The sequence below is a fragment of the Alcanivorax jadensis T9 genome, assembly GCF_000756655.1.
GTDB lineage: Bacteria > Pseudomonadota > Gammaproteobacteria > Pseudomonadales > Alcanivoracaceae > Alcanivorax > Alcanivorax jadensis.
Genome location: NZ_ARXU01000012.1, coordinates 1 through 57,671, shown reverse-complemented (window position 1 = coordinate 57,671; position 57,671 = coordinate 1). Strand labels below are relative to the sequence as shown.

The 57,671-nt window shown below is 58.9% G+C and carries 48 protein-coding genes, 1 tRNA gene and 2 pseudogenes (1 of these 51 running past the window's edge); 24 read left to right on the top strand and 27 right to left on the bottom strand.

The annotated features are described in order from the left end of the window. The 3 genes in view from T9A_RS13530 to T9A_RS13520 are tightly spaced (at most 18 nt apart) and all read left to right on the top strand, a layout consistent with a single transcriptional unit that may run on beyond the window. On the top strand, nt 1-382 hold the 3' portion of the coding sequence (locus T9A_RS13530; RefSeq protein ID WP_035249406.1) for an SDR family NAD(P)-dependent oxidoreductase. 392 nt of this gene lie to the left of the window's left edge; 382 of the gene's 774 nt are visible here — the last part of the coding sequence; its start codon lies off the left edge, out of view; it ends in the stop codon at nt 380-382. A 13-nt stretch (nt 383-395) separates the two neighbouring features. After that, nucleotides 396-1,880, top strand: a complete 1,485-nt coding sequence (locus T9A_RS13525) for a flavin-containing monooxygenase (RefSeq protein WP_035249405.1) — start codon at nt 396-398, stop codon at nt 1,878-1,880. Nucleotides 1,881-1,898: 18 nt separating this feature from the next. Then, nucleotides 1,899-2,840 carry a patatin-like phospholipase family protein gene (locus T9A_RS13520; RefSeq protein ID WP_035249403.1) on the top strand — a complete coding sequence of 314 codons (942 nt, stop codon included), beginning with the start codon at nt 1,899-1,901 and terminating at the stop codon, nt 2,838-2,840. A gap of 44 nt (nt 2,841-2,884) precedes the next feature. Here the strand turns inward: T9A_RS13520 and T9A_RS13515 are convergent, their stop codons facing one another. The 7 genes from T9A_RS13515 to T9A_RS13485 form a co-directional block, all read right to left on the bottom strand. Next, nucleotides 2,885-3,097 (bottom strand): hypothetical protein, encoded by a 213-nt coding sequence (locus T9A_RS13515; RefSeq protein WP_035249401.1) that lies wholly within the window; start codon nt 3,095-3,097, stop codon nt 2,885-2,887. Nucleotides 3,098-3,152: 55 nt separating this feature from the next. Continuing rightward, on the bottom strand, nt 3,153-3,350 hold the full coding sequence (locus T9A_RS13510; RefSeq protein ID WP_035249399.1) for a hypothetical protein: 198 nt from the start codon (nt 3,348-3,350) through the stop codon (nt 3,153-3,155). A gap of 339 nt (nt 3,351-3,689) precedes the next feature. Continuing rightward, nucleotides 3,690-3,774, bottom strand: a tRNA-Leu gene (locus T9A_RS13505). 45 nt (nt 3,775-3,819) lie between these two features. Beyond that, entirely contained in the window at nt 3,820-4,500 is a 681-nt protein-coding gene (locus tag T9A_RS13500; protein WP_035249397.1) for a hypothetical protein, read from the bottom strand. A gap of 55 nt (nt 4,501-4,555) precedes the next feature. Next, nucleotides 4,556-5,422, bottom strand: a complete 867-nt coding sequence (locus tag T9A_RS13495) for a hypothetical protein (RefSeq protein ID WP_035249395.1) — start codon at nt 5,420-5,422, stop codon at nt 4,556-4,558. Between the two features lie 117 nt (nt 5,423-5,539). Next, nucleotides 5,540-6,073 (bottom strand): hypothetical protein, encoded by a 534-nt coding sequence (locus tag T9A_RS13490; RefSeq protein ID WP_035249392.1) that lies wholly within the window; start codon nt 6,071-6,073, stop codon nt 5,540-5,542. Between the two features lie 170 nt (nt 6,074-6,243). Then, the gene (locus T9A_RS13485) at nt 6,244-6,831 is read right to left on the bottom strand and encodes a superoxide dismutase (RefSeq protein WP_035249390.1); all 588 of its coding nucleotides are present in this window, start codon (nt 6,829-6,831) and stop codon (nt 6,244-6,246) included. Between the two features lie 459 nt (nt 6,832-7,290). Here T9A_RS13485 and T9A_RS13480 point away from each other — a divergent pair, with 459 nt between their 5' ends. Together T9A_RS13480 and T9A_RS13475 are read left to right on the top strand one after the other, a co-directional pair. Then, entirely contained in the window at nt 7,291-8,472 is a 1,182-nt protein-coding gene (locus T9A_RS13480) for an acetyl-CoA C-acyltransferase (protein WP_035249389.1), read from the top strand. Between the two features lie 415 nt (nt 8,473-8,887). Further along, nucleotides 8,888-10,696, top strand: coding sequence for a beta-ketoacyl synthase (locus T9A_RS13475; RefSeq protein ID WP_035249387.1), 1,809 nt, complete (start codon nt 8,888-8,890; stop codon nt 10,694-10,696). A 118-nt stretch (nt 10,697-10,814) separates the two neighbouring features. Here T9A_RS13475 and T9A_RS13470 read toward each other — a convergent pair whose 3' ends face one another. Then, nucleotides 10,815-13,439, bottom strand: a complete 2,625-nt coding sequence (locus T9A_RS13470; protein ID WP_035249385.1) for a DUF6351 family protein — start codon at nt 13,437-13,439, stop codon at nt 10,815-10,817. Nucleotides 13,440-13,666: 227 nt separating this feature from the next. On the opposite strand from T9A_RS13470, the gene T9A_RS13465 reads away from it, so the two are divergent. Beyond that, complete coding sequence (locus T9A_RS13465; RefSeq protein ID WP_035249383.1) at nt 13,667-15,094, top strand: phospholipase D family protein; 1,428 nt, start codon at nt 13,667-13,669, stop codon at nt 15,092-15,094. Between the two features lie 172 nt (nt 15,095-15,266). Here T9A_RS13465 and T9A_RS13460 read toward each other — a convergent pair whose 3' ends face one another. The 4 genes from T9A_RS13460 to T9A_RS13445 form a co-directional block, all read right to left on the bottom strand. Then, nucleotides 15,267-15,569: a hypothetical protein gene (locus T9A_RS13460; protein ID WP_035249380.1), complete on the bottom strand. Its 303-nt coding sequence runs from the start codon at nt 15,567-15,569 to the stop codon at nt 15,267-15,269. Nucleotides 15,570-15,571: 2 nt separating this feature from the next. Beyond that, nucleotides 15,572-15,970, bottom strand: a complete 399-nt coding sequence (locus T9A_RS13455) for an MmcQ/YjbR family DNA-binding protein (RefSeq protein WP_035249377.1) — start codon at nt 15,968-15,970, stop codon at nt 15,572-15,574. Nucleotides 15,971-16,385: 415 nt separating this feature from the next. After that, the gene (gene prfC / locus T9A_RS13450; protein ID WP_035249375.1) at nt 16,386-17,969 is read right to left on the bottom strand and encodes a peptide chain release factor 3; all 1,584 of its coding nucleotides are present in this window, start codon (nt 17,967-17,969) and stop codon (nt 16,386-16,388) included. Between the two features lie 84 nt (nt 17,970-18,053). Beyond that, entirely contained in the window at nt 18,054-18,389 is a 336-nt protein-coding gene (locus T9A_RS13445) for a DUF2834 domain-containing protein (protein ID WP_035249373.1), read from the bottom strand. Nucleotides 18,390-18,534: 145 nt separating this feature from the next. Between T9A_RS13445 and T9A_RS13440 the strand changes: the two genes are divergently transcribed. Further along, nucleotides 18,535-18,954 carry a hypothetical protein gene (locus tag T9A_RS13440; RefSeq protein WP_035249372.1) on the top strand — a complete coding sequence of 140 codons (420 nt, stop codon included), beginning with the start codon at nt 18,535-18,537 and terminating at the stop codon, nt 18,952-18,954. A gap of 281 nt (nt 18,955-19,235) precedes the next feature. Here the strand turns inward: T9A_RS13440 and rimI are convergent, their stop codons facing one another. The 7 genes from rimI to groES all read right to left on the bottom strand — a co-directional run bounded on the left by rimI (nt 19,236) and on the right by groES (nt 26,790). Further along, complete coding sequence (gene rimI, locus T9A_RS13435; protein ID WP_035249371.1) at nt 19,236-19,715, bottom strand: ribosomal protein S18-alanine N-acetyltransferase; 480 nt, start codon at nt 19,713-19,715, stop codon at nt 19,236-19,238. Further along, on the bottom strand, nt 19,705-20,454 hold the full coding sequence (locus T9A_RS13430; protein ID WP_035249370.1) for a hypothetical protein: 750 nt from the start codon (nt 20,452-20,454) through the stop codon (nt 19,705-19,707). Before T9A_RS13430 ends, rimI begins: the two co-directional genes overlap by 11 nt. A gap of 99 nt (nt 20,455-20,553) precedes the next feature. Continuing rightward, nucleotides 20,554-22,101 carry a 2-isopropylmalate synthase gene (locus tag T9A_RS13425; protein ID WP_035249367.1) on the bottom strand — a complete coding sequence of 516 codons (1,548 nt, stop codon included), beginning with the start codon at nt 22,099-22,101 and terminating at the stop codon, nt 20,554-20,556. Nucleotides 22,102-22,236: 135 nt separating this feature from the next. Beyond that, entirely contained in the window at nt 22,237-23,901 is a 1,665-nt protein-coding gene (locus tag T9A_RS13420; protein ID WP_035249366.1) for a DUF3592 domain-containing protein, read from the bottom strand. Nucleotides 23,902-23,914: 13 nt separating this feature from the next. Further along, entirely contained in the window at nt 23,915-24,526 is a 612-nt protein-coding gene (gene rrtA, locus T9A_RS13415) for a rhombosortase (protein WP_052043018.1), read from the bottom strand. Nucleotides 24,527-24,767: 241 nt separating this feature from the next. Then, nucleotides 24,768-26,414, bottom strand: a complete 1,647-nt coding sequence (groL, locus tag T9A_RS13410) for a chaperonin GroEL (protein WP_035249364.1) — start codon at nt 26,412-26,414, stop codon at nt 24,768-24,770. An 85-nt stretch (nt 26,415-26,499) separates the two neighbouring features. Then, a complete protein-coding gene (gene groES / locus T9A_RS13405) occupies nt 26,500-26,790 on the bottom strand; it encodes a co-chaperone GroES (protein WP_035249363.1) in 291 nt (96 codons plus the stop codon). A gap of 355 nt (nt 26,791-27,145) precedes the next feature. On the opposite strand from groES, the gene T9A_RS13400 reads away from it, so the two are divergent. The 10 genes from T9A_RS13400 (at nt 27,146) to T9A_RS13355 (ending at nt 38,317) form a co-directional block, all read left to right on the top strand. Beyond that, a complete protein-coding gene (locus T9A_RS13400; protein WP_035249361.1) occupies nt 27,146-27,907 on the top strand; it encodes an SDR family oxidoreductase in 762 nt (253 codons plus the stop codon). Nucleotides 27,908-28,351: 444 nt separating this feature from the next. Further along, a complete protein-coding gene (locus tag T9A_RS13395; RefSeq protein ID WP_052043016.1) occupies nt 28,352-28,654 on the top strand; it encodes an MGMT family protein in 303 nt (100 codons plus the stop codon). 109 nt (nt 28,655-28,763) lie between these two features. Then, nucleotides 28,764-30,308 (top strand): AmpG family muropeptide MFS transporter, encoded by a 1,545-nt coding sequence (locus T9A_RS13390; protein WP_035249360.1) that lies wholly within the window; start codon nt 28,764-28,766, stop codon nt 30,306-30,308. 101 nt (nt 30,309-30,409) lie between these two features. Next, the gene (locus T9A_RS13385) at nt 30,410-31,360 is read left to right on the top strand and encodes a GGDEF domain-containing response regulator (protein WP_035249358.1); all 951 of its coding nucleotides are present in this window, start codon (nt 30,410-30,412) and stop codon (nt 31,358-31,360) included. Nucleotides 31,361-31,620: 260 nt separating this feature from the next. Further along, nucleotides 31,621-32,508 carry a ketopantoate reductase family protein gene (locus tag T9A_RS13380; RefSeq protein WP_035249356.1) on the top strand — a complete coding sequence of 296 codons (888 nt, stop codon included), beginning with the start codon at nt 31,621-31,623 and terminating at the stop codon, nt 32,506-32,508. 159 nt (nt 32,509-32,667) lie between these two features. Next, nucleotides 32,668-34,563 carry a TonB-dependent receptor plug domain-containing protein gene (locus T9A_RS13375; RefSeq protein WP_035249351.1) on the top strand — a complete coding sequence of 632 codons (1,896 nt, stop codon included), beginning with the start codon at nt 32,668-32,670 and terminating at the stop codon, nt 34,561-34,563. A 172-nt stretch (nt 34,564-34,735) separates the two neighbouring features. After that, entirely contained in the window at nt 34,736-35,308 is a 573-nt protein-coding gene (locus T9A_RS13370) for a cob(I)yrinic acid a,c-diamide adenosyltransferase (RefSeq protein WP_035249337.1), read from the top strand. A gap of 354 nt (nt 35,309-35,662) precedes the next feature. Further along, nucleotides 35,663-37,015, top strand: coding sequence for an ATP-binding protein (locus T9A_RS13365; protein ID WP_035249323.1), 1,353 nt, complete (start codon nt 35,663-35,665; stop codon nt 37,013-37,015). Then, a complete protein-coding gene (locus T9A_RS13360) occupies nt 37,012-37,683 on the top strand; it encodes a response regulator (protein WP_035249321.1) in 672 nt (223 codons plus the stop codon). Before T9A_RS13365 ends, T9A_RS13360 begins: the two co-directional genes overlap by 4 nt. Before the next feature lie 307 nt (nt 37,684-37,990). Beyond that, nucleotides 37,991-38,317: a Spy/CpxP family protein refolding chaperone gene (locus T9A_RS13355; RefSeq protein ID WP_035249320.1), complete on the top strand. Its 327-nt coding sequence runs from the start codon at nt 37,991-37,993 to the stop codon at nt 38,315-38,317. 59 nt (nt 38,318-38,376) lie between these two features. Here the strand turns inward: T9A_RS13355 and aceF are convergent, their stop codons facing one another. The 5 genes from aceF to T9A_RS13330 all read right to left on the bottom strand — a co-directional run bounded on the left by aceF (nt 38,377) and on the right by T9A_RS13330 (nt 47,368). After that, a complete protein-coding gene (gene aceF, locus T9A_RS13350; protein WP_084573506.1) occupies nt 38,377-40,038 on the bottom strand; it encodes a dihydrolipoyllysine-residue acetyltransferase in 1,662 nt (553 codons plus the stop codon). 36 nt (nt 40,039-40,074) lie between these two features. Continuing rightward, nucleotides 40,075-42,747 carry a pyruvate dehydrogenase (acetyl-transferring), homodimeric type gene (aceE, locus tag T9A_RS13345; RefSeq protein ID WP_035249317.1) on the bottom strand — a complete coding sequence of 891 codons (2,673 nt, stop codon included), beginning with the start codon at nt 42,745-42,747 and terminating at the stop codon, nt 40,075-40,077. Between the two features lie 377 nt (nt 42,748-43,124). Then, a complete protein-coding gene (locus tag T9A_RS13340; RefSeq protein WP_035249316.1) occupies nt 43,125-43,961 on the bottom strand; it encodes a membrane protein in 837 nt (278 codons plus the stop codon). Between the two features lie 283 nt (nt 43,962-44,244). Continuing rightward, nucleotides 44,245-44,808, bottom strand: a complete 564-nt coding sequence (gene ampD / locus T9A_RS13335; protein ID WP_035249315.1) for a 1,6-anhydro-N-acetylmuramyl-L-alanine amidase AmpD — start codon at nt 44,806-44,808, stop codon at nt 44,245-44,247. A 325-nt stretch (nt 44,809-45,133) separates the two neighbouring features. Beyond that, the gene (locus tag T9A_RS13330) at nt 45,134-47,368 is read right to left on the bottom strand and encodes a DUF1631 domain-containing protein (RefSeq protein WP_035249314.1); all 2,235 of its coding nucleotides are present in this window, start codon (nt 47,366-47,368) and stop codon (nt 45,134-45,136) included. Nucleotides 47,369-47,573: 205 nt separating this feature from the next. On the opposite strand from T9A_RS13330, the gene T9A_RS13325 reads away from it, so the two are divergent. Together T9A_RS13325 and nadC are read left to right on the top strand one after the other, a co-directional pair. Continuing rightward, nucleotides 47,574-48,914 (top strand): alanine/glycine:cation symporter family protein, encoded by a 1,341-nt coding sequence (locus tag T9A_RS13325; protein WP_035249313.1) that lies wholly within the window; start codon nt 47,574-47,576, stop codon nt 48,912-48,914. Nucleotides 48,915-48,982: 68 nt separating this feature from the next. Then, the gene (gene nadC, locus T9A_RS13320) at nt 48,983-49,822 is read left to right on the top strand and encodes a carboxylating nicotinate-nucleotide diphosphorylase (protein ID WP_035249311.1); all 840 of its coding nucleotides are present in this window, start codon (nt 48,983-48,985) and stop codon (nt 49,820-49,822) included. A 381-nt stretch (nt 49,823-50,203) separates the two neighbouring features. On the opposite strand, the pseudogene T9A_RS17450 reads toward nadC, so the two are convergent. Both T9A_RS17450 and T9A_RS17445 read right to left on the bottom strand, forming a co-directional pair. Beyond that, nucleotides 50,204-50,267 (bottom strand): annotated as a pseudogene (locus T9A_RS17450) (pilin); the annotation flags it as partial. Between the two features lie 707 nt (nt 50,268-50,974). Next, nucleotides 50,975-51,083: pseudogene (locus T9A_RS17445) on the bottom strand (pilin); the annotation flags it as partial. Nucleotides 51,084-51,679: 596 nt separating this feature from the next. Between T9A_RS17445 and pilB the strand changes: the two are divergent. From pilB to T9A_RS13285, 5 genes are all read left to right on the top strand, one after another. Continuing rightward, a complete protein-coding gene (pilB, locus tag T9A_RS13305; RefSeq protein ID WP_035249308.1) occupies nt 51,680-53,386 on the top strand; it encodes a type IV-A pilus assembly ATPase PilB in 1,707 nt (568 codons plus the stop codon). A 2-nt stretch (nt 53,387-53,388) separates the two neighbouring features. Beyond that, the gene (locus T9A_RS13300; protein WP_035249307.1) at nt 53,389-54,615 is read left to right on the top strand and encodes a type II secretion system F family protein; all 1,227 of its coding nucleotides are present in this window, start codon (nt 53,389-53,391) and stop codon (nt 54,613-54,615) included. Nucleotides 54,616-54,618: 3 nt separating this feature from the next. After that, a complete protein-coding gene (locus T9A_RS13295) occupies nt 54,619-55,497 on the top strand; it encodes a prepilin peptidase (RefSeq protein WP_035249306.1) in 879 nt (292 codons plus the stop codon). A 129-nt stretch (nt 55,498-55,626) separates the two neighbouring features. Then, on the top strand, nt 55,627-56,226 hold the full coding sequence (gene coaE / locus T9A_RS13290; protein ID WP_035249305.1) for a dephospho-CoA kinase: 600 nt from the start codon (nt 55,627-55,629) through the stop codon (nt 56,224-56,226). Nucleotides 56,227-56,228: 2 nt separating this feature from the next. Then, nucleotides 56,229-56,420 (top strand): DNA gyrase inhibitor YacG, encoded by a 192-nt coding sequence (locus tag T9A_RS13285; RefSeq protein ID WP_035249304.1) that lies wholly within the window; start codon nt 56,229-56,231, stop codon nt 56,418-56,420. A gap of 195 nt (nt 56,421-56,615) precedes the next feature. Here the strand turns inward: T9A_RS13285 and T9A_RS13280 are convergent, their stop codons facing one another. Continuing rightward, nucleotides 56,616-57,575: a Nudix family hydrolase gene (locus T9A_RS13280; RefSeq protein ID WP_035249303.1), complete on the bottom strand. Its 960-nt coding sequence runs from the start codon at nt 57,573-57,575 to the stop codon at nt 56,616-56,618. Nucleotides 57,576-57,671 lie beyond the last annotated feature (96 nt).

Below are 57,671 nucleotides of genomic sequence, written 5' to 3'. Positions count from 1 at the left end.
GATCAATGTGGCCAGCATGGCCGGGCGCGTGCCGATCCGTGGCTGCAGTTACTACGGCGGCGCCAAGGCCGGCATCGGCCTGGCCTCGGAAATTGCCCGGCTGGACCTGAAAAAACAGGGCGTCAATGTGATCACCGTCTATCCGGGACCGATCCATTCCGGCCTGGAAAGTCATGCGCGCAGCCAGGTGAAAAAAGGTCCGGTGTCACGTTATATCCCCACCGGCAAACCGGAGGTACTGGCCGAACGCATTTACCGCACCTTCGGCAAGGGCGGAGCCCGGGTGATCTATCCGGATATCTACGCCCTCGCCAAGCAGGTAGCCAACCTGAATCTGACTAACCGGGCCATGGATTTCTTCAGCCCGCAACCCAACCAGTGACCCCGGACAAGCCATGACACAGCAAGCCAATACTCCGATTTATGACGTCCTGATCGTGGGCGCCGGCATCAGCGGCATTGGCCTGGGCATTCGCCTCAGGGAAGCCGGCTTCGGTAACTTTGTGATCCTGGAAAAGGCCGCAGATCTGGGCGGCACCTGGCGGGACAATACCTACCCGGGCTGCGCCTGCGATGTGCCCTCGGCGTTGTATTCCTATTCCTTCGCCCAAAAACCGGACTGGAGCCGGGCCTTCGCCGGGCAGGCGGAAATCCTCGACTATGTGCGCGACACCGCCCAGCGCCACACCATTCCCGATTACATCCGCTTCAATCAGGCGGTGGAACGAGCCCAATGGCGGGAAAGCAAAAACCTCTGGGAAGTGCAGACCGGCGATCGGCTCTACCTGGCCCGCACTATCGTGGCCTGCTCCGGCTACCTGCACGAACCAATCATTCCCAACATTCCCGGCCTGAAGGATTTTCAGGGCAAGCTGTTTCATTCCTCCCGCTGGGACCATGACCACGACCTGGGCGGCGAACGGGTAGCGGTAATCGGCACCGGCGCCTCGGCGATCCAGTTTGTGCCGGAAATCCAGCCGAAGGTAAAGCACCTGACCCTGTTCCAGCGCACCCCGCAATGGGTGCTGCCCAAGCCAGACCACCCCATCCCCAAACTCGAGGAAAACTTCTTCCGCCTGCCGTTCACCCTGAACGCCTGGCGCAAGACCCTCTACGGTGGCTTTGAAACCTTCGGCATCGGCTTTCGCAAACCCGCCCTGCTTCGGCAGATCCAGAAACTGGGCGAGGCGCATATCCGGCTGGCCATCAAGGACCCGGCCCTGCGTGACAAGCTCACCCCGGATTACACCTTGGGCTGCAAACGGGTACTGATGAGCAACCAGTATTACCCGGCGCTCAATCAGGGCAATGTGGATGTGTTCGCTACCGGCCTGCAGGAAGTTCGCGGCAACACCCTGGTGGGTCAGGACGGCAGCGAGTGCGAGGTGGACACGATCATTCTGGGTACCGGTTTCTTCGTCACCGAACCGCCCATTGCTGATCACATCTTCAACGATACCGGTGAGTCACTCAGTGACATGTGGCAAGACGGCATGCAGGCCTATCGCGGCACCACCATCGCCGGCTTGCCGAACGCCTTCATGGTGCTGGGGCCCAACCTGGGCATCGGCCACAACTCCGCCTTTATCGTCATCGAGGCGCAGATCAACTATATCCTCAGCACCCTGCACACCATGCGCGAGCAGCAACTGAGCCGAGTAGAAGTGAAAGCCGACAGCCAGAGAGCCTATAACCGCAAGGTGCAGAAAGACCTGCAGGGTACGGTCTGGAACACCGGCGGCTGCTCCAGCTACTACCTGGACAAGAACGGTTTCAACAGCGTGGGTTTCCCCTGGAGCACGCTGGAAATGCAGCGTCTGCTCAAGGACTTTGATGCCGGCAGCTACTCACTGACTCCTGCCAGCCAACCCGTCTTTTAATATGAACAGGTCCTGATTATGACAAACACGACCCAAACGCCCCCACGTCGCGCCCTGGTTCTGGGCTGCGGCGGCGTCGCCGGCGGCGCCTGGAGCATCGCCGCCCTGCATCATCTGGAACAGCAACTGAACTGGGATGCCCGCGACGCCGATATTCTCATCGGCACCTCAGCAGGCGCGGTACTGGCCACCCTGCTGGGCAGCGGCGTCAGCGTGGCCCAGTTGCTGGCCTGCCAGCAGGGCACCAGCCAACAGTGCCGCTGGGATCATGACCATGACACTGGCGGCGCCCTGCCCCCCCTGCCCGGCGCCAGCCTTACCGGTGCCCGGCTGGTACTGAAAGGCTTGCGTGGTGAAGTCTCGCCGCTGACTGCCTTCTGCGGCCTGCTGCCGCGGGGCCAGTTCAACATGGCGCCCTTCCGGCGACTGATCAACGACGCTACCGCAGGGGCAGACTGGGTAGCCCACCCCGCCACTTGGATCATGGCCGTGGATACCACCACCGGCAAACGGGTGCCCTTCGGCAAAGGTGGCACCCCGCAGGCCTCCATTGCCGATGCGGTCTGCGCGTCCTATGGGGTCCCCTTCTGGTGCCCACCGGTCAGCCTGGGCAACCGCAGCTACATTGACGGCGGTGTCGCCTCTCCCACCTCGGCGGACCTACTGGTGGACAGCGCCGTAGACGAGGTAATCATTCTCGCGCCCATGGCCTCACGGCAGCCGGACAAGCCTCGCTCACCCCTGGCCGCCATCGAGCGTCGGGTACGCCGCTACATGACCGGTATCGTGGATCAGGAGGTGAGTAAACTGGAAAAAGCGGGCAAGCGGGTAATTCGTTTGGAGCCCAACGCAGACGACCTGCAGGCTTTTGGTTTCAACATGATGGACCCGACACGGCGGCGCCAGGTGCTGGACACGGCACTAATGACTACGGCCGTTACCGTACAGAACGCGTTTTAGGCTGGTAACACGGGGAGGTTCGCCGGGCGGCTTCCCCAAATGGTCTAGAGTGAGTCCACCGCCTCCATCAGCGATGCCTTGATACCATGCAATGAACTGTGTGCGGCCTGGCCTTCTGCATAGATTAACCCGCCTAACACCATCGCCCCCACCGCCAACGCGACCAACGCCAGAAGGCGCACACGATCCCCCTCAAGCTTTTTACCCGGCGGAAAGTGTTCGGTCTTTTGCTCTCTGCCTTGCGTATGTACTCGCATAATGACACCTCCCCTTTTGTTTTACGCGGGGCGAGACAAACTCGCAAGTAGCTACCTAGGCGATCAGAGAGCATTCCGGGCAAAACCGCAAGGTGCGGAAGTAGAGCTTGGCCACTGGCAAGGCGTGGATACAGTGGGTGAAATCACCCAGATAAATGCGCTGGTCGTTGCCATTTGGCAGATGCCGGCAATTCACCGTGTGAATTTCCCAGGTATCTTCGTCGGCCTTTATCTTGCTGAGGTAATACCGCATACCCTTCCCCGATTCGCGGATTCGACAGGGCGCATGTTAGGGCTATGAGAGTTGAACGGTATGAAAAGAAGGTAAAAACTAGCGGCAAATGAAATTAACTTGATAGTGACCCTGGCCAGAGTGTGGCGGTATAAGAAACCCGGGCAACCTATTGCCAAACCTGGATAAACCAACCGGTAATGTTTATGGAGAACCCGGGGCCGTTTCCTCGAGGCCTTTACAGACCGACGATCTCAGGGGCGAGCAACTATCTTTACAGTAGGCGCAACTGAACCGGCGTAAGCTTGCCCAAAAAACAAAAGGCCGTAACAGCAATGCTGTTACGGCCTTTCTTTGAGATGGTGCGCCAGGAGGGAGTTGAACCCCCACACCTCTCGGCACCAGAACCTAAATCTGGCGTGTCTACCAATTCCACCACTGGCGCAATGGGCGGGTATTCTAGCAGGCTAATCGTTAATTACCAGCAGGATCAGCCCCCCTGAAGAATCCGGTAAAGCGCCTGCAGGTCTTTATCGATCTTGGTCACCTTGCCCGCCAGGGCGGATAGCTGGGCGCTGTTGTCCGGAGCCTGTTGTGCCACCGGGATCGCCGCCGCTTTCGGACGCTCGGACAGACGACTGATCCGTGAGGACAGGCCATTCAACTTGCTGTCCATCTCGTTCAGGCGCGTGGCCAGCTCGGCGCTTTCGTTGTTGCTGTTGCGCTGTTTTGCCATGGTAACGGTGATCCCGCGTACCTTCGCATTCAGTTCGCGAAAATCGTCACGCAGGCTGTTGACCACCACATCACCAGGAGACACGTCAGAAGTGGCAGGCGCTTTTGCCGGACTGCGCGCGCCTTCTCTTGCCTCACCCTGACGCTGCGATGCCAGCTGATAGTACTGCTCTCGCAATTCACTGAGTTCACGACTGGTTTCAGCGTGGGCCAGCCACTGGCTGGCGGCCAACAGCACGGCGATCACCGCCAGCACCAGGGACAACCACAACAAGCCGGAGTGGCCACCCTCGCTGACCGAGATGGGTTTGGTTTTTTTGGGCGTGCGCAGATTGATCGGTTCCAGATCCGGCCCAGGTACCGGGGTAGCTACCGCCAGTACATCCTGATTCAACCCCTGTAAACGCCGCTCTTTACTTTCCGGCAACTTGGCCATGGCAAGACGCTCTTTTACTTGTTGTTTTTAGCTGATCACCACCCCCCGTGGCCGATCAGCGCCCTTCCAGTTTGTCCAAACGACTATTGACCTGCAGCCGGTAAGAATCAAAAGCCGCGATCGCCGCCTCTGTCTCATCCAGCCGATCTTTCAACGCTGCCAGCCCGGCCTGGTTTTTTTCCACCTTGGCCAGACCGCTTTTCAGATTTTGCTGCTGGCTTTCCAGTTGATTGATATTTTCCGCCAGCACATCCACCTGGGTCTGCATCTGACTGATGCGGGTCTGCCACTGTTCACTGCTCTTGTTGACAGCAGCCACCGCGCTGTCCACCTGCTTTTTCAGGGCAGCGGTGTCCTTGCTGATCCCCTGCAGTTTGCCATCCACTCCGGCCTGGGCCTTTTTTACCTCATTGAGGGTGGCAGACAAGGCGGTCAATTTCTTGCTCTGCTCGGCGATATCGGCTCGGTTACGCTTGTTGCTCAGATCCCAGAGCTTGCGGATTTCGGTGTTGTTTTCTTCCAGCCTCTTGCCGTGAGCGCGGACCGTATCCTGCAATTGCCCGGACGACTGGTTCAGGCTCTCGTCGGTGGCAGATAACCGGGACTGGAGGTTGCCCAGCTTCTGGCTGGATTCCGAAATGCGCTCGTCCATCTGTGACTGCAGCACGGTCATCTGTTTCTGGAACCAGACCCCCATCACGGCGATCAGCACCACCAGCACCAGACAGGCAATCATCCAGCCACCGCCGCCACCACCACTGGAGGGCGGCACCGGCTTTTTCGGGGCCTTGGGAGGCTTGCCCGCCCCCTTCTCCGTGGGCTTGTTGCTGCCGGCAGAAGAAGGTCGGCGACCGGCATCACCATGATCATCCACGGTGACATCATTCAGATTACCCAGATTTACTTCACGATCTCGCGTCATTCCTGTGTCCTGCATACCGGATAGTCCGGTTCATGGGCCGATTGACAGATAGTGCCACAGGGGGCACTGCGGCGCTGCCGAACAGCGCCCATTTAGTCCTGCCTGTCTCTGAAAAATTTATTCGCCGCTTTTCTCGAACAACGGCTGTTCGGTGGCGTAGTAGACCATATCGCCCAGCTCGTGCTTGCCTTCTTCGTTCTTGAGCAACGGCAGGAAAATCACCCAGGGGCGAACATCGCGGTGATCTACCTGGGCCCATACCCCCGTGACTTTTTCACCATTTTCGGCGGTGACTTCGTGTAGGCGAAACAGAGCCATCAGCTCGATATCCGGTTGCTCCATGCCGATCTTACGCAGCTGCCGAAACAGGCCTTGGGCCCACTCTTCTGCACTTGGAGCGTCGGCCCTGTCGCCGGAATAGCCAACCGCCCTCACCGTATCTCCGGACTGAATCATGCCGAAAGGATAGAGTCCACCGGAGCTCTGGATGGCCTTCAGTGCCTGGCGCAGGCCGGCTTCTGCCAACTGATCCATGGCCTGCTGCTCGGGGCTTTTCTGTTTTTGCTCGGCGGAGGCTGGCGTCGGCCCTTCTGCCATGGCAGCGGTGGCTGACAACCCCATCACAAGAAAAAAGATTCCCAAAAAACGCATATCACACCTGTTATTTTCATGAACCTGCGGGTTGGACCACACAAACCCCGACAATATCCCGGGACGGACGCTAGCAAACTTCCCCCACCACCGCCAGACAGACACGAAAAAGGCCGCAAAAGCGGCCTTTTTCACTACCTGAACGGTACCCCTATATGGGATATGCCGTCTTAACCGGCAAAGTTGCTGGCGGCAAAGTCCCAGTTGATCAGGTTCCAGATGGATTCCAGATACTTGGGACGGGCATTGCGGTAATCCACGTAGTAGGCGTGTTCCCACACGTCCACGGTGAACAGCGGCGTCTGGCCCTTGTCGTGGGCGATCGGGGTATCCGCATCATCGGTATTGACGATTTCCAGGCTGCCATCGGTGTTCTTCACCAGCCAGGTCCAGCCAGAACCGAAGTTGCCGGTCGCTTTGGCATTGAACTGGGACTTGAACTCGTCGAAGGAGCCGAAAGCGGTGTCGATGGCCGCAGCCAGATCACCGGTGGGAGCGCCACCGCCGTTGGGGCTCAGGCTGTTCCAGTAGAAGGTGTGGTTCCAGACCTGGGCGGCCTGGTTGAACAGACCGCCTTGGGCGCTCTTGATGATCTCTTCCAGGGATTTGCCTTCGTTGTCGGTGCCGGCAACCATGTCGTTCAGCTTGGTCACGTAGGCATTGTGGTGCTTGCCGTGATGATACTCGAGAGTTTCTGCAGAAATATGCGGTTCCAGTGCATTTTTCTCGAACGGAAGCGGCGGTAATTCAAAAGCCATAGTCATTTCCCCTGACATCATGTTGTTCTGTTGCGGCTCGGCAACAGAAAGAAATTCCCCGCTGAGGGCATGCCTGCCCTCAGCGGCTGAATGATAATAACAAGCTACCGGCGGCAATCTCCACCACGGACCGGGGGTTTACCATGATTGCCTTTGGCTGCAATAGACGAATCCTATCGCCAATGCCTGCTCCGTGACCGGCAGGTCCCTGTGAGATGGGGTGTATCCCCCTTGTTTCAAGTACAATGCGCCCCAAATTTTGATAACTGCTACCTGAATCCGTGACTTCAGCGTGGATGCATGGCGTAAGAATTTGTTGTCACGGGGGATTTTCTGAAGAAGCGTCGTATCAGGGAATACGATCGACTGAAGACAAATTTTCTGTGGCTGCAAAGGCTTGCGTCAGGCGCCGCGATGAAGTCACGGATTCAGGTACTATTTTGCTGGCAGGAGAAAACGATGTCTGATGATGCTGTAGTAATTGTAAATGGTGCCCGTACCGCCATGGGTGGCTTCCAGGGTTCCCTGTCTGCGGTTTCCGCTCCCGAACTGGGCGCCGCCTCTATCCGTGAAGCCGTGTCTCGTGCCGGCCTGAAGCCGGAAGACGTGCAGGAAGTCATCATGGGCTGTGTACTGCCCGCCGGCCTCAAGCAGGGCCCGGCCCGCCAGGCCATGCGTCTGGCCGGCCTGCCGGACAACACCGGTGCCACCACCATCAACAAGCTGTGCGGCTCCGGCATGAAGGCCACTATGTTCGCCTATGATTCCATCAAGGCCGGCACCAACGACATCGTCGTTTCCGGTGGTATGGAATCCATGACCAATGCTCCCTATGTGCTGGACAAGGCACGCAGCGGCATGCGCATGGGCCACGGCCAGGTGTTTGACCACATGTTCCTGGATGGCCTGGAAGATGCGGAAACCGGCCGCCTGATGGGCTCCTTCGCCCAGGAAGTGGCTGACAAACGCTCCATTACCCGCGAAGACATGGACAACTACGCCATCGAATCCCTGAACCGCGCCAATGCCGCCATCGACAACGGCTGGTTCAAGGACGAAATCGTGCCGGTGACCGTGAAGACCCGTAAGGGTGAAGTGGTTGTCGACACCGACGAGCAACCCGGCAACGCCAACATCGACAAGATACCCACCCTGCGTCCGGCCTTCGCCAAAGACGGCACCGTCACCGCCGCCAACGCCAGCTCCATCTCCGATGGCGGCTCTGCGCTGGTACTGGCCCGCGAATCCTTGGCCAATGAGCGTGGCCTCAAGCCGCTGGCCCGTATCCTGGCTCACGCGACCAACAGCAAACACCCCAGCGAGTTCACCATTGCCCCCATCGGTGCCACCGAAGCGGTGATGAAGAAAGCCGGCTGGACCGTGGACGACGTGGATCTGTTCGAGATCAACGAAGCCTTCGCCATGGTGGCGATGATGCCGATGATCGACCTGGGCATTCCTCACGAGAAGGTGAACATCCACGGCGGCGCCTGTGCCCTGGGTCACCCGGTGGGCTCCACTGGCTCACGCATCATTCTCACCCTGATCCACGCGCTCAAGCGCACCGGCGGCAAGCGCGGTGTGGCCAGCCTGTGCATCGGCGGTGGTGAAGCGACGGCGGTAGCCATCGAGCTGCTGTAATACGCTCAACGCTTAATGCCAGACCAGACGGGGCCTTCGGGCCCCGTTTTTTGTTGGCGGCGTCCTCATTCCCTGCCCTCTGTAGGAGCACCTCTTGAGGTGCGAATCAGGCGGAGCGAGGCGATAGGGAGTGATCATTTAGAAAGACCTGTCAGGCCCTGGAATGCCTGATCCCCCTGCGGGCGATTCCCGCGCAAGCGCGGTTCGCGGCTCGAGCGCCGCTCCTACAGCGGCTTCGTAGAGATGACAAAGCCACCCCTCCAACAATTCATTTCCGAAACATCCGCTTTCACTTTCAAACTCTGTTGCACTTTCCTGACCGGATTCGCCCTCCGTCGTATACGCAAAACCGGATTTCACCTGTACCCTGACCGGCTAGTCACCGTTTTCGGTTGGGCATGAGCCCGGGAGCACCATGACAGCATTACCTGTGATCACCGCCATGGGCGGCATCAATGCAGCCGGCCGTAGCGCCTTGCATTTCGGCTTTCAGCGATTGATTTTTGATGCCCTGCCGGATATCACCCGCCAGGACACTCTGCGTTCGCTGGGCCAATTGACCGGCCGCGCCCCGGACGATCAGCTGGCGGCCACGCTGATCCGTGCCCTGCCCGACGCCCACCGTCTCCACGCCGCCATCAGCGGCACCAGCGACATTCCCGTTACCCTGGAAATGCGCAACATGGACCTGCCTGACCCGCTACCCGCTGGCTGGCAGGTCTCTCCTATCGACAAGCGCCGCAGCCGGGTCACCCTGCCTTCGGGGCTGGACCTGCGTGTGCCCCATGACGCCCCACGCCGCGTCAGCGCCGCCGGGCAACTGCCGGACGGCTTCGACCCCGGCGCTCTGTATGCCTCGCGCAATCACCCCCGCGCCCTGCAGATGGCGATCTTCGGCATCAGCGATGCGCTGGGGGATCTGGGTATCGACTGGGCCACCGTGGCCGGCAAGGTACGCCCGGACCAGGTGGCGGTTTACGCCAGCAACGCCATGTCACAGATGGACGACAACGGCCTGGGCGGCGTCATGCGCTTCCCCCCCAACGGCCAGCGCATCACCTCAAAACAGGTACCGTTGGGGCTGGGCGAAATGACCTCGGATTTCCTCAACGCCTATGTGCTGCACTCGGTGGGGACTACCGGCGGCATGCTCGGCGCCTGCGCCACCTTCCTTTACAACCTGGAAAAAGGGGTGCAGGCCATTCGCAGTGGCAAGGTCCGGGTGGCCATCGTCGGCACCAGCGAGGCACCGCTGATGCCAGAAATCATGGAAGGTTACCGGGCCATGGGCGCGCTGGCGGAAGACCAGGATCTGGCGGCACTGGATGGGGCGACTCAGGCCGATGTGCGTCGTGCCTGCCGACCGTTTTCCGACAACTGCGGCTTCACTATGGCCGAGTCTGCCCAGTTTACCGTGCTGATGGATGATGCCCTGGCACTGGAGCTGGGTGCCGACATTCTTGGTGCGGTACCGGACGTGTTTATCCACGCCGACGGCGCCAAGAAATCCATTTCTGCTCCCGGGGTCGGCAACTACCTGACCGTGGGCAAGGCCGCCGCCCTGACCCGCCAGCTGATCGGCGAAAAGGGCCTGCGCGATCACAGCTTTGTCCATGCCCACGGCACCGGCACGCCCCAGAACCGGGTCACCGAATCGGTAATTCTGGACCGGGTGGCAGACGCCTTCGGCATCCGCCATTGGCCGGTCACTGCTATCAAGGCCTATGTGGGACACTCGCTGGGCAGCGCCGGGGGCGATCAGCTGGCGGCGGCCCTGGGCAGCTTTGCCCAGGGCGTCTTGCCGGGCATCCGCACCATCGACCATATCGCCGGCGATGTGCACCGCCAGCATCTGGATTTCGCCATGGAGCATGTGCAGCGTGATGATTTGCAGGCCAGCCTGATCAATTCGAAAGGCTTTGGCGGCAACAATGCCACCGCCGTGGCCCTGTCAGCCACAGTCACCGAAGCCATGTTGCAGCAGCGCCATGGAGAGAAGGCCATCACTCATTGGCAAACCGCCCGGGACAGTGTGCTGCAGGCCAAGGCCCGTTTCCGCGACCACTGCCTGAACGAGGCGCCCAAACCGGTATATCGGTTTAACGACGGGGTGCTGGGGGATGAAGCGGTTACCTTGAGCGGGAAAGCCGTGCAGCTCAATGGCGGCACCGTCATGGGCTTTGATGACGACAGCGAGCTGACGGCTTACCAACTGGACCGCTAGAGATCCCTTGCAAGCCACTACTGGCACTCAAGAATGCCGTTGGAGCTTTGCTCGCAAAGCGAAGGTCGTCCCCACCCTTCGCCTTGCAAGCAGGACTCTAACATCCGGGTTTCCGGGTTCAGCGAATCTCCACCTGGAAGGCCGGCGACGCCCAGCCCCGGGGAGCGCTCTGCCCATCGCTGGCTAACGGCTCACCACCGTAAATCACCTGCTGTGAATCACCGTACTGCAGCCAGGTCTGCGTGGGCATTACCCCCTCGCCAGGCTTGCTGTAATCGCAGACGCCCTGCGGGAAAATTTCCGCTACCTGAGCCGCAAAAGCGTCCGGGTCCAGGGCCAGAGGATAATCGGCCGGGTCCACCGGTTTCAGCTGGCACTTGTTGGTCAGGGTTTCGATGCTGTCACCGGCCACGGTGCGTGGGGTGCCGAAACGGGTCTGCACCACGGTCTGTTGCAGGTTCAGAATCGGATCGGTAAGCGGCGCCAGCAAATCACCCAGCGTACCCAGCAAGTCCCCCAGCACCGGCAGCTCGGCCACTACCGGTAGCTCGCTGATATCCAGGCCACATACCTGGCCGGTCAGCGCATCCACCACCACCCCGGCTTCCGCCGGCGCCGGCGGCAACAAGGACAGATCCAGCCCCGGCAGGATCGGCTCCGGGTACAGCAGGTTGCCGGTCAACGGTACGATGGGCCCCTCCGGGCCGAACAGGGACGACACCGACAGACAACGGTCACGGGCATAGACCGGCTTGTTGGCCACCACTTTCTCGGCCACCGGCGTGGCAGTGTCGTCCTGCTCGATGCCCGATAACCAAAGGTCCATGACCAACAGGGCTTCCGTGGTGAAAACCGTATCGCCAAACAGCGGCGCCGGTCCATACCAGATCACATGGTTGTCAGCATGGCCCTGGCTCTGCTCCAGTCGCGCACGCATCTGCCAGGAATGGTAGGCATCGTGGGCAATGCCCGGGTCCGGCCCACGCAGATCAATGATCGGCACCTTGGCCAGATGCTCGGCGGTGTTGATGGCGCCGGTGCGATAGGCATTACGCAGGGCTTGCGGGTCGGCCACGGTGCGCTCGGCCTGGTAGTCGATATCCACGCTCAACCCACCGATTTCGCGATTTACCTTGAGAAACTGCTCGCCGCTGATTACCCCGTTTTGCAATGCTTTCAAACCATACTGGACACCCACATTATCCAGCGGAATACCGCCAAAACCGCGACCGAGCAACTGCTCGTTGCTGGACCATACCGACGGGTCACGGGGGCCGAACTGATTGATCATGTAATCCAGCAATCCACAACGCAGTCCGTCCGGCTGCGACTCGGCGTCATAGACTTCCACCCCTTCCTGCAGACCGGGGCAATCTTCCTGGTTCGGGTAGGCAGCCGGGAAGAAGGCCAGGTCGGAGAACACCGGGTTCAATGGCAAGTGGCCATAGAAGGCGGACCACTGCGCGGCCGGAATCACCCCGGAAGTCAGTAGCGAGGTGACCACCTCCTGAAAACCCTGAGGGTCCGTGGGCAGCTGGTTGCCGAAGTAGTTGCTGAGCAGGTTGTAGTCCGCGAACTGGGTGGCGGTGGTCCAGACATCCGGGTAGGAACATTGCACGATCAACCCCTGATAAATGCCCGGATAGGCATTGGCCACGTGGTGCTGAGTGATGGAGCCACCGGAGCAACCGGTGCCGATGGTGTAACGGATTTCCCCGTACTGTTCGATGATGCGCTCCTTGCCCATCATCAGCGATTCCGCCGCCGTTACCAGGTTGGCGTTATGGCCCAGGTTGGCCTGGGCGGTAGACAGGGTCATGAAACCTCGCGCCAGAGCGGTGGTAATGCTGTCACCCAGTAACAGCTCGGCGCCCGCCGGCGCGGTGCCGGCGATATCGCCGCGGGGCACTTCACCCATGCCATAACTGACTCCCACGTTACCGCCATGATGAATCAGCAGCTTGCCGTTCCATTGCGGTTGCGGTGCCAGGGCGGTCCAGGGCTGATCCGGCTGATAGAGGGCCATGATCAGGTAACGGTCACGATTCTGAACCCCTTCCTCCATGCGCACGATAAAGGGCAGTTCTACCCCTTCATCAGTGGTTATCCGGGCAATGCTGTCATCCGCAGGCGGATTCGCCGGATCATAAGGCTGGAAGGCTTCCGGCAATCCGGGGTTTTCCGGGTCGAAACCGGTCAGCAGGCTTTCCAGTTTGTTGGCCGGCACATATTGGAAGCTGTACTCCGCTGGCTGATTGCACTGGGCATCTACAGCCTGAGCATTGGTGCACTGCCAGGGCTGCAACTGGGGGCCGGAAAACACCGGGCCGCCGTTGGGATGGTTGATGATCTGTTGCTCCAGCACCGACTCATCCGCCAACACCACGGTCAGGGTATTGGCACCCAGGCCCATACCCTGCAACAGCCCTTTGAGGCCCCCATCGCTGGTGGCAGTCAGTTGCTGGGTCACCTCCCGATCCCCCAGCATCACTGTTGCACCATTCAACAAGGCGCTATCGTCAGCGGTAATTTCCACCAGCGCATCACCACCACTGATCAGGTCCGCACGGTTGGACAGCACGCTGATGTTCCCTTCCCCGGCCCGCGGGGCATCGGGAATATCCGGATCGGGAGTGTTCGGGACCGGATTACTGGCAGCCGGCGACGATGAAGAACCGCCACCACCACAGGCGGCCAGCAGGGCTACCAGGCCGGTAGCCAGCAAAAGAGAAAGGGCTTTCATGGGACACTCCAGGCCGGCGCGCTGGCCGGCTTATTGTTGTTAACATCAGTGTTAACCCATTCTCATGGACAGCGTGCCGACTTACTGTTGATGTGCGGTAGCAGGATAGTTACCGGGAGGCGACATTCTTTGCAGAATGTTGCACGTATGTACCACCCATTATTCAACTTGGTTCAGGCTCACGACCCACCCTGTTAAGGTAGCCGCAATCACTGGATGGACTGCCCATGATCCGACTGAAACTTGCCCTGCTCATGCTACTGGCGCTGATCGCCTGCACCGCCCTCTGGCATCGATACAAACCGCTGCCGGACGGCCTGGCCCATGAGTCGCCGTTACTGCCTGCCCAGGGCCTGACCCTGCTGGTGGATGACACCTGGGAAACCGCCGATGGCAAGCGCGCGATGCGCCAGCGCATTTTCGACGAGACCCTGCGCCTGATCGGCCAGGCCCGGCAACTGGTGGTGGTGGACATGTTTCTGTTCAATGCCTTTCAGGGCACCGACGATGCCAGCTACCGCCCCTTGTCAGCGCAGTTGACCCAAGCACTGCTGGACAAGAAACAGCAGCAGCCTGACTTGCCGGTGATTCTGATCAGTGACCCGATCAACACCCTCTACGGTGGCCTGCACAGCGAGCACCTGGAGCGCCTGGAAGACGCCGGGGTGGTGGTGATCACCACCCCGCTGACACGCCTGCGCGACTCCAACCCGAGCTGGTCAGGGATCTGGCGGATCTGCTGTCAGTGGCTGGGCAACAGCAACGAGGGTGGCTGGCTGCCCAACCCTATGGGGCCGGGCAAGGTCACCCTGCGCAGCTACCTTACCCTGCTCAACTTCAAGGCCAACCACCGCAAGACCCTGGTGGTGGATGAAGGCGACCGGTGGACCGCGCTGGTCACCACGGCCAATCCCCACGATGCCAGCAGCGCCCACAGCAATCTGGGCCTCACGTTCCAGGGCCCGGCCGTGGCGGACATGCTGGAGAGCGAGTTGGCCGTGGCGCGAATGGCGGGCGTCAGCCTGCCCGATCTGCCGACACTCTCGACCGGGACCCCTGCCGACACGGCCCCGGCCCAGCTTCAGGTACTCACCGAAGGCGCCATCCGCGATGCCCTGCTGGCCGCCGTTGAGCGCAGCCGCAGCGGAGAGGCACTGGATATCTCTGTGTTCTACCTGTCCCACCGCCCCCTGGTGAAGGCGCTGTTGGCGGCCCATGAGCGGGGCGTAACCGTGCGCGTGCTGCTGGACCCCAACAAGGATGCCTTCGGCCGCCAGAAAAACGGCATCCCCAATCGCCAGGTGGGGGCGGAGCTGCGGACCGCGGGCATTGAGGTGCGCTGGTGTAATACCCAGGGTGAGCAATGCCATACCAAGATGCTGCTGCGACGGGGAGCAGAACGCTCGGAAGTGATTATCGGCTCCGCTAACTTCACCCGCCGCAATCTGGACAACCTGAACCTGGAAAGCAGCGTGCGAGTGCTGGCAAAAACGGATCACGCCCTTATGGTCGATGCCCGATCCGCCTTTGCCAGACGCTGGGACAATCGTGACGGGGAGAAACACAGTACCGATTACGGGGTCTACGCGGATGAAGCGACCTGGAAGTACTGGGTGTATCGGGTAATGGAGTTTACCGGGTGGAGCAGTTTTTAGGATAAAGGCGATTTTTTTACCACAGAGGGCACAGAGGCCACTGAGTAAAAACAACACGCGTCCTTTGTAAGCGCAAAGGCCCCTGTAGGAGCGTGCTTGCACGCGAACCCGTGACTTGCCGCAAGCAATTCGCGTGCAGGCACGCTCCTACGGGCCCATGAAGCCCCGGGGGTTATTCCGTCACCGGGGGCTCTTTCACCAACCGGTTGCGATACCAATCCAGACCACTGACCGCGCCGTTGATCAACCAGGCGGCGGCGACCAGGCCGCCGGCCATGGGCCAGCCCCAAGTTTCCGGCAGCAGCTCGGTACCGGGAACAAACACCAGGAACAACACGGTTTCCAGCACCGCCAGCAACATGGGCGCCGCCAATCGAGCCGGGTAATGCAGCTCAATGCCCAACCAGCGCAGAGCGGCACCGCCCATGCCAAGGCCAAGCCAGATAACAATCAGACCACCAATAATCACTGCCACCGTTAACGCTCCTGTTGCTGTTCTGCGTAGACTGCCTCACGGCCGTGCCGGACCGCCATGCCTTCGCGGACTTTTTTCGGCAAACCACCCACTACCAGCGCATAGGAATGGTCAATCATGCGCTGGATTTCCCCCACCGGGATGGAGCCGTCCAGCTTGACGGTATTCCAGTGTTTCTTGTTCATGTGGTAGCCGGGAATCACAGCTTCGAAGATATCCCGCAGTGCCAGCGCCTGGTCCGGGTCGCACTTGAGATTCATGCGCCCTTCGCCCTGCTCTTCCCCCAGTGTCGCGAACATCTTGTCCCGCACTTTCATCACTGCCACATCCGGGCCGAAGGGGAAATCCTCTCGCGCTTCCGGCTTGCTCAACAGGTACGCTTGCGCGGCTTTGGCATCCATGATCAAGGCATCCCTTATTGACCCGCTATGCAGACATTGGCCGGTTGGGTCGACGGCCTCAGCGACCTCATGATACCCGCCGCAGCAAAGGGACTACCAGCGAGGAGAAGCCGGCACACAGCGGATATGAGGAAGTGATTGCTGGTACACGCCGACGGGGCGGACTGGCATTTTCGCGTCCAATAAAAAACCCCGGCGGATAGCCGGGGTCTTGTGTCTCGACAGTACCCTTGTGAGGCGGGGCCGAAACAAGTCAGGAAGTTTACCCGCTTGTGAAAAGGATCGCGACCGCTGAGGACGGTTTAGCTGATAACCAGCATGCACGAAAACCGCTGACGGGAAACAATGCGGCAACGCTCGACACAACAACGCGAGGCTCGTCCTACCCACATTGTTGCGTGCGCCTGTTACGTTGCTATGAAATTTCGCGGGTTTCGCGGAAGCGGATCTCCGGGTGACGCTCCTGTGCCAGTTGCAGGTTCACACGGGTCGGAGCCAGATAGGTCAGGTGACCAGCGCCGTCGCGGGACAGGTTATCGTGGGCTTTACGCTCAAAGGCCGTCAGCTCTTTGTCACTGCCGGCTTCAATCCAGCGCGCCGTGGCCACACTGACCGGTTCATAGCGGCAATCCACCCCATATTCCCCCTTCAGCCGCGCTGCGACCACGTCGAACTGCAGGGTGCCCACGGCACCCAGAATCACGTCGTTGTTGCGCAGCGGGAAGAACACCTGGGTGGCGCCCTCTTCCGCCAGCTGGGTCAGGCCCTTGTGTAGCTGCTTGCTTTTCAGCGGGTCGTTGAGCACCACGCGCTGGAACAGTTCCGGGGCGAAGTGGGGAATGCCGGTGAAGGCCAGCTCTTCACCCTCGGTGAAAGTGTCACCGATCTGGATGGTGCCGTGGTTGTGCAGGCCGATAATGTCACCGGAAAAGGCCTCTTCCACGTTGTCACGCTCACCGGCCAGAAAGGTCAACGCATCAGGAATACGCACGTCCTTGCCGGTACGCACCTGCTTGAGCTTGATACCCTTCTGATACTTGCCAGAACAGATGCGCATGAAGGCAATGCGGTCCCGGTGGCGGGGGTCCATGTTCGCCTGGATCTTGAACACGAAGCCGGTCATCTTGGGCTCGTCGGCCACCACGGTACGCGCGGTGGCATCACGGGGCTGGGGCGGCGGCGCCCACTTCACCAGGCCGTCGAGCATGTGATCGACGCCGAAGTTGCCCAGGGCGGTACCGAAGAACACCGGGGTCAGCTTGCCGGCCAGGAAGCGTTCCAGATCGAATTCGTGGCTGGCGCCCTGAACCAGTTCCAGAGTCTCGCGCAACTCCTCGGCGTAGTCGGCTCCCACCGCCTGATCCAGCTCCGGATTATCGAGCCCTTTCACTTCGCGCACGTCCTGCACAGTGTGGCCCTGGCCGGTCTTGTACAGCACGGTGGTGTCGGTGAGCAGGTTGTAGACGCCCTTGAAGCTCTTGCCCATACCGATGGGCCAGGTAATCGGCGCGCACTCGATATTGAGCACGTCCTCGATTTCATCCAGCACGTCGATGCCGTCGCGCACATCCCGGTCCAGCTTGTTGATGAAGGTGAGAATCGGCGTGTCGCGCAAGCGACAGACTTCCATCAGCTTGACGGTCCGTTGCTCCACGCCCTTGGCCGCATCGATCACCATCAGCGCCGAATCCACGGCGGTGAGGGTACGGTAGGTATCCTCGGAGAAATCAGCGTGCCCGGGGGTGTCCAGCAGGTTGACGGTGGCATCCTTGTAGGGGAACTGCATCACCGAGGTAGTGACGGAAATGCCCCGCTCCTTCTCCATCTCCATCCAGTCGGAGGTGGCGTGCTTACCGGACTTCTTGCCTTTCACGGTACCTGCGCTCTGGATCAGGTTTCCGTACAACAGCAGCTTTTCGGTAATGGTGGTTTTACCGGCGTCCGGGTGCGAAATAATCGCGAAGGTGCGGCGCTTGGCCACCTGGTCTTGCAGGCTCATGGGGCTTCCGACTCTGACAGGGGTTTTCGAGGGCGCGAGTATAACAGCCTTGCGAGCCCTTATCAGGCTCTCAGCGCCACCCTGTCAGACGATGCCGGAGCCCTTCAGCTGGCGCTGACGCATTAGCAGATAGAGGGCAAATCCCACCGCGACACCAGGAACCAGCCCCAGCAGCAGCGCCAGCCAACCGCCGCGGACCTGGTAACGCTGACGCTCGAACACCACCCAGATGGCAAGCACCACCCAGCACAAAATCACATCCGTGGAATACCCGGCTGCAAAGGGATTCACAAAGCCTCCGGCGGCGGCAGCCAGGATATCCGGATTCTCCACCAGCGGCGGGATAATCAGCACCGCAAACACCACACAAAAGCTCAGGGCTACCAGCAATAACAGTCGACGAAACAGGTTCTCTGACACAGGCCAAGTCCTCGCAATAGGTCATCCGTAATCACCGTATCCTTGAGGATTTACTCTGGTGTGTCCACCTTTCCAACTCGGTACTTCAGGGCGAGCCGAAAGCAGTGCTAGAGTGTCGGTTCCAGAACAACAAGGATGCCAGACCATGCCTGTTTATCTCCGCGCTTTCGCTGCCCTCTTCCTCGCTACCCTGCTGGCGGCCTGCAGCCGCACCCCGGACGCCGGCGATGCCCGTCAAGCGCTGGAGGCAGAACTGGACAACGCGCACCTGTCCGGCCTGTTGGCAGTCACCGATGTGGAAAAGCGCAATGGGTACGACGACGGAGACGGCCGCTACACCCTGGAAGTGGATTACCAGCTGAAAGCCAGGGACGACCTGGGTGGCTACACCGACAAGATCAAGGGTAACGAGGATCTGTCCGGCATGGATCGCTTTGCCATGATCATGACGCTCAGCGCCCTGCGTATGGAGCACGGCAACTTCAAGAAGGGCGATACCTTCCAGCGCCAGCGGGTGATTACCTTCCGGGATTCAGAGAACGGCTGGATGCCGATTCAGGAGTAACGGGGAGCGGTTCGAATCGCACCTTGCCTGCTGTAGGAGCGGCTCTCGAGCCGCGAACCGAGCGTAGCGAGGCGACAAAGATCAAGGTCTGACCACCATTCTTTCTGGAAACTGTCGAGCCTTGAGATTTCTGATCGCCCTGCGGGCGATTTCCGCGCAAGCGCGGTTCGCACCTCAAGAGGTGTTATTCGCTTCGCTCACCCTTCGGGCCGCACTGCAAAACGTGCGTTACTCCGCTACGCTCCGTTCCTACAGCGGCTTCGTAGATAGGATGTAGCGAATTATTTATGCCCGCTGGTGAGCAGGCACTGCATCAATACCGCATTCTCGTGCCCGTCCCCCTTGCGGTAATAATTCTTGCGCACGCCACAGACCTCAAAGCCCAGCTGGCGATACAGTGCCTGGGCGCTTTGATTGCTTTCCCGCACTTCCAGATAGACCACGGTCATGGCATCGGCCCGGGCAGCGCTCAAGGCCTGTTGTAGTAATCGCCGGGCGATGCCATGGCGTTGCCAGGCCGGGGCCACGGCGATGTTGAGGACATGGGTTTCGTCGAGGATTCGCGACAGGATCAGAAAAGCCGCCGGGACATCGTCCACGGTGGCCACCTGGCACAGATAATTGGCGTTGCCCAAGCAATCGCAAAAGTGGGTGCCGTTCCAGGGGGTCAACTGGGCGGCGGTTTCGATGGCCATCACCGCGTCCACATCTTCCAGCTCCATGGCGCGAATGGCTGCCACGCGGGTCCGATCACTCGCCATGGAAGCCATTTGCCTGCATGGCGTGCCAGCTGGCCTTCTTGTGCTGCGCCGGCTCCGCCAGCATTTCTGCCAAGCTGCTGACCACCAGTGCCGGGCGACCACCTAACTCGAAGGGTTGATAGCGGGGCTGATCAAACAGCGCCTCACTGAGCGCCTCCGGCAAGCACAGCAATACCCGCTCGCCACCCGCCTGCTCACACAGGCCGACAATAAAGGCCGACAGCGCCTGGGACGCTTCTTGCGCAGGCATGGGCTGTTCTGTCAGCGGGCAGAAAAAACGACGTGGACGCTGGGGGCGAGCCTGAAACAGGGCAAGTAGATTGGCCATCAGCGGCGCTTCAAAGCGCCCCAGGCCCGGCGCCTGACTATCTTCCTGGGCGCATAGCAACCAGGTATCGCCACCCAGATGGGCTTCCAGGGTAAAGGTCAGCCCCTTGCCTCTGGTGACTGCCGGTGCGGGTGGTGTCGGCTCCGGGGTATCGGTGGTGGCTTTGGGCGCCGGCGGACTCTGCGGAGCCTCCTGAACCGGCACCTCACTGGCAACAGGGGCCGCTGTCTGCGGCGAAGCCGGGGCAGGTGTGTCCTGAGCAGGCGCTGGTGATGCCACTGCCGCTGGCTGCTCTTCCTCGTCGTCCCAGTCCAGCAGCGGTGACACCGCCGCACCAGGCAACGGCCCCCTGGCCACCCAGGGCGTCAGGCCCATGGCTTTCAGATAGTGTTGTCGCTGGGCTTCATTCATGGAGCGCTCCGCACCTGCTAGCACGCACCAGGCCAGCACGCAGGCACGTTGTGCCTTTCAGCTGCATGTTGCGTGAAGCGTCTAGCGTGTCAGCGTTACTCATACATCCGCCGCTTGCGGGTGAGCCCTTTCCAGGCCCGCCGCGAAGTGATTCAGGGCATTCAGGTAGGCCTTGGCGGAGGCGGTGATGATATCCACATCGGCGCCGTGGCCGTTGACGATCCGGCCGCCTTTTTCCAGTCGTACCGTGACTTCACCCTGGCTATCAGTACCGGCGGTGATGGCATTCACCGAGTACAGCTGCAGGATGCTGTGGCTTTCCGCTAGCATCTCGATGGCCTTGAAGGCCGCATCCACAGGCCCGGCACCCGTGGAGGTCGCCTCCCGTTCCTGACCATCGATAGCCAGCACGATGCGGGCTTCCGGCGTTTCACCGGTGCGCGCGGTGGCTTCCAGCAACACCAGTTTGAAACGTTCTTCCTCGGCCGCTTTCTTGGTGTCACTGACCAGGGCCTGCAGGTCCTCATCGAACACTTCGTGCTTCTTGTCAGCCAGATCCTTGAAGCGCTGGAAGGCCTCGTTCATGGCTGCTTCCGAGGCAAAGGTGATGCCCAGCTCGTCCAGGCGGGCACGGAAGGCGGCACGACCCGAGTGCTTGCCCAGCACCATGCGGTTGGTGTGCCAGCCCACATCCTCGGCGGACATGATCTCGTAGGTCTCGCGGTGTTTGAGTACCCCGTCCTGGTGAATGCCTGACTCGTGGGCAAAGGCATTGGCACCAACGATGGCCTTGTTGGGTTGCACCGGGAAGCCGGTGATCTGCGACACCATTTTCGAGGTGGGGACGATCTCTTTGGCATTGATACCGGTGTCCACGTTGAACAGATCCTGGCGAGTGCGTACCGCCATGACAATCTCTTCCAGGGACGCATTGCCGGCTCGTTCGCCCAGGCCGTTGATGGTGCATTCCACTTGCCGGGCACCGGCCTGGACCGCAGCCAGGGAGTTGGCCACCGCCAGCCCCAGGTCGTTATGGCAGTGCACCGAGAACACTGCCTTGTCGGCATTCGGGATACGAGCCAGCAGCTGGCCAATGGTATGGCCATATTGTTCCGGAATGGCATAGCCCACGGTGTCGGGGATATTGATGGTGGTGGCACCGGCGTCGATCACCGCCTCGATAATACGGCAGAGAAAATCCAGCTCGGAACGGCCGGCATCCTCGCAGGAAAATTCCACATCACCCATGTGATTGCGGGCATGCTTCACCGCCGCCACTGCATGCTCGACCACCTGATCCGGCTCTAACCGCAGCTTGTGCTGCATATGAATCGGGCTGGTGGCGAGGAATGTATGAATGCGCCCGGATTCAGCCCCGGCCAGCGCTTCCGCTGCCCGGTCGATATCCGACGCCTTGGCACGGGCCAGAGAGCAGATGGTGGATTCGCGCACGGTATCGGCAATGGCCTTCACCGACAGGAAATCCCCCTGGCTGGCGATAGCAAAACCGGCCTCGATCACGTCCACCTTCATGCGTTCCAGCGCCTTGGCGATGCGCAGCTTCTCGTCCTGGTCCATGGTGGCACCCGGGCTCTGCTCACCATCACGCAGGGTGGTATCGAAAATAATCAGGCGCTCTTTGCTCATCGGGGTCTCTCACAAATTTCCGGGGGCCAAGCTCGCCCCTTTCACTGTAGGAGCGTGCTTGCACGCGAACCAGGTCTGGGCGAAGGTTCGCGTGCAAGCACGCTCCTACATCACGGGTTCAGGTTTGCGAACAGTTTACACCAGTCGCAGGGTACGCAGCACGGCTTCACGCAGGGCCTCACCGGCCTCTCGCCCGGCGATACCCTCGGCCAGCCGGATCTTTTTGCCGTCCACCTCGGCGATCAGCGTCATGTACTCGGTCTGGCGGCCATTGCTGGTGCTGCTCATGCCGGTCTTCAGCACCACTTGGTCTGCCCGCAGCAGTTGGCACTTGCGGGTGAACAACGGGACTCCCAGCCAGCGACGCAGGCTACGCACTTCACCGCCACGCACCCACACATCCAGCCCACGTCCCAGAGTGAACAGGGTACTGCCGACAATGGCATAACCGATCAACCCAAAAATGCTGCCCATGAAGTACAACATAAAGCCTTCACTGGCGGCGGCGATAAACAGCCCCGTTCCCACGGCAGCAAAGATGCCACCAAACACCAATAGCGCGAGCTTCATGCCCAGATGGCGACCGGGACGGCTTTGCAAATGCAGGCCCTGGCCGGTCTGCTCCACCCGGATCTGTTCATTGGCGGATTCCAGCGCCTCCACCTGACGCTCGCGCTGGTCGGCCATGACATGGGACTCCGGCAGACGAAAACGACTCTCGCCCTCCCCCGCCACCACCGGAATATCCCAGCTCCGTTTCAGCTTGCGGCCTTCCACCATGCCCTCCAGCTCGACTCGCCAGCAGATGTAATTGCGACCACTACCGGAGGACGGCGGCTGCTCCGCAGGCACATCGAAACAGAACAGGATGTCGCTGCCCTGCTGGGTGGGCTGGCACAGGGCGCGCTGGTCGGTTTGCCAGAGGATATCTTCCACAGTCTTGCGGTTCTTGCCGCTACCGCTCTCCCGGCCACGGATACAACTTAGCCACACGTCCATGTCCGTCTCCCGGGATAGCGCCTTGCCCAGGTGAATGGAGCCGCCTACCTGACCACCGGCATGGCCCGGCTCCGGATCCAGTTCCAACGGAGAGGGACCGAAAAACCGATAATTGCTGCGCATTTTCCAGCCCGCCCAGGCAATGCCAGCGCCCACAGCGGGAAACAACAGCACCATCAGAATCGCATAATCCCCCCGGCTGACCTTGTCCCAGACTGCCAGATAGGCCGGCGACGGCAGCAGGATGAAGATGGCGCCGAAGCCCACCAGGAACCAGTGCCCGGATTTTTCCTTGCTGTGGTACTGGCCGCCTTCTGCCAGCTCGGCCTTACCCTTGCTGCCCCGGTTGAACATAAACATCAGGCCTCCGCCCACCAATGCAAAGACGCCGCCGAAGGCCAGGCCAAACACCAATGAGCCCCAACGCAGAGTGCGATCCAGAAAAGCCTCGGACGGATTCGCCGGGTTGACCCAGGCCAGGACGGTGCGCCCCCGGGAGCGTGCGGACTCCAGTCGGCTGGCCAGACGCTGCCAGTAATCGTCAAAGTTATCGCTGCCGCCGTACTGACTCACCGTATGGCTGGAATAGCTGCGCCCGTTATAGTCATAACGGTAGCTGGCGCTGACACTGTAGGTGGTGGAGCCGTCGGAATAACTGCGATTGAGAGTACTGCTAAGCACGGTGGCCGGCACCCTGTCCCAGCTCCCGGACTGCCAGTATTGAAAGGCGGGCTTGAGCCCCACAAAGAACATCACCGCCAGGCCTGCCACCAGGAAAACCCCTGGAAACAGGATGGTCATGCACCCTGCTGCTTTATCGTCTTTCTGTGTTTCCTGTTCTGTGTTTTCTGCCGTATTCGACACCCGTGATTCCCCCAAACAACAACACTCCGGCCAGGGCACCGTACAGGTGGGCATTCACATAGACCCGCCCGTCGATCCAGCTACGGAGATATTCCACGTCATAGCCTGCCTGCTGCTCACTGGCAATTCGCCCGGCGATCACCAGCAACACCAGTGAATGCAGCCAGGGATTCCCCCGCCAGCCTTGCAGCAGGCAATAGACCAGCAAGCCATGGAGGATACCGGACAGCCCCACATAGTGCTGCAAACCGGTATCCAGAAAATACAAAGCCAGTCCGGTGACCGCCCCACAAAACAGCAACCAGCTCCAGAAGCGCACCCGATCCAGCAGGTCCGTGAAGAAATAGCCGCATAGCACCAAGCCGGCCAGATTGAGCAGCATGTGCCAGTGATTGAGATGCACCAAATGGCAGGTCAGCAACCGCCAGAGCTGACCCTGTTCGATCGCCCCACGATCAAATCCCAGCCAGGGGTTCACCCAGGAGTGAGCGAGACCCAGCACGACCATGGTGACTACCACCAGGGCAAAGTGCGGGCGCAGTTTTTTGTCTCTGGGTTGCATGGAGGTACCGGCTGACATTGAAGGGGTATTAAGCCACAAGCTGCAAGCTGCAAGCCACAAGGCGCGGAATGGATTGTACCGATACTGGCAGACAGTGCCCGCGCTCCCAAGTCAGCGGCGCGGCGCACGCGTTAGCAGTTTGGCAAGGACAGCAAGTCGCGTTGCAGCTTGTAGCTGCCCTTAAAAAAGAAAACCCCGCACAAGGCGGGGTTCTCTTTGGAGCGTGTTACGAGCTCATGATTTACATCATGCCGCCCATACCGCCCATTCCACCCATGCCGCCCATATCCGGGGCGCCGCCACCGGCGTTTTCTTCCGGCTTGTCCGCCACCATGGCTTCGGTGGTGATCATCAGGCCGGCGATGGAAGCCGCTGCCTGCAGCGCGGAACGGGTTACCTTGGCAGGGTCCAGGATACCCATTTCCAGCATGTCACCGTATTCACCGGTGGCCGCGTTGTAACCGTAGTTACCGGAACCGTTGCGTACTTCCTGCACGATCACGGACGCTTCAGCACCGGCGTTGTAGGCGATCTGACGCAGGGGCATTTCCAGCGCGCGGAAAGTCAGGGCAATACCGGCGTTCTGCTCGTCGTTGTCACCCTTGATGACACCCACGTTAGCCAGAGCACGCACCAGTGCCACACCACCACCGGGAACCACGCCTTCTTCCACGGCAGCGCGGGTCGCATGCAGGGCATCGTCCACACGGGCTTTCTTCTCTTTCATTTCAATCTCGGTGGCAGCACCGATCTTGATCACCGCAACACCGCCGGCCAGCTTGGCCACGCGCTCTTGCAGTTTTTCCTTGTCGTAATCAGAGGAAGAGTTCTCGATTTCCTTGCGGATCTGCTCCACGCGGGAATCGATATCGACCTGCTGACCAGCGCCATCAACAATGGTGGTGTTTTCCTTGTCGATGTTCACTTTCTTGGCGGTACCCAGATCTTCCAGGGACGCATTTTCCAGGCTCAGGCCCACTTCTTCACTGATCACGGTACCGCCGGTGAGGATGGCGATGTCCTGCAGCATGGCCTTGCGACGGTCACCGAAGCCCGGCGCTTTCACGGCGGCGCACTTGATGATGCCGCGCATGTTGTTCACTACCAGGGTAGCCAGCGCTTCGCCTTCGATATCTTCGGCGATGATCAACAGCGGCTTGCCTGCTTTGGCCACATTTTCCAGGGCCGGCAGCAGCTCGCGGATGTTGGAGATCTTCTTGTCCACCAGCAGGATGTAGGGGTCTTCCAGCTCGACCTGCATCTTCTCCTGGTTGTTGATGAAGTAGGGGCTCAGGTAACCGCGGTCAAACTGCATGCCCTCAACCACGTCCAGCTCGTTCTGCAGGGACTGGCCTTCTTCAACGGTGATAACGCCTTCCTGGCCCACTTTTTCCATGGCCTGGGCGATGATTTCACCCACGGATTTGTCGGCGTTGGCGGAGATGGTACCCACCTGCTCGATGCTCTTGGTGTTGTCGCACGGCGTGGACAGCTTCTTCAGCTCTTCCACTACTGCCGCCACGGCCTGGTCGATGCCGCGCTTCAGGTCCATGGGGTTCATGCCGGCGGTGACAGACTTGAGGCCTTCGTTAACGAATGCCTGAGCCAGCACGGTGGCGGTGGTGGTGCCGTCACCAGCTTCGTCGTTGGCCTTGGAGGCCACTTCTTTCACCATCTGGGCACCCATGTTCTCGAACTTGTCTTCCAGTTCGATTTCACGAGCCACGGACACGCCATCCTTGGTGATGGACGGTGCACCGAAGGATTTCTCCAGCACCACGTTACGGCCTTTCGGGCCCAGGGTTACCTTGACGGCGTCGGCCAGGATGTTAACGCCTTTGGCCATACGTTGACGGGCTTCGTCACGGAACAGAATTTCTTTCGCCATGGTTCTTTACCTCTGCAAATCTTTACCCCGGAATGGGGTGAATGCCCTTTCGGGCGTTCATGTTCTTGCTCTTGGCCTGCGGCACTTAGCCTTCGACGACGGCCAGAATTTCGGCTTCGCTCATGATCAGCAATTCTTCGCCGTCCACCTTCACGGTGTTACCGGCGTACTGACCGAAGATCACCTTGTCACCGGCTTTCACGTCCAGCGGACGGACATCACCGCTATCGGTGATCTTGCCGTTACCCACCGCGATCACTTCGCCGCGGGACGGCTTCTCGGCAGCGGAACCGGGCAGCACAATACCGCCGGCGGTCTTGGTTTCTTCCTCTTCACGGCGAACCAGCACGCGATCATGCAAAGGACGGATGCTCATTTTTCCTTAAACTCCCAGTTTTAGTTCTGATGACATCCAAGCTCGCGGAAGCGAAGCTCGGCAGTCCGAATTAGCACTCTAACGAGTCGAGTGCTAATCATAGTAATGATGCCAGTGCAGTCAATAGGGAAAGTGACCTTTGAAAGCGCCTGTCCCGCGACCGCCTGCAGGACACAGGAGTGGGGCCTCAGCGTCAGGTTTCAAGGGGGTGAGAAGAAAAATCCTTTGCCGGGTGGGGCAACCCGGGCGTGTCGTTTGCCGTTTTTGCGAGTCACTGAGCAATCCGGTCATTGGCCAGGCAGGGTCAGCCCACCATAATCCGTGCCATCGTGAACCGACATCGCAAGGAATCACCATGGATCTGAACCAGAAAGTGGTTGTTGTTACCGGCGCCGGCCGTGGCCTGGGCCGGGGTATTGCCACCTACTTTGCCGGCAAGGGCGCCCGCCTGGCCTGCGTGGACCTGAGCCAGGAAGACCTGAACGCCACCGTGGCCGCCTGTGAGGCGGCCGGCGGTGAAGCGCGCGCCTATCTGGCCAACGTGGCCAAAGAAGAGGAAGTGGAAAAGCTGTTCAGTGACGTGGTGGCGGACTTCGGCAGCCTGCACGGCCTGGTCAATAACGCCGGCATCACCCGCGATGGCCTGCTGGTGAAGTACAAGGACGGCGAGGTAGTCAGCAAGATGAGCCTGCAACAATGGCAGGCGGTGATCGACGTGAACCTGACCGGCGTGTTTTTGTGTGGCCGCGAAGCAGCTTCGAAAATGTTGGAACTGGGAGTCGAGGAAGGGGTGATCGTCAACATTTCTTCCCTGGCCCGCCAGGGCAGCTTCGGCCAGAGCAACTACGCCGCCGCCAAGACCGGGGTGGTTGCCCTGGCCGAGGTGTGGGCCAAAGAGCTGGCTCGCTACAACATCCGCACTGGCGCGGTGGCTCCCGGCACCATCAACACCGACATGCTCGCCGCCATGAAGCCGGAAGCCCGCGAGCGCCTGATCCAGGCCGTGCCGCTGCGTCGCCTGGGCGAAGCAGAGCACATCGCCCGTTCCGTGGCCTTCATCTTCGAGACCGATTACTTCACCGGTCGCTGTATCGATATGGATGGCGGCCTGCGGTAAAAGCTTCTAGCTTCTAGCTTCTAGCTTCTAGCTTCTAGCTTCTAGCTTCTAGCTTCTAGCTTCTAGCTTCTAGCTTCTAGCTTCTAGCTTCTAGCTTCTAGCTTCTAGCTTCTAGCTTCTAGCTTCTAGCTTCTAGCTTCTAGCTTCTAGCTTCTAGCTTCTAGCTTCTAGCTTCTAGCTTCTAGCTTCTAGCTTCTAGCTTCTAGCTTCTAGCTTCTAGCTTCTAGCTTCTAGCTTCTAGCTTCTAGCTTCTAGCTTCTAGCTTCTAGCTTCTAGCTTCTAGCTTCTAGCTTCTAGCTTCTAGCTTCTAGCTTCTAGCTTCTAGCTTCTAGCTTCTAGCTAACAGTGTGTTCTGCTGATGAGAAGGGGCAACCAAAGGGTTGCCCCTTCTCATTTTTTCGTTTTTCCTTGCAGCTCAAAGCTAGTAGCTCGAAGCTGCCTTCAATGGATCCTTCTTTCCGAGACGCCGTCTACCAGATCGTTGCCGCCATTCCGCCCGGGGCGGTGAGCAGCTATGGTGCCGTAGCACGGCAGGCCGGGTTTCCGCGCCATGCCCGTTTTGTGGGCCGGCTGATGAGCCAGTTACCGAAAGATACCCGTCTGCCCTGGCATCGGGTGTTGCGCGGCGACGGCCGCATTGCCCTGGCGGGCACGCCAGCCGGGGAGCAACAGATCCAGCGGCTACTCGACGAAAACGTCACCGTGCTGGGTGACCGGGTGCCCAGACAGCATTTCCAGCAATGGTAACGCCTCTTCGCTGAATCACACCCCGCGCGCGGTGAACCCGCATCGCTCGCTGCGGACAAAGTGTCTATGATGAGCCTTTCGCCATTCGGCAATACCCGCTAAGAGACCTATGCCCCCACAATCGACCAACTGGCAGCAATCCCTGAAAGCCTTCCTGCATCCCCGTGTAGTGACCATGTTCTTCTACGGGTTTTCTGCAGGCATCCCGCTACTGCTGATCTTCTCCTCGCTGTCTCTATGGTTACGAGAGGCCGGAGTGGAGCGTTCCACGGTCACCTACTTCAGCTGGGCGGCACTAGCCTATTCGTTCAAGTTTCTCTGGGCGCCGCTGATTGATCGCTTGCCAATTCCCGCCCTGACACGCTGGCTGGGCAGGCGCCGGGCCTGGCTGCTGGTGGCGCAGCTCACTGTGGCCGCCTCCATTTTCAGCATTTCCCTGGTCGACCCGAGCGAGCCTGGAGCGCTGAACCTGATGGCCTTTGCGGTGGTCATGCTCGGCTTTACCGCCGCCACTCAGGATATCGTCATTGATGCCTACCGAATTGAATCTGCGGGTGTCGAATTACAGGCATTAATGTCCTCTTCCTACATTGCCGGTTACCGGATAGGCATGCTCTCCTCCGGGGCGGGCTCGCTGGTATTGGCAAGCTGGCTGGGCTCCACCAGCGACGCCTACAGCTACCCCGCCTGGCAAACCACCTATGCGCTCATGGCGCTCACCATGCTGGTTGGCGCCATTACCACCCTGATCATTCGCGAACCGGACAACCCTCGCCCCTCCGCCCATCAGTACACCAGCGGGCAGTATCTGAAGTTTCTGGCGATCTTCGTGGCAGGCATCACCGCCTTCGTGACGGTGTATGTCCTGACCGCCGATTCGGCAGGCACGCTCCGGCAAACGCTCACGGAAATTGTTGAGAACAGCGCCCTGTCCGGCCTGGTAGTGGAAAGCCTGCGGCTGGCGCTGGCAATTGCCATTGTTGCTGCGTTGATCAAGGCGCTCTCATTAACCCCGCTGTATAACAAACAGCTGGTTCGGGAAAGTTATCTGGACCCGGTGAAGGACTTTTTCCAGCGCTACGGTAGCCGCCTCGCCTTGCTGCTTCTGGTTTTCGTGGGTTTTTACCGCATCTCGGATATTGTGCTTGGCGTCATTTCCAACGTCTTCTTTGAGGACATCGGCTTCACCAAGAACGAGATTGCCGGGGTGGTCAAAACCTTCGGCCTGTTCATGACCATTGCCGGCGGTTTTCTGGGTGGGCTGCTGGCCATGCGTCACGGCGTGATCCGGGTGCTGTATCTAGGCGCCTTCCTCACCGTGGCGACCAACCTGCTGTTCCTGTGGCTGGCCTATGCGGGCCACGACATCCGCATCCTCTATGCAGTGATATCGGCCGATAACCTGACCGCCGGGCTCGCCAGCGCCGCCTTTGTGGCCTTCCTCTCGCAGCTCACCAATGTCTCCTTCACTGCCGTCCAGTACGCCATCTTCAGCTCACTGATGACCCTGCTACCCAAGACCATTGGTGGCTACTCGGGCAGCATGGTGGATAACCTGGGCTACCCTGGATTTTTCCTGTTTGCCAGCTTGATGGGCGTACCGGTGTTGGGGCTGATCTATCTGATCCAGCGCCACGAGGCCTTTCGGCACTGAGCCCCGCTCATTCGCCGAAACAGGCTCGCCGTATACTTTTCAATCAATTCACAAACCGGCTATAGTGGGAACTTACAAAAAACAACAATAAGAACACACGGATGAGTCACTCGGAACTCGATATTCTGGTCGTGGATGATGCCCGCTTCTCGGCGGCGGTGGTCAATCGCACCCTCGCCTCTGCCGGCTACACCCGCATTCGCCACGCCCACAGCGCCCAGGACGCCCTTGGTCAACTGACCGAGCAACCCGCCGATCTGGTGGTGGCAGACTGGTTGATGCCCGGCATGGATGGCTTGGAGCTGACCCGTCGCATTCGTCAAAGCGACGAAGCCTGCAATCGCTATACCTACGTGCTGCTTCTCACTGCCCGCGAGGGAGTCGATGCCCTGCAACAGGCGTTTGATCAGGGCGTGGACGATTTTGTCTCCAAGTCCTCCATGACCGAGCAACTTCACCACCGGGTCATGGCCGCAGATCGGATTATCCAGCGCCACAACCGGGTACAGACCGACTATCAGCGCATGCTGACCGTGAATCGTCAGCTCAAACGCCACGCCCTGATTGATCCACTGACCGGTTTCGGCAATCGCCAGGATGCCCTGCGTGCGTTGCAGAATACCCTGAAGCAAGCGGAAAAACGGGGCGGCGCCGCCTGCCTGTTGATGCTTCGCCTGGAAGACTTCGAGGCACTACGTGCCCAGCGCGGCGACAAGGTGATGCAGCAAGGGGTGCTGGCGTTCAGCCGGCGCCTGCGCCAGTCGGTGCGCCCCATGGATCATCTGTGCCGGTTGCAAACCGACCAGTTTGCCCTGATCACCTGGCAACCCCATATAGACCACTGCGACCCCACCGGTTTCCGGCGCCTTTATGAAGGCCTCAACCACCGGGCCTACCAGACCGCCGCCGGCTTCCTGAGCCTGCAGGTAAGCATGGCAATCGCCGCCTCTGAAGGCACTAGCCATGCGGAGCAGATGTTCGAACAGGCCCTGGCCGAGCTGGATCAGTCCTTTAGCGAGCGACGCATCGTATCGGCCACTGCCAATGTGTAAGTGACGCGGACAAAAACATTTTTCACCACAGAGGACACAGAGTTCACTGAGGAAAAGCGTGCGCTCGGCAGATTCGTCGCTGGCCGCGCGAGAAGCAAAAGCTTACTCCCCCAACCTACCGGTTTTGTTTTTCGAAACTCGCTTCTAGCAACTCGCCCCTGACACCGTCGATCATTGCTACGCGCCCACAAGAATACCCCGTTAACTCTGTGTTCTCTGTATCCTCTGTGGTAAAAATCAGTTCTTTGGCCTGCGATCTTATGCCCCACACTTTCCCCCACTGGTTTTTATTGGGTGCCGGCAATATGGGCACCCTGGCGGCCTGGTATCTGACCCGGGCAGGACATGGCGTTACCGTGATTCGCCATGACTCCCCGGCGCCACTGGAAAAGACGCTGAGGCTGCCGGACGGACGTCAGCAGATGTTGTCGTTACCGGTGCTGGACCCTGCGACCTTACCCGATCACATCGACCATTTACTGGTGGCAGTCAAAACCCCCTATACCCACCAGGCGATGGCGCCGCTAACCGATCGTCTTGACACCGACTCTCTGGTACTGCGTTTTCAGAATGGACTGGGCGCCCTGGATGGCCTGTTGCCGGCGGGGTTTTCCGCGTTGGAAGCTGTCACCACCAGCGCCGTCAAAGGTCAGCACCCGGACCACACGGTAGTGGCAGAAAATGCCACCTGGCTCGGAGGCAGCACTGCCCCACCTGCCTGGTTTGCCGCACTGACCGAACACTGGCCGGATCTGCACTGGGAAGACGACATCCGCCCACGCCAGTGGCACAAACTGGTGGCGAATGCAGTGATCAATCCGCTGACCGCTCTTTACGATGTGCCCAATGGCCGTATTAGCGCCGACCCGGCCTTGCGCGAACAGGCCACACAGCTTTGCGAAGAAGCGGATCAGGTGCTGCGACAACTGGACCCGGCGTGGCCCGGCCACTCCCTGGACAATGTACTCACCGTGGCCCGGGCCACCGCCGGCAATACCTCTTCCATGCGTGCGGACTGGCAACGGGGGGCACAGACGGAAATCGATGCCATCAATGGCTGGCTGGTGCAGCAGGCGGACCGGCTGGGGCTGGCCGTCCCCGCCAACAGGAAGGTGGTCACGGCCATGCGGCGTTCCCTGACTATGTAGGAGCTTGCTGGCAAGCGAACATCGGCGCTGATTTCCCAACCCGGTTCGCTTGCCAGCAAGCTCCTACATTGCCGGGAAAGGTTTTGACGCACCAGCACTGGAATTAAATGCCGTTTTTCGCCATCGTAGCGGGCACTAATCCGGATTCGTGGAACCTCCATGCACAGTCGCATTTTTCTGGCCGTTGGGCTGATCGCCACCAGTGGCCTGACCCTGGCCAATAACGAAATCAAGGCAGTGAAAGTCAGTGGCGCCAGCCACCCTAGCCTGGCCGGGGAACTACCCACTGGCACCCTGACCCTGGGTCGGGAGACCCTGGCCAGCATGCCCGCCAGCAACCTGACGGAAGTGCTGGATACCGTGGGGGGGCTGCAAGCCAGCCAGCTCTATGGCACTAACGGCAGTGAGGCGAGCCTGGATCTATTGGGCTTCGGTGCCGGCGCCAACCAGAACACCCTGATCCTGCTCAATGGTCGCCGCCTCTCGAATATCGATCTGGCCAGCCCCTTTCTCAGCGGTATTCCGCTGGCCGCCATTGAACGTATCGAGATTCTTCCCGGCGCGGGTGCGGCCTTGTACGGCAATGGTGCCGTGGGCGGAGTGATCAATATCGTCACCCGCCGCCGCTATGACAACAGCGCCGGTCTGGAAGTGAACGGTGGTAGCTATGGCTCCCTGGGCGGCAGCGGCTACGCCACCGGCCATCAGGGCAGCCTGAGCGGCGCTGTGGCCATGAGCACCCTGGACAGCGACGGCTACCGGGATAATAACGAGGTGCGTAACCACAGCGCTTTTGCCGATGTACGTTATCAACAGGACGGCATTGAGGCCTACTTCACTGCCAACGGCGAAAAACAAGAACTTGGACTGCCCGGCGGTCGTAGCGAAGCGCAATTTCGCAACAATCCGCAGGGTACCGACACCCCCTTCGACGATGCCGAACAGGACAATTACTGGCTGATGCCGGGCCTACGCATTGCCCTGCGCGGCAACACCGCACTGACTTTGGAAGCCAGCAAGCGCCGTCAAGAACAGACCTTTGCGTTTGTCTCCAGCGGCAGCTTCGGTGAAACCGTGGTGGAGAGCTACAGCGTCACGCCCAAACTGGAAGGCCAGCACACTACCGGCAGTGCCGTTCACAACTGGACCCTGGGCCTGGATCTTCACGAATACGATTACGACAGCCGAACCAGTTTCGGTAACCGGGAGCTGGAGCAAAGCCAGCGGGCCTGGTATCTGCACAATCTGGTCAGCCTCACACCGAAACTGTCTCTCAGCGCCGGCGCCCGCAAACTGGAAAGCACTCTCAGTGGCGAGGGGGCGGACAAGGAGCAGGATGGAGAAATGTATGAGGGCGGAATCCGCTATACCTTCACGGGTAACCTGGCCCTGTTCGCTGGCGCCCAGCGCAGCGTGCGCATTGCCAACGTGGATGAACTGAGCCCCTTTAATCCCCCCATTGATCCGCAAACCGGTAAGGGCTACACCGCCGGAGCCAGCTGGTCCCAGGGCCGCCAGCATTCCACCCTGACCTTCTGGCGAGCCGAGATCGACAATGAGATCCTCTTTGATCCGGTCAGCTTTACCAATCGCAATTTGGAAGACCGCACCGTGCACAAGGGCGTCAGCATCAATTCCCGCTGGCGGCTGGACAAGGACCTGATGCTGACCATCAACGCCAGCGCCCAGCAGGTCCGTTTCGACGGCGGCCCCTTCGACCGCAACGACGTGCCCCTGGTGCCGGAACAAACCCTGCAACTGATCGCCGACTGGCAGGCCCTGTCCTGGCTGTCCACCCAGATCAGCCATCGCTACGTGGGGGATCGCCGCTACGACGGCGACCTGGACAACCGCTTCCGCAAACTGGACCACTACCGCACCACGGACCTGCAATTGACCGCCCGCTATCAGGCGTTTTATCTCAAGGCAGGCGTCTACAATCTGGAAGACCACCAGGTGGTGGACTACGGCAACTTCAGCAACACCACCAACACGGCCACGCTGTATCCATTACCGGAGCGTCATTACCGGGCCGCGTTTGGCGTGGAGTTCTAGGAACCTTTGTAGGGTGCACTGAGCCTAAGGCGAACTGCACCGGCCTAAAGTTTTGATGGTGCAGTTCGCTTAGGCTCAGTGCACCCTACGACCGACTCGGACACCCCGGAGAACAACGACTCGTTTTCCCTCCGAGTCCGCTGCGGTTAAAACCACTTCATCAGGAGCCAGCATGAGCGACAACGACAAGACCCGCATCAACCGGGTGATCACCCGCACCGGCGACCGCGGTGATACCGGGCTGGCCGATGGCAGCCGGGTCAGCAAGTGGCACCCGCGCATTCAGGTACTGGGCGAACTGGACGAACTGAACAGCGGCATGGGCGTACTGCGCGCCCGGTCACTGGACGCAGATCTGGATACCGTGCTCGGCCTGGCCCAGCAGTTGCTGTTCGATATCGGCGGCGAGCTGGCCATACCCGGTCATCGCGTGATCGACGACCACGATCTGGTGGAGCTGGAATCCCGGGCGGATACCTTCAACGCCGAACTGCCGCCATTGAAAGAGTTTGTGCTCCCCGGCGGCCACCCGGACGCCGCCTGGTGCCACCACTGCCGCACTGTGGCCCGGCGCACGGAACGCCACTTCGTGGCCCTGCAGGAGGCCGACGAGGACGCCGTCAACCCGGTCAGCCTGGCCCTGGTCAACCGGCTTTCGGACCTGTTGTTCGTGATGGCCCGGGTGATCAACTTGCGCCAGGAATCGCCGGAAGTACTTTGGCAACCGAAGGCAAAGAGGGGCTGATCTCGCTGTTTGGAAATCCTATTTTTTACCACAGAGAGCACAGAGTTCATTGAGGAGCCCCCCTCTTCAGCAACGTAGCGGTGCAACAATCGTAGGGGTAACCGTACCAGCCCACCGCTAAATTGGTGCAGTTCGCTTAGGCTCAGTGCACCCTACGTCATCCGTTAGTCTGTGCCGGTTTTCAAGGCCAGTAAGGTGTTTTTGCGGGAAGCGATGCTTGCAGCGTGAAGAAGTGGGCTCGTCCAACCTTGAGCGTCAGGCCTCCGGCACCGCCATTGTGAAAACATTGTGCAACCCTGCCGCAACGGCGCGGTACCGGGCTACACTGGGGTCCCGGACCGACGATTTCACGCCATGGGCATCCGCAACAAACTCTTTGTCATTTTCCTGTCTACCTTCCTGGTGCTGACCCTGGCGGCCAGCGGTTTTTATTACCTGTCGTTCCTGCGCAGTCTGGAAACCTATCTGGATGAACGTCAGCAAGCGCAGGTAGAACGACTGGCGGATCACCTGGGGTTGCTCTATCAGCAGCGCGGCGGTTGGCAGTTCCTGATGGACGATCCCCGTCAACTGAAACGCCTCTACCGGCTGGCCGGTGACCGGGATGAGGACCGGGACAGCCGCGGCGATCACCGTCACCTGCAACTGCTGGATGCACAAAAACAACGGCTGTTCGGCCCAACAGCGCCGCGAAAATTCCGCTCGGAAATTCCGGTTCGCAGCGGCAACACGACGGTGGGCTACCTGACTTACCCGGACCAGGAAGCCATCCGCGACAAACTGGACCAGCGCTTCATGGGCCGCCAACTTCGCTTCATGGGCTGGATGCTGTTTGTGGGCGTGGTTCTCTCGCTGCTGGTGTCCTGGCTGCTGGCCCGTCATCTGGTGGCACCCATTCTTGCCCTGTCCAACCACACCCGCGACCTGCAGGAAGGCCACTACAGCGCCCGCCTGGAAACCCGCCGCCGGGACGAACTCGGCACCCTCACCGAACAGGTCAATCAGCTGGCGCAGCGGCTGGATCAGGGCCAGCAGGCCCGCCAACGCTGGTTCTCGGATATTGCCCATGAGCTGCGTACCCCGGTGGCAATCCTGCAGGGTGAGCTGGAAGCCATCAGCGATGGCATTCGCCCCTTGAGCCCGGAGTTCATCAAGTCTCTGGAAGGAGAAGTGGCCCAGCTCACTCACCTGATCAACGACCTGCACGACCTGGCACTGGCGGATGGCGGCAATCTGCGTTATCGGTTCCACCGGGAGGATCTGGCGGACCTGCTCGGCGAGGTGGTCGACAGCTATCGCAACAGCTTTAGCCAGCAGAGCATCAGCCTGGAAACCCGTATTCCCGACCTTGCCGTTATTGATATGGATCCGGTGCGCATTCGCCAGCTGCTGGACAACCTGCTGCAGAACTCTCTCAAGTACACCGCCAGCGGCGGTACCTTGAGTCTCTCGCTGACACACACTGGCGACAACTGGGAACTACTGCTGGAAGACAGTGCCCCGGGCGTGCCCGACGAGGCCCTGCCCCGCTTGTTCGACCATCTGTACCGGGTAGAAAGCTCCCGCAACCGCCGCACCGGCGGCGCCGGCCTGGGGTTGGCCATTTGCCAGCGTATCGTTGAAGCCCATGGCGGCACTATCGGCGCGGAGCACAGCCCTCTGGGCGGCGTGCGCATCCGTATCACCCTGCCGGGAGAGACCTCATGAGCCGCATCCTGATTGTGGAAGATGAGCCGCGTTTGTCACAACTGATGGCAGACTACCTCCAGCATGCCCACTTCCACACCGAACAGACCGACAGCGCCCGGACCGCCATGGCACTGGCAAAAGAGGAACGTTTCCAGGCCATCCTGCTGGACCTGATGCTGCCGGACGGTGACGGCATGGAAGTGTGCAAAGCCATCCGCCGCCACAGCCAGGTGCCGATCCTGATGGTCACTGCCCGAGTGGATGAAGTGGATCGCCTGCTGGGTCTGGAACTGGGCGCCGACGACTATATCTGCAAGCCCTTCAGCCCCCGGGAAGTGGTGGCCCGGGTCAAGGCGGTACTGCGCCGGGCCAATCCGCAACCGGACAGTGCCGGCCCCACCCTGACCCTGGACGACGAACGCTATGAGGCGGTCATGGGCACACAGCGGGTCGCCCTCACTGCCATCGAATTCGCCCTGCTCGCCACCCTGTCACGCCACCCTGGCCGCATCTGGTCCCGAGACCAGTTGATGGATGAAATCTACCAGGACCACCGGGTGGTCTCTGATCGCACCATCGACAGCCACATCCGCAAACTGCGCCGCAAGCTCAGCGACGGGGATGACGCCTCCCATGACTGGATCGGCAGTGTTTATGGGGTCGGGTATCGGCTGGAACAGCCGTAGCGGCAACACTCCTCCTCCAAAGCCGCAGTAGGAGCGGCGCTCTCTGTGCCCCGCGGGTATGAGCCGCGAACCGTGCGAAGCACGGAGTCGACCGAAGGGCGATCAGGCATTTCACCATTTGACAGTTTCCGGATAGCTACTCGCCAGCCAGTTCCGGTTCGCCCCTCAAGAGAGGCTCCTACAGCCTGATTCCATACCGATGCCATCGAACCAGCTTTTCCACAATTCCTGCATATTCCTTGCACGCTTCCCGCCCATACTGATCCCACACATTCACAGGGACTCACTGAGTCACAAGGAGATCACCATGAAGAAATTGGCTATTGTTGCACTGGCTATCTTTACCACTTCCGCTTTTGCCTATGGCCCCGGTCATAAAGGCGGGGAGCACATGGTGGAGCGTCTGGAAAAGAAACTGGCACTGAGCGAGGAGCAAAGTACCCAGCTCAAAGCTATCTTTCAGGAGCAGGGCGAGAAGATGAAAGCCTTGCACGAAGAAACCCAGGACAAGATGAACAAGGTACTGACCCAGGAACAGCAGGAAAAACTGGCCGAGATGAAAGAAAAGCGCATGGAGCGCAGGGCAGAGAAAAAAGAAAACCGAAAAGACAAAAAGGGGCGTGATGTCGAATAACCCCCGCACTCTTGCCTTGATAAAAAAGCCGGCAGAAGCCGGCTTTTTTATCGCTACCACTACAACAAGGCGCGCCGCATATCCGTCAACAACTGACTCAGATAGGTAGTGAAACGAGCCGCATCCGCGCCATCAATCACCCGGTGATCGTAGGACAGGCTCAGCGGCAACATCAACCGGGGCTGAAACTGCTCACCGTCCCAGACCGGCTGCATGTCTGAACGGCTTACACCCAGAATGGCAACCTCAGGCCAGTTCACGATGGGGGTAAAGGCAGTGCCACCAATTCCCCCCAGCGAGGAAATACTGAAAGTACCCCCCTTCATGTCAGCCGGTGTCAGTTTGCGGTTGCGGGCCTTTTCCGCCAGCTCACCCATTTCCAGAGCAATGGCTTTCAGACCCTTCTTGTCCGCCTCCTTGATCACCGGTACCACCAGACCATTGGGAGTATCCACGGCAATGCCGATATTGATGTAGTGCTTCTGGATCAGGGCCTCACCGCTGTTTTCCAGCGAGCTGTTGAAGCGAGGAAACTCCTGCAGTGCCCGGGCGCAGGCGCTAACCAGAAACGCCAGCATGGTGAGTTTGACGCCGTCTTTCTCCAGGGCCTTGTTCTGGTGTTTGCGGAAGGCTTCCAGGTCAGTGATATCCGCCATCTCATGCTGGGTAACATGGGGAATGGTCAACCAGGAGCGGATCAGGTTCTGGGCAGACACCTTGCGCAGCTTGTTGAGCTCCAGCCGCTCAATCTCACCGAACTGACTGAAATCGATCTCAGGCAACTCCACCGCCAGGCCTCCACCGGAAGCCGCAGACGCACCGTCCAGCCTCTGTTTTACCCAGGCATGTACATCTTCCTTGAGGATACGATCCTTGGGTCCGGTGCCGCTGACCTGGGCCAGATCCACGCCCATTTCACGGGCCAACTTGCGCACCGCCGGGCCGGCGTGCACGGATTTGGAGGGAGAGCCGGAATCTGCCGCTGGCGGCGGAGAGGTCGCTGGAGCCGGTTTTTGCTGTTGTGCGGGCTGGCCCGATGCCGACGAGGTCGCCGGTTTCGCTTCTGGCTTTTCTTCTGCCTCGGCGTTCTTGTACGCTGCCGGCTTGCCCTCGGACACCGCAAGGGTCAGCAGGGCATCACCGGTGCCCACCTTATCTCCAACCTTCACGGCTACCGATTCCACCTTGCCGGCGGAGGGAGCGGGGATTTCCAGGGACGCCTTGTCCGATTCCAGCACCACGATGACCTGCTCGGCCTCCAGACTGTCGCCAGCGGCCACATTCACTTCGATGATTTCGGCGGAATCAATATCGCCCAGGTCAGGAACGGTAACGGTTTCACTGCCACCGCTTTGCTGCTCTTGTGGCGCGCCGGACTCATCCTCTTCCTGCGGCTTTGAGGCTGTATCCGGTTTTTCCTCAGAGGCTTCAGGCGCATCACTGGCGGCCCCGGATTCCGCGGAAGATTCCTCTTCCGACTCGCCTTCGGCCTCCACTTCCATCAGCTCATCGCCTTCCTTGACCCGGTCGCCGACCTTGACGCCAATGGCAGTAATCTTGCCACCCTGGGGCGCAGGGACTTCCACGGTGGCCTTGTCCGACTCCAAAACAATAATGGTGTCTTCTGCAGCGATGGTGTCGCCGACTTTCACGCTGATCTCGATGACGTCAACAGGATCACTGCTGCCCACATCGGGAACACGAATCATGCTCTTACTCACACCAGTCTCCTTTTGTGAGATCACGCAGGGGTGCGATCAATGCATCACCGGATAGGGTTTATCCGTGTCGATGCCGTATTTTTCGATGGCTTTTTTCACGGCAGCCGCCTCCACCTTGCCATCCTTGCGCAGGGCACTGAGTGCCGCCAGCACGACGAAATAGCGGTCCACTTCAAAGAAGTGGCGCAGTTTCTGGCGGGAATCGCTGCGGCCGAAACCGTCGGTGCCCAGTACCGTATAGCATGCATGCACCCAGGGCCGGATCTGGTCGGCGAAGGCACGCATGTAATCGGTGGACGCAATCACCGGGCCGTCCCGGCCATCCAGGCATCTCTCTACCCAGTTGCGTTCGCGTTCCTGATCCGGGTGGAGAATTTCGTCCCGGTCCAGACGCAGACCTTCCCGGCGCAGTTCGTTAAAACTGGTGACACTCCACACATCCGCCGCCACACCGAAGTCATCGCGCAACAGCTCCGCCGCCGCTTCCACTTCACGCAGAATGGTGCCGCTGCCCAGCAACTGTACGCGGGGGGATTTCTTGGTTTTGCCCTTGCCTTCGCGCAGCAAGTACATGCCCCGGCGAATGCCTTCTTCGGCCCCTTCCGGCATGGCACCGTGCACGTAGTTTTCGTTCATCAGCGTCAGGTAGTAGAAGACTTTTTCGTTGTCTTCGTACATGCGCTTGAGGCCATCATGGAGAATCACCGCCAGCTCGTAGCTGTAGGTGGGGTCATAGCTGACACAGTTGGGCACGGTGCTGGCCAGCAGATGACTGTGGCCGTCCTGATGCTGCAACCCTTCCCCGTTCAGGGTGGTACGACCGGCGGTGGCCCCCAGCAGGAAACCGCGGGCCTGGCTGTCGCCGGCGGCCCAGCAAAGGTCGCCCACGCGCTGAAAGCCGAACATGGAGTAATAGATATAAAACGGAATCAGGGTGAAATCGTGCACGCTGTAGCTGGTGGCTGCCGCCAACCAGCCGGACATGGCACCTGCTTCGTTGATGCCCTCCTCCAGGATGCGACCCTTCTTGTCTTCCCGGTAGTACATGACCTGACCGGCATCCTCGGGCTCGTATTTCTGGCCACCGGAAGAGTAAATGCCCAGCTGCCGAAACAGGCCTTCCATACCGAAGGTGCGCGCTTCATCCGGCACAATCGGCACCACCCTTTCGCCGATCTGCTTGTCCTTGATCAGCGCGCTCATCATGCGCACAAAGGCCATGGTGGTGGAAATTTCCCGGTCACCACTGCCTTCCAGGAAGTTGGCAAAGATATCCAGCCCGGGCAGGGTCAGCGTCTGGCTGGCCTGCTGACGACGCACTGGCATATAACCGCCCAGCTCGTCGCGCTGCTCTTTCATGAAGCGCATTTCCGGGGAGTTCGCATCCGGCCGGTAGTAAGGCACATCCTTGAGCTGTTCATCAGTGAATGGCATATCGAAGCGATCGCGGAAATCCTTCAGGCTTTCCAGGTCCAGCTTCTTCATCTGGTGGGCCTTGTTGACCGCTTCGCCGGCGCCGGTGGCGTAACCCTTTACGGTCTTGGCCAGAATCACCGTGGGCCGACCGGTATGGTTAACCGCCGCATGGTAGGCCGCGTAGACCTTGAAGGGATCGTGGCCACCGCGGTTGAGGCGGTACACCTCATCGTCGGACATATGCTCCACCAGCTTCTTCAGTTCCGGGTACTCACCGAAGAAATGCTCACGGGTGTAGGCGCCTCCGTTTTTCTTGTAGGCCTGGTATTCGCCATCCACGCACTCTTCCATACGGCGGCGCAGCAGGCCCTGGCTGTCCCGTTCCAGCAGTGGGTCCCAGAGACTCCCCCAGACCACCTTGATCACATTCCAGCCGGCACCGCGAAACACACCCTCCAGTTCCTGGATGATCTTGCCGTTACCACGCACCGGACCATCCAGCCGCTGCAGGTTGCAGTTAACCACGAAGATCAGATTATCCAGTTTCTCGCGACCGGCCAGGGCCAGGGCGCCCTGGGATTCCGGCTCGTCCATTTCCCCGTCGCCCAGGAAGGCCCACACCTTGCGGTCATCCTTCTGGATCAGCTCACGGTTTTGCAGGTACTTCATCACATGAGCCTGGTAGATGGCCTGAATCGGCCCCAGCCCCATGGACACGGTGGGAAATTGCCAGAAATCCGGCATCAGCCAGGGATGCGGATAGGAGGACAAGCCCTTGCCATCCACTTCCCGGCGAAAGTTGTCTAGCTGCTCTTCGCTGATACGCCCTTCCAGGTAAGCGCGGGCATAAACACCCGGGGCCGAATGGCCCTGGAAGAACACCAGGTCCCCTTCGTTTTTATCGCTGGGAGCCCGGAAGAAATGATTGAAACCCACATCGTAAAGCGTGGCGGATGACGCAAAGGAGGCAATGTGGCCACCCAGCTCGTCATCGTTATCCATGTTCGCCCGCATCACCATGGCCAGTGCATTCCAGCGCACCAGGGAACGCACCCGGCGTTCCATGAAGATATCGCTGGGAATCGGCACTTCGTCTTTGGCAGGGATGGTATTGAGGTACGGGGTGTTGAGGTCAGTACGGCGAATGCCCTGTTCCTGGGCCTCATTGGTGATGGTGTCCAGCAGCCAGGCGGCCCGTTCCGGGCCTTCGCGCTCGACCACGGATTCCAGGGCTTCGAGCCACTCCCGGGTTTCTGCCGGGTCCATATCATCAAAGAAACTTCTTTTGTGCATGGGCATGCGTCCTTTTTCGCGTAGCCAGGCAGCCCTGCAGGATCACTGCAGGGCTGCGGGAATAAGCGCCCGAGGGTGTTGGGCGAGAGGTTCCAGACCTCCGGTACAAGCTCTTTCCATACTAGCCGCAATGACTGGCCGGTCAAATGACGATAATCACCACTGGCCTGTCACTGAAGGACTGGACGTTCGCTATCCACAACATGTCACCGGCGGCCCAGTGAAAAAACCCGACCAACGTCGAGCCCGAGACGTTCGACACTCAAGAATGCCGTTGGAGCTTTGCTTGCAAAGCGAAGGGTTGACGTTTTCCCAGGCCTGGCTCAGAGATCTTCGCTTTGCGAGCAAAGCTCCAACGCCCCCAGCCGGCTTATTGTTTAGATCACAATAATCCACAGCGCCGCCAGGATCAGCCAGATGGCAACGCAGCGCAGTAACAGCCCCTGCAGGGATTCCAGATGATCCAGGGCCGCGGACAGGGAGCCGTCACCGCTAGCCTGGGAGTCCTCCAGGGCCACATTAGCCACTTGCTGCAGCGGCTGGCCACTGTGTTCCTGACGCCACCAATGGCCACGCATTTTTTCCATAACCGCGGTGAAATCACCGGCCAGCGCCATGCTCAGCACCAGCAGTCTGTTGGCCGGCCAGCTTAGCCAGCCATCCAGGCGAGCTTGCCAGTGATTGGCCTGCTCGTCGCCAGCCCGGGTTACCCAGGCTCGATTGAGTACGACCAGAAACGCCGCTCCGAAACCCAGCACCACCAGCCAGAAGATCGCGATAAAGAGCTGCTGCTCCCGCGCCAGAATCTTTTCCGTCAGGGCACTCTGGTAGGCAGGATCACCAGGTGTTCCGGTCACATCGAATTCATCCGTGGCCAGGGCAGCAAAGCCTTCCGGGTCGTTCATTCGACCGCGCACCAGTAATTCATCCACATGACGGAACTCGCTTTGTCCGCCAACCAGCCACAAGATCAATACCATGCCCAGAACCAGCACTAACAACTGCCCCCAGAAGCCGTCCAGCCAGCAAGTCAGGGCGTAAATCAATAGTGCCGGCAACAGCACGGCCAGCCACCAGACTCGCTGTCCCTGCCCCAGGCGGTTGCCCCATTGCTGCAACCAGCCCTGATGGCGTTGCGGGTTGGTGAGCCATAATGGCCAGCTGGTATCCAGACGGCGCAGGCCGAGGACCAGTATCAGCACCAGAAACTTCATGCCATTTCCTCCTGAGAGCCTATTTAGAATCTATCCGCAGCCGCGCCGGAGTCCTTTCTTACCCTGTAAATAGGGTCGCCAGATCGTGATTGCGATTGTGCTGTGTAGTCATTCTACATAAGCAAGCGCAATCGCGGGCTGGTGGCAAAAGGGGCCCGGCCCTTCGGGTTACCGCTAAATATAGCCCCATGCTGTGTTATGAACCTTGAACTTGACCCGTCAGGCCCTACGGTTCATGCCTTGCCTGGGGCCATTTTTAGCGGCAACGCGGCTGCGGATAGATTCAAGATAGGCTCTTAAATCCAGCCAGGCGAGCCCTATAGGTCGTCCAGTCGAAAGCGGGGCCCGGGTCGGTCTTGCGGCCCGGGGCGATATGTTCGTGGCCGGTGATGCGGGTATCGTCGATCGCCGGATAGTGGCACTGCAGTAGCGCTGTGAGTTCCGTCAGGGTCGCGTACTGCACGTCTTCATAGGGAACAGTATCTGCGCCTTCCAGCTCGATGCCGATGGAAAAATCATTACAGTTTTCCCGCCCGGCAAAGCAGGAAACGCCGGCATGCCAGGCCCGCCGATCGCAGGGAACAAACTGCAACAGGCTGCCGTCACGCCGAATGAGAAAATGCGAGGACACGGTGAGCTGGTGGATTTCGCGGAAATAGGGATGGTCGTCCGGGTTCAGGCAGTTCTGGAACAGGGCCTGGATATAATCGCCGCCGAACTGCTCCGGCGGCAGGCTGATGTTATGAATCACCAACAGGGAAATATCATCGGGATCGGGGCGGGGATTGAAATTGGGGGATGGACACCACTGTGCCTGATCGACCCGGTGTTCGTTGAGAGTGAGCACCCGCGCAAGCTCCTTAGAACCTGTTCATGATCTATACGCAACCGCGCCGGAGTCAATTTTTTCGCCAGGTCGTGATTGCGATTGTGTCGTGTAATCATTCTACATCAATAAGAGCAATCGCGGGCTGGCGGAAAAAGGGGCCCGGCCCTTCGGGTTACCGCTAAAAATGGCGCCATGCTGTGTTGCGGACCTTGAACTTGACCCGTCAGGCCCTGCGGTCCGCGCCCTCTGTGCTCTGCGAGTATTGCCTGGCACCATTTTTAGCGGCAACGCGGCTGCGTATAGATCATGAACAGGTTCTATGCCCGCGCGGACAAACCAACGACTAGTGCTGTGCGTTGGCCTGCATGCGGCGCAGGTCGCCAATAACCGCTTCCAGAGCCCGGTCGAACAGGGCTCCCTCTTCAATGAGTTTAACAGTCCCCTCATGCAGGGCAACGGCCAGAGTGTAAGCAGAGAACTCTTCCACCTTGATCCCGCGCCGGTTGGTAAACACCATCTTCACCCCTGCGCGGATATTGGCAGCCAGCTTTGCGCGACGCGGCTCGTCACCGTCCATGATCTCAATCCACTGACCCGGAGCAAGCTGACCGGCTTTTTTCACCAGGAAATGGTTTTCCGGCAATACGGCTTCTTCCTGGGCTTGCGGTTGCGGTACCGGCATTTCCGGCTCCACAGGCACTCGCTCAGTTTCCAGGCCTTTGAGCAATTGCTGGTGCACATCCTGGAACTTGATCAGTAACTGCTTGGCTTCTGCCTCATCGTAACTGATCTGGCCAAGCCCGCTATGCAGAGTCTTCAGGAGTTTGGGGCTGAGCGCCTTGAGCTTTTCCAGAGCCGCCTGATCGCGGTGCGGCAGGACACTCCAGACCACCCCATCAACCACCTTGACCTGCTGTTGCCAGGCAGCGCTATCGGCGCCTTCGCGCAACCAGGTCAGGTAAAGCACCTGCTGCCAACCCTGGCGCAGTAACCGCACCACCACATCCGGCAGTTGACGGCCGGCCATGCGCTTGTCGAGCACCGCCACCACTTCCTGACGGGCCAACTCGGCACGAGCCTTGCCTTCCTCCGCTTCACGCACCCGTTGCTCAACACGCTCGGAGCGTGAGCTCTGGCTGTCGAAAAAGCGCTGAAACTCATCCAGCAGGGTGGCGAACAAACTGGCATCGTCTTCAAAGTCATCAATGATGCGATGTACCGCGTGGTTGATACGCTGGTACAGATCGTCCTGGATGCCCTGTTGCGGGTCCCACTGATTGCCGGCCCGGGCGAGCATGTTGAGCAGTAGTCGAGCTTCGTGGTTGTCGTTACTGAAGAAGGTCTTGTCGGTGATTGCTACTTTCAGCAAGGGGATCTGCAGGCGCCCTATCAGCGCCTTGATCTCGGAGGGCAGGCCCTCGTCATCCAGAATGAAATCAAACAGCAGAGACACCAGGTTAATCACATCGTCATCGGCTTGGTCCAGGGCATGGATGGCTTCGCCATGCTCACTATCGAGCAATTCTGACAGGTCTTCCTTCAGGTTGGCCTTTTCACCGTCTGTTTCGCTGAGGCTGCGTTCGACACGCTGCAGACGATTGAGCACGCCCATCAAGTCATCAGAGCTGACCTGGTGAACGGAAGCCGCATTGGCCACCGGGGCGCCATTGAGATAAGGCACGCCGTTCTGCATGACCGCCATGGCTGCATTAATATCACCACCAACAAGGGCTCCGCCACCTGCTGGCGCCGCTCCGCCCTGCATACCGCGCATGGTGACCAGCAATTCCTGCAGCAGCCCGAACATCTGATCGTTATTTCCCGTACCCGAACCAGAAGAGGAAGTCTGGCTGGATGCCAACGAGCGATTTCCCGGTTTGCGTGCAGGCGCAATAGGGGCGGATTTCATATCCGGCAAGACCCCGGCGTCTACCAGTACCTTATTGGCCTCAGACACCATGAAGCCAGTTTCCGCCATCACTTCTCGCTCAAACAGCTTGAGGATGATCAGGCGAGCCTTGATGTCCAGAGAGAGCTTTTCCAGACCCTCGTTGAAGGCATCGACCAGCTCACGCGGTTCCAGCGGATTATTCCGCTCGGTGATTTCCGCCTTGCTTTCAAACAGGTATTCCAGACGGTGGCAAAGCACCTTCAGCTGTTCTACACAGCCATTACGGGCACGACGAGCCATGTTATCCAGGGCCACCGAGGTTTCCAGGTCTTCTTCATTCACCAGGGTCAGGGAGTCCAGGTCAAACTTGGCATTTTCAAGCGACGCGGCCTGTTCGTCAGAGTGACCGAGCGTGGCAAACTTGTGCTGCATGGCCTGCTTCAGGCTGGCAACCAGACCAGCACGCTGCACGCGAAGCTGGCGCATGGCATCAAAGTAACGCTCGCGCTCGCTATCCGTTTCCTTCTCTGCCAGGTCGTAGAGGGTGTCGTCAGCACCATCAAGCATATCTTCCAGATAGGAAGACGCCAGTGACAGATAGCGGTCACGCACTTTTTCGATCGGTCTGGGCAGGCTGTTAGCGGCTGTTTTGCCGGCGACCGGTTTGAGCTGAGTAACCTTGGCCATGACACCCCCGGGGTTAAGCTTCACCCGCTTCAATAATGGGACTGTAGTTTTAATACTCTACTAAGCTAACACATCAACAGTCTACGAATTTTGAACCAGTTGGCATGTGAGACTTTGTGTGTATGCAACCACAAACACGTCGCCAGCTTTCCCTGCTCGCTAAATTCCCATAGCCTAAGGCCTTTTGGGGCAATGGACGAGAGCCATGGAGCAAGCGGTTACCATTCTTAAACAGATCAGTGGTTTTTTATGGGGATGGCCGGCACTAATCCTAATTGCTGGCACCGGGATCTACCTGACCCTGATCCTGCGGTTCCTGCCGCTGCGTCAGTTGGGATTCGGCTTCAAGCAGATGTTCGGCCCGCAGGTGGGGGTCGGCACCATTGGTGCTGGCGCCGCCTTGGCCACGTCGCTCTCTGCCACTATCGGCACCGGTAACATCGTGGGTGTTGCCACTGCCATCCACTCAGGAGGCCCCGGGGCACTGGTGTGGATGTGGCTGATTGCTCTGGTGGGTATGGCTACCAAATACGCAGAAGCCGTGCTGGCCGTGCAATACCGGGAAAAAGATGCGGCGGGCCAGTACGTGGGCGGCCCTATGTACTACATTCAAAACGGTCTGGGCCGTAACTGGCGCTGGCTGGCCATTGCCTTTGCCGTCTTCGGCATGTTGGCAGGCTTCGGCATTGGCAATAGCGTCCAGGCCAACTCTGTCGCACACGGCCTGCAGGACAGCTTCGGGCTTCCTGCATGGGTAACCGGGGTCACCTTGGCCGTCCTCGTGGGCCTGGTGGTGCTAGGCGGCATGAAACGGATTGCCACCGTGGCCACTTATATCGTTCCCTTTATGGCGCTGGCTTACCTTCTAGCCGGCTTGGTGGTGCTGGTGGACCACGCTGACGCGCTGCCCGCCGCCCTGGCCCTATGCTTCGAAAGCGCTTTCACCGGCACCGCGGCGGCTGGCGGTTTTGCCGGCGCCCTGGTCAAGGAAGCAATCCGTTTCGGCATTGCCCGGGGCATATTCTCAAACGAGGCCGGACTGGGCAGCGCACCCATCGCCCATGCATCCGCCAATACCGATCACCCGGCCAGACAGGGCTCCATCGCCATGCTGGGCACCTTTATCGACACCATTATCGTCTGCTCCATCACCGGTCTGGCCATTATCGCCTCCGGTGCCTGGACCAGCGGCGCCGAAGGTGCCCCCCTGTCCGCCCTGGCCTTCTCATCTACTTTCGGTGACTTCGGCAATGTGATTGTGGCCGGCGGCCTGGCGATTTTTGCCTTCACCACCCTGCTGGGCTGGAGCCTGTACAGCGAACGATGCACCCAATTCCTGTTTGGCGACCGGGCCGTCCTCCCCTTCCGCGTGATCTGGGTACTGGCCGTACCGTTTGGCGCCGTTGTCAGCCTGAACCTGGTCTGGGCGCTGGCCGACATCATGAATATCCTGATGGCGATACCCAACCTGATAGCTCTGCTATTATTGTCACCCGTGGTGGTGAGGTTGAGTCGAGAGTTCTTTGACGGCCGCCACCCGGAATGAATATTGGTAGGAGCTTGCTTGCAAGCAAGCTCCTACAGCGTTAACACACCTGTAGGACTCACCTCAGCATGACCACAGCCCTCCCCGACTACGTGCGCGACGATATTCAACGCAACGTAAGCTTCGCCCTGGAAGAAGATATACGCAGCGGTGACATCACGGCACAGCTCATTGATGCCGATAGCGAAAGCACGGCCACCATCATCACTCGCGAAGAGGCGGTCATGTGCGGCACTCCCTGGGCTGAGGAAGTGTTTCGGCAACTGGGCGATGTACAGATTGAGTGGCATGTTCATGACGGTCAGCGACTGCCCGCAGAGACAACCCTGTGCACACTTCGCGGCAATACCCGGCAAATTCTCACTGGCGAACGCACCGCGTTGAACTTCCTGCAGACCCTTATGGGCACTGCCACCACAGCGCGCCAGTATGCTGATGCTGTGCAAGGAACCACCGTGACGATTCTGGATACGCGCAAAACACTCCCTGGAGTTCGCGCTGGCCAGAAATACGCTGTTCTGTGTGGAGGCTGTCAAAACCACCGGATCGGGCTGTACGATGCGTTTCTGATCAAGGAAAACCATGTAGCCGCCTGCGGAGGGATTACTGCAGCCATTCAACGCGCGCGGGCTCTGGCACCGGAGAAGAAGATTATTGTGGAAGTGGAAACACTGGCGGAGTTGAAAGAAGCCGCAGCAATGAGACCGGATCAGATTATGCTGGATAATTTCAATTCCCAGATGCTGACAGAGGCCGCCTCACTCGCCACCGAATGCGCACTGGAAGTCTCCGGCAACTTAACTGTAAACAATGCCAAGACCCTGCCCAAAGGACGCGAATGGTTTCTGTCCTCGGGGGCACTGACCAAGCATGTACAAGCAATCGATTTATCCCTGCGATTACAATGATGGCCATTGTCACTGCCGCAGGAATATAACGTAACGATGCTGAGTGCCAGTTCCAGCGGATGGAAACCGGATTGTTTGCGGGACTCCAGATATACTGCAGACAAGATTCAAACGGCAAAAGCATTTTGCCCGGTGGCTTTTGTCAGAGGCGACAGAAACCGCCCGCCAGATCACAGGTTACCGTTCCTGTGCCGGGTGCTACCGGCGTAAGAGTGAGCGTGTCGCCGGCAGAAATGGGGTAACTGATTAACGGCAACGCAGTGCAGCGACTCGGCGCCGCATTTGCCGGAAAGCTGGTGCCCGTCAAAGTGACATGGGTCACCCCCACTCGCACATGGGCCGCTGCCTCAGCAAGGCAGGCATTATCCGCTGACTGTCTTATGTAATCGTTGTACGCCGGAATGGCAACCGCCGCCATGATGCCAATGATCGCCACCACGATCATCAGCTCAATTAATGTAAACCCCTTTTGATAATTCACAGCCCCCCCTCATTATTGTGATCCCGTGACTTTCCCCTGATCAAAACAATGCATAAACCAGACCAGATTTTTTTAATGAGAAATCCTTCGGAAAACGGGGCGGGGCTGCAGACAAAGGCCTAATAAAGACAGGAAATCACAATACTTTTTGGCAGAAACCAACAATAAAGGTCACTTTGAATTTAGTAGATTATCAAAGTTTCAAACGAATAAAACACCAAGTATGGGATGGCGCCTCTAACCGCACAGATTCAGATAGTTACTCCCAGTAATCGGTTTCAGCTGCCAAAACCCTGGATCAGTGCAAAAGGGAAAACGGTAGAACTAGCGTCTTGCCATTTAATTGAAGTCACTAAAAAGCACAAAGGCCCGGGGGTATTAACCACCGGGCCTTTGAAAATAAGCCAGGCTAATGCCTGCTTATTGTTACGGCTTGGAGCAAGTACCAGAGCCATCACAGGTCACAACAGTGCTGGCTGAATCTTTGGCAGTTGCCTGCGTCCAGTCTGTGCCAGCAGCCGGAGCACCAGCAGGAGCAGCACCGGCGTTAACGGTGGCACAAGCACCAGCGACCGGAGTAGACAAAGTTGCTGGGTCCTGAGAGTACTCAATCAGCCAGTTGTTAGTTTGGCCTTTCAGCTCAGCCAGGCAGGAATCAATACGGCTCTGCTCCACGTAATCCTGGTAAGCCGGGATAGCGACCGCGGCCAGAATGCCGATGATGGCAACCACGATCATCAGTTCGATAAGGGTGAAACCCTGTTGAATTTGCTTCTTCATGTCGTCTCTCCAACGTAAAATTTGCAAGCCTTATTGTTGAGCTCACTCTTGGCGAGCCTCTGCGTTGGTCTAATGCATAGAGCGGGCCAACTTTTTGCTCATGAGGAAAAATCATTAGAAACCTGTAAATTCAACGCCGAATCGCACTGCGCACAACTGCAGAGATGACTATTGAGTCTCTCCTGAAATTACCGGCAGCAGTCATAACCGACACTATTCGTCACTCGCCAGCAAAATAACGACAAAAAGCGTCACCCTGGATGACCACCACTATCGGTTGCCCCCCCCCCCTTCATTCATTGGATCGAGTCTCCAGGTTCACCGAGGGCCATGATAGGGTGGGTAGCGATGGCTGAGTCGGACTTTAAGCAGAACAAGGGCATGGCTAACTGCCTTTCAAAGCGACCCTAAACCCTTGGCCCAGACCGCGACCTTAGATAGAAAGCTCTACCGCAAAAGCTGGGAATACCTTTAGAAAGGCCCGACAAGGTACTGATTTTGCGACATCCACTCTTCCCTGTGCCGGTGACAACCGGTATGTTACGAAGAAAGTGTTGGGCATACCGACCATACTAAGCATAAACAAGCAGGTTGCCATGACTAGCCAGACCCTTTCCTTCAGCGGCTTACCGCAAAGGCTCATCAAGCAGGAATTGCTGACCGCCGAAGACGCACAGCAAGCACAACAGCAGGCTCGCCAGGAGCGGGTGAGTCTCGTTCACCAGCTGGTAAGCTCAGGCAAGCTCTCGGCGCGAGTTGTCGCAAATGCAGTGGCCGAAGAGTTTGGCGACCCCATCCTGGATCTGAGCGCCTTTCAGCGTGACAGCCTGATCAAGGATCTTGTGGATCCAAAACTGATCACCAAGCACCATGTGCTGCCCCTGTTTCGCAGGGGTAGCCGGCTTTTTGTGGCAGTGTCAGACCCGACCAATTTGCCCGCACTCGAAGAAATCCGTTTCAACACCGGCCTCAATGTAGAAACCATCATCGTTGAGGAGGACAAGCTCACTCACTGGATTGATCACCTGGAATCAGAAGCCGAAGGCAGCGCTTTTGATGATCTGGATGATGATATGGGTGATCTTGATGTTGGACCTGCCGAAGAGAAAAAGGACGAAACCCAGTCCGGCACCGATGACGCCCCCATTGTACGCTTCGTGAACAAGCTGCTGCTGGATGCGATTAAAGGGGGGGCCTCGGATTTACACTTTGAACCTTATGAAAAGACATACCGGGTGCGGTTCCGTCAGGACGGCATTCTGAAAACCGTCTCCAAGCCACCGATCAACATTGCCAGCAAATTGTCAGCTCGCCTGAAGGTGATGTCACGACTGGACATTTCTGAACGCCGGGTCCCGCAGGATGGCCGGATCAAGCTGAAAATTTCCAAAACCCGTGCCATCGATTTCCGGGTAAACACCTGCCCCACGTTGTTCGGGGAAAAAATCGTGTTACGGATTCTGGACCCGGAATCTGCAAAAATGGGTATTGAGGCGCTGGGCTATGATGAAGATCAAAAACAGATGTATCTGGATGCTCTTCACAAGCCTCAGGGCATGATTCTGGTGACTGGCCCCACCGGTTCCGGGAAAACGGTCTCCCTCTATACTGGCGTCAATATCCTCAACACCCCTGAGCGCAACATTTCTACTGCTGAAGACCCGGTAGAAATCAACCTGGAAGGCATCAATCAGGTTAATGTTAACCCCAAACAGGGCATGGACTTTTCGGCGGCCCTGCGAGCCTTTCTTCGGCAAGATCCGGATGTCATTCTGGTTGGTGAAATCCGGGATCTGGAAACCGCCAACATTGCCGTGAAGGCGGCACAGACGGGTCATATGGTGCTTTCTACCTTGCACACCAACAGCGCACCAGAAACATTGACTCGCCTACGCAACATGGGCGTACCCTCCTTCAATATTGCCACCTCGGTAGTCCTGATTATTGCCCAGCGATTAGCACGCCGACTTTGCGAGCACTGCAAAAACGTAGTGGACGTACCGCAACAGTCCCTACTTGAGATGGGCTTCACGGAAGAAGATATTGGTACCGGGTTTACTGTTTATGGCCCACAAGGGTGCGACAAATGCACTAACGGCTATAAAGGTCGGGTAGGGATTTATGAAGTCGTCAAAATCACTGACGGTATTGCCCGGATTATTATGGAAGAAGGGAACTCCATCCAAATTGCAGATCAGTGTCGCAAAGAAGGATTCAATGACTTACATCGCTCCGGCCTCGTAAAAGTCATGCACGGCGTGACCAGCCTGGAAGAAGTTAACCGTGTAACAAGCGGACATTAATTATGGCAACAAAATCAGCAGAACAAAAAAACGCCACTTTCGTTTATGAAGGTGTTGACAGGCAAGGAAAGAAAGTAAAAGGCGAGGCTTCTGGCAAAGGTCCAGCTCTGGTTCGTGCAGAACTTCGCAAACAAGGCATTAACGCCAAAAAAGTCATCAAGAAACGCGAAGTTAGCTTTGGTGGAAAGAAAAAAATCAAACCCATGGATATCGCCATTTTTACTCGTCAGATGGCAACCATGATGAAAGCGGGCGTCCCTCTTGTTCAAGCATTTGAAATCGTTGCTGACGGCCTGGAACACCCCACCATGAGACAACTGGTGCTGAGCCTGAAAACAGAAGTTGAATCAGGCAGTAATTTTGCAACGGCCCTGTCAAAGCATCCAGATCAATTCGACGATTTGTACTGCAGCTTGATTGAGGCCGGCGAGCAATCAGGCGCGCTTGAAACAATGCTCGATCGAGTCGCGCTTTATAAAGAAAAAAGCGAACTCCTCAAACAAAAAATCAAGAAAGCCATGAAGTACCCGGCAACGGTTGTTGTTGCGGCTGCCATTGTAACTGCAATTCTTTTGCTGAAAGTAGTCCCGGTATTTCAGGATCTTTTCGCCGGTTTCGGTGCTGAACTCCCGGCTTTTACCGTCTTTGTTATCAATCTGTCAGATGGACTTCAAAAAAACTTTCTGCTTATTCTCGCCTGTATAGTCGCATTTGTAATTGGATTTTCCACGCTCAAGAAAAAATCAGAACCCTTCCGGGACGCCCTGGACAGGCTGGTATTAAAACTACCCATTGTCGGTGACCTGGCTTTTAAATCGACCATCGCAAGGTACGCACGAACACTCTCAACCACCTTCGCCGCTGGCGTCCCCTTAATCGAGGCCCTTGATGCTTGTGCCGGGGCGACGGGTAACGTGGTGTATCGCAAAGCCGTTTACAAAGTGAAAGAAGACGTTTCAACTGGTCAGCAATTGCAATTTGCAATGCGAGCAACAGGTGTCTTCCCCGCCATGGCTCTACAAATGACCGCTATCGGCGAAGAATCCGGGGCACTGGATGCCATGCTGGAAAAAGTCGCCATCTATTATGAGGATGAAGTCGACAATGCCGTGGATGGCCTCACCAGCATGATGGAGCCTCTCATTATGTCGGTGCTTGGCGTTCTTATCGGCGGCTTGATCATCGCCATGTACCTGCCGATTTTCCAATTGGGTCAAGTTGTAGGCTAATTAATGATAGACAATCTTTTCGATGTTCTTTCCGCGAGCCCAACCCTGCTGGTTGGGCTCTGTGTTTTTCTGGGGCTGCTGATCGGCAGCTTTCTCAACGTCGTCATCTACCGCTTACCGGTGATGATGGAACGTAGCTGGCAGCAGGAAGCCCGCGAAATTCTGGAGTTACCCGCAAAGGATGATGGCGAGATATTCAATCTGGTGACACCACGCTCCCGCTGCCCGAAGTGCGACCACGGCATTGCCTGGTATGAAAACATCCCGGTGGTGAGCTGGCTGGCACTGAAAGGTAAATGCAAGGGTTGCGCAACGCCGATCAGTAAACGCTACCCGGTCATTGAGCTGACAAGTGGCGTTCTTGCCGGCCTGTGCGCCTGGCACTTCGGTTATGGACCCTGGCTAGCCTTTACCCTGTTTGCCACCTGGACCCTGCTGGCGGCAGCCATGATTGATGCGGATACCACCCTGCTGCCGGACAGCATGACTTACCCTCTACTGTGGGCCGGCCTGCTGGCGGCGCTGCTTGGCGTTTCACCGGTATCTCTGCCGGATGCGGTGGTGGGTGCCATGGCCGGTTACCTGTCCCTGTGGAGCGTGTACTGGCTGTTCAAGCTGCTCACCGGCAAGGAAGGCATGGGCTATGGTGACTTCAAGCTTCTCGCTGCTCTGGGCGCCTGGACGGGTTGGCAGTATCTGCCGCTGATTATTCTGCTGTCTTCCGTGGTGGGCCTGGTGTTCACCCTGATCGCCACTCTCTTCGGTGGCGAAAAGCGCACCCAGATCCCTTTCGGCCCCTATCTAGCGGCCGCTGGCTGGATTGCATTGCTATGGGGCGATACCATCGTCAGCTCGTATCTCGGGATGTTTAAGATCAGTTAATCCACGCTGAACACATGCCCTAAAAGTCTCGTTGAAGCTTTGCTTGCAAAGCGAAGGCTCTGCATTACTTGAACGCTTTCGCCTTGCGAGCAAGGCTCCAACGGGTTCAATTCTGCCCAGGAGCCCCCCATGTTCGTAGTCGGCCTGACTGGTGGTATTGGCAGCGGAAAGACCGCTGCCACGGATTTCCTCGCCCAGCAGGGCATCACTATTGTGGACGCAGATCTGGCGTCCCGGGTAGTGGTGGAACCGGGCCAGCCTGCGCTCCAGCATATCGCCGACCATTTTGGTGAGCATGTACTCACTGCGGATGGCGCCCTGGACCGCCGCGCTTTGCGCGAGATCGTGTTTGCGGATGCGGACGCCCTCAAGGTGCTTGAAGGCATTACTCACCCCGCCATCGGCGAGGAGCTGAAACGGCAAATTGCTGCCAGTGAGTCCACCTATACCGTTCTGGTATCGCCACTGCTGCTGGAAACCAGCCAGAAAGCGCTGGTGGACCGTATTCTGGTCATCGATGCGCCGGCAGAATTGCAGGTAAAACGGGCAATGGAACGGGACCATGTTCCCGAAGAGCAGGTTGCCGCTATCATCAAGGCTCAGATGGAGAGAACCAAACGCCTGGACCAGGCCGACGATGTGGTTGAGAATCACGGCTCGCTGCAGGTACTTCACGAGCAACTGGCGAGCCTGCATCAACGCTATCTGGAAATGGCTAACGTACTCTGAACATGTCTGATACCAATAACACCACCCAAACCTATCCCTGCCCCCAGTGTAAATCCCTCACTCGCTGGACCAACAATCCCTGGCGGCCTTTCTGCTCCGAGCGCTGCAAGTTGATTGATCTGGGCGATTGGGCGGCGGAACGCCATGCGATTCCCGGTGATGACAATGCCCCCGGGGATTTTGAAGAGTTTTGATCGTCTGACGGGATAAGCTGCGGATTGGGCTGCTCGTGCATCAGCGAGAATAAACCCCGTGCCTCTTTCTCTAACAGGGGCACAACACCCGAGTGCTAGCGGTACCAACACCTACCGTAGGGTGCCACTGAGCCTAAGGCGAACTGCACCGATTCGGTGGCTGGATGGTGAGTTCGCCTTAGACTCAGTGGCACCCTACACAGGTACAGGGGCAGAGCCCGGCCAGAATGCGCGAATGCCTGCCACGCCGATGGCGCCATACTGGCGGGCGGTTTCCAGATCCGCTGGCGAGACACCACCTAGCCCATAACAGGCCAGCGGCAACCCGGTAATCCATTCCCCCGCCTGTTGCCACCCCAGGGGGGGACGATCCGGATGACTGGCAGTGACCTCTACCGGGGAGACCAGCGCCATATCCAGCCCCAGGTCTGCCGCCTTTTCCAGGGCCTCACGGCTGTGACAAGCCGCTGAAACCAGCCCCGCAAAATCTGGTCGCCCCTGACAATCCATCAATACCGAGCCCGGCATATGCAGCGCAAAGACTCCCTGTAAGGACAACTGTTCCGCCCATGCTGCCGATGAGGCCCGCAACCATACCTTGACGCCTTTTTCCCGGCACAGGGCCAGAATCTCAGGCAGTGCAGCATGCTCGCTCCACTGGCGCAGATACAGCCCAATACGGGCAGCATCCAGACGGCCGATACCCGCTTTGAGGGCTTCCAGATCCAGATTATCCGGCGCGATGGCAAGATAATCGGGAAGCGTGATCGCGGTGACCACCGGCCGGTTCGCCGCCGGAAACTCCAGCGCCGGCAATTCCGGAATCTCAAACCAGTTCACCTGCTGCCCTTCACAACCCGAAGGCTCGCCCTGCCAGGCGGTGACATCGCGAAAATGCAGGGTGACATGCAGATCCTGGTACTGGTGGGCGATAGTCATGAACGGAGAGGAAATGGCCGCCTGCATGCCCAGCTCCTCCTCCAGCTCCCTGGCCAGGGCCGCCGACAGGGGCTCACCCGGCTCCACTTTGCCGCCAGGAAACTCCCAGCGGCCCCCTTGATGCTTGTGGTCCGGGCGTCGGCTCAGGCAGATGCGGCCGTCGTTGCCGCGGATGATGGCGGCAACGACGGTGATGGCGGGGGTAGCTACGGTCATAAAAACGTTCCTTCAGGAGCGTCGGGAGAGCCATGCCCGCAGGCGCAACAGCGAATGAGCTGTCGCAAGTATGTTCGCCATGCAAGCATAGCTCCT

Bases quoted from the DNA above. Each gene is read 5' to 3' on its own strand.
- T9A_RS13390 (WP_035249360.1), top strand. From the start codon at position 28,764: ATGCCCCCACAATCGACCAACTGGCAGCAATCCCTGAAAGCCTTCCTG.
- T9A_RS13330 (WP_035249314.1), bottom strand. From the start codon at position 47,368: ATGGCCAAGGTTACTCAGCTCAAACCGGTCGCCGGCAAAACAGCCGCT.
- T9A_RS13470 (WP_035249385.1), bottom strand. From the start codon at position 13,439: ATGAAAGCCCTTTCTCTTTTGCTGGCTACCGGCCTGGTAGCCCTGCTG.
- T9A_RS13515 (WP_035249401.1), bottom strand. From the start codon at position 3,097: ATGCGAGTACATACGCAAGGCAGAGAGCAAAAGACCGAACACTTTCCG.
- rrtA (WP_052043018.1), bottom strand. From the start codon at position 24,526: ATGCAACCCAGAGACAAAAAACTGCGCCCGCACTTTGCCCTGGTGGTA.
- pilB (WP_035249308.1), top strand. From the start codon at position 51,680: ATGACTAGCCAGACCCTTTCCTTCAGCGGCTTACCGCAAAGGCTCATC.
- T9A_RS13420 (WP_035249366.1), bottom strand. From the start codon at position 23,901: ATGACCATCCTGTTTCCAGGGGTTTTCCTGGTGGCAGGCCTGGCGGTG.
- T9A_RS13465 (WP_035249383.1), top strand. From the start codon at position 13,667: ATGATCCGACTGAAACTTGCCCTGCTCATGCTACTGGCGCTGATCGCC.
- T9A_RS13485 (WP_035249390.1), bottom strand. From the start codon at position 6,831: ATGGCTTTTGAATTACCGCCGCTTCCGTTCGAGAAAAATGCACTGGAA.
- T9A_RS13385 (WP_035249358.1), top strand. From the start codon at position 30,410: ATGAGTCACTCGGAACTCGATATTCTGGTCGTGGATGATGCCCGCTTC.
- T9A_RS13430 (WP_035249370.1), bottom strand. From the start codon at position 20,454: ATGAATGAAGCCCAGCGACAACACTATCTGAAAGCCATGGGCCTGACG.
- T9A_RS13365 (WP_035249323.1), top strand. From the start codon at position 35,663: ATGGGCATCCGCAACAAACTCTTTGTCATTTTCCTGTCTACCTTCCTG.
- T9A_RS13380 (WP_035249356.1), top strand. From the start codon at position 31,621: ATGCCCCACACTTTCCCCCACTGGTTTTTATTGGGTGCCGGCAATATG.
- T9A_RS13325 (WP_035249313.1), top strand. From the start codon at position 47,574: ATGGAGCAAGCGGTTACCATTCTTAAACAGATCAGTGGTTTTTTATGG.
- T9A_RS13370 (WP_035249337.1), top strand. From the start codon at position 34,736: ATGAGCGACAACGACAAGACCCGCATCAACCGGGTGATCACCCGCACC.
- coaE (WP_035249305.1), top strand. From the start codon at position 55,627: ATGTTCGTAGTCGGCCTGACTGGTGGTATTGGCAGCGGAAAGACCGCT.
- T9A_RS13280 (WP_035249303.1), bottom strand. From the start codon at position 57,575: ATGACCGTAGCTACCCCCGCCATCACCGTCGTTGCCGCCATCATCCGC.
- T9A_RS13425 (WP_035249367.1), bottom strand. From the start codon at position 22,101: ATGAGCAAAGAGCGCCTGATTATTTTCGATACCACCCTGCGTGATGGT.
- T9A_RS13490 (WP_035249392.1), bottom strand. From the start codon at position 6,073: ATGCGTTTTTTGGGAATCTTTTTTCTTGTGATGGGGTTGTCAGCCACC.
- T9A_RS13455 (WP_035249377.1), bottom strand. From the start codon at position 15,970: ATGGATGCCAAAGCCGCGCAAGCGTACCTGTTGAGCAAGCCGGAAGCG.
- groL (WP_035249364.1), bottom strand. From the start codon at position 26,414: ATGGCGAAAGAAATTCTGTTCCGTGACGAAGCCCGTCAACGTATGGCC.
- T9A_RS13360 (WP_035249321.1), top strand. From the start codon at position 37,012: ATGAGCCGCATCCTGATTGTGGAAGATGAGCCGCGTTTGTCACAACTG.
- T9A_RS13495 (WP_035249395.1), bottom strand. From the start codon at position 5,422: ATGACGCGAGATCGTGAAGTAAATCTGGGTAATCTGAATGATGTCACC.
- T9A_RS13480 (WP_035249389.1), top strand. From the start codon at position 7,291: ATGTCTGATGATGCTGTAGTAATTGTAAATGGTGCCCGTACCGCCATG.
- T9A_RS13295 (WP_035249306.1), top strand. From the start codon at position 54,619: ATGATAGACAATCTTTTCGATGTTCTTTCCGCGAGCCCAACCCTGCTG.
- T9A_RS13400 (WP_035249361.1), top strand. From the start codon at position 27,146: ATGGATCTGAACCAGAAAGTGGTTGTTGTTACCGGCGCCGGCCGTGGC.
- T9A_RS13510 (WP_035249399.1), bottom strand. From the start codon at position 3,350: ATGCGGTATTACCTCAGCAAGATAAAGGCCGACGAAGATACCTGGGAA.
- groES (WP_035249363.1), bottom strand. From the start codon at position 26,790: ATGAGCATCCGTCCTTTGCATGATCGCGTGCTGGTTCGCCGTGAAGAG.
- T9A_RS13520 (WP_035249403.1), top strand. From the start codon at position 1,899: ATGACAAACACGACCCAAACGCCCCCACGTCGCGCCCTGGTTCTGGGC.
- T9A_RS13525 (WP_035249405.1), top strand. From the start codon at position 396: ATGACACAGCAAGCCAATACTCCGATTTATGACGTCCTGATCGTGGGC.
- T9A_RS13340 (WP_035249316.1), bottom strand. From the start codon at position 43,961: ATGAAGTTTCTGGTGCTGATACTGGTCCTCGGCCTGCGCCGTCTGGAT.
- T9A_RS13285 (WP_035249304.1), top strand. From the start codon at position 56,229: ATGTCTGATACCAATAACACCACCCAAACCTATCCCTGCCCCCAGTGT.
- nadC (WP_035249311.1), top strand. From the start codon at position 48,983: ATGACCACAGCCCTCCCCGACTACGTGCGCGACGATATTCAACGCAAC.
- T9A_RS13355 (WP_035249320.1), top strand. From the start codon at position 37,991: ATGAAGAAATTGGCTATTGTTGCACTGGCTATCTTTACCACTTCCGCT.
- T9A_RS13375 (WP_035249351.1), top strand. From the start codon at position 32,668: ATGCACAGTCGCATTTTTCTGGCCGTTGGGCTGATCGCCACCAGTGGC.
- prfC (WP_035249375.1), bottom strand. From the start codon at position 17,969: ATGAGCCTGCAAGACCAGGTGGCCAAGCGCCGCACCTTCGCGATTATT.
- T9A_RS13475 (WP_035249387.1), top strand. From the start codon at position 8,888: ATGACAGCATTACCTGTGATCACCGCCATGGGCGGCATCAATGCAGCC.
- rimI (WP_035249371.1), bottom strand. From the start codon at position 19,715: ATGGCGAGTGATCGGACCCGCGTGGCAGCCATTCGCGCCATGGAGCTG.
- T9A_RS13300 (WP_035249307.1), top strand. From the start codon at position 53,389: ATGGCAACAAAATCAGCAGAACAAAAAAACGCCACTTTCGTTTATGAA.
- T9A_RS13440 (WP_035249372.1), top strand. From the start codon at position 18,535: ATGCCTGTTTATCTCCGCGCTTTCGCTGCCCTCTTCCTCGCTACCCTG.
- aceE (WP_035249317.1), bottom strand. From the start codon at position 42,747: ATGCACAAAAGAAGTTTCTTTGATGATATGGACCCGGCAGAAACCCGG.
- T9A_RS13395 (WP_052043016.1), top strand. From the start codon at position 28,352: ATGGATCCTTCTTTCCGAGACGCCGTCTACCAGATCGTTGCCGCCATT.
- T9A_RS13500 (WP_035249397.1), bottom strand. From the start codon at position 4,500: ATGGCCAAGTTGCCGGAAAGTAAAGAGCGGCGTTTACAGGGGTTGAAT.